We start from the raw sequence: 56,202 nt of genomic DNA, 5'->3' as shown, positions 1-56,202 counted from the left end.
GTGTCGACGACGGCGAAGGCACGCTTGCCCTCCGGCCGGGCCACGCCGTAGTTGCGATCGCGCGTGACACCGGGCTGGTCATGGACCAGGGCGTCGCGGGTGCGCGTGAGCGCATTGAAGAGAGTGGACTTTCCGACGTTGGGACGGCCAACGAGGGCGACGAGCGGAAGCATGGTGAAAGAGCCGGATTGGAGATGAGGAGTGGGGATTCGCCGGGCGTGGCGCCCTGGATGGCGAATCCTCCGGCGCGCATCGGGACCGATGAGCACCGGGCCGGGGCGGCCATGATGACGGCCCGGGCGTGAAAAGGGAAACGGCCCGGGTTCGTCACCCGGACCGTTGCGTGCCCCGCCGTGCGCCGAGGGCGCGGTTACTGCAGGCGGAAGGCGGTCAGCTCGCCGTTGACGTTCTGCACGATGGCGATGCCGTCGGCGACCACCGGGGCGGCCTTCACCGCCTTGCCGCCGACGCGCTGGCGTGCGGCGAACTCGCCGTTGTCCAGCTTCAGCCAGTGCACGTAGCCATCGAAATCGGCGACCACGGCGAAATCGCCCTGCACCGCCGCGCCGGTCACGTTGCGGCGAACCAGCCCGGGCTGCTGCCACAAGGCGCCACCGCTGTTCTTGTCCAGGCCGAAGACAGCGCCGGTGGAGTCGGTGACCACGATGCGGTCGCTGCCCAGGCCGACGCGGCCGGCGCCACCGTGCTCGGCCGACCACATCGGGCGGCCGCTGGGCGCATCGATCGCCACGGTCTGCTTCTTGAAGCTGGTCGCGAAGAGCATGGTGCCTTCCAGCACCGGCGTTCCGTCGACGTCGGCCATGCGATCCAGTTCGGTTCGACCTTCCGGCTGTGCGACGGCCTGTTCCCACATCGGGCGGCCGTCGGTGGCCGACAGCGCCGAGACCGTGCCGTCATCGTTGCCGATGAAGACATAGCCGGGGCCGAGCACCGGGCCATCGTTGCCGCGTACGGACAGCATCGGCACTTCCTGCACCCAGAACCAGCGGCGTTCGCCGTTGGCGGCGTCGAAAGCGGTGACGCGGCCGTCGTTGGAGCGCACGAACACCGAGCCCATGCCGATGGCCGGCGCCGCGATGACCTCGTTGGGCACCTTGGCCTGCCACTTCAGCTCACCGGTGTTTTCGTCGAGGGCGATGACCTCGCCGTCCAGCCCGCCGATCACGACCAGCCCCTCGCCCACGCCGGGACCACCGGACAGGCGCACGTTGCTCTTCTTTTCGGTGCGGTACTCCCAGACCTGCTTGCCGGTCTGCAGGTCGAAGGCGTGCACGCCGCCTTCGATGGCCGCCGCGAAGACGCGCCCATTGGCCACGATCGGCCCCTGGCGAACGCCGATCCGGCCCTCGCCCTTGCCCGCATTCGCCGACCAGATCTTGGACACCGTCACCGAAGGCGTGATGTCGGTCAGTTCGGTCGGCTCGTTGGGCTTGCCGTCGTCCTTCTTCTTGTCGCCGCCGAACCAGCCCTTGATCGTCGAGCAGCCGGCGAGCGAAGCAGCGCACAACAGCACGACGGAGGTACGCAGCAGCATGGAGCGGTGCTTCATCAGGACTTGGCCTCGGGCTTGGCGGGCGTGCCGCCGACTTCGGTGAGCTTGAGTTCGAGCAGGCGGCGGTGCGGCGAAGCCACGTCGAGCTTGGCCATCGCCTCGGTGTACGCCGTGCGCGCCTGTTCCTTCTGGCCGAGCGCCAGATGGGCGTCGCCGCGAACTTCGATGCCGGACGCGGTATCCGCGTCGGCGACCAGCTTCAGTGCTGCGTCGGCCTGCTTGCTCTCGATCAGCAAGCGTGCGATGCGCAGGTTGACGATCTGCATGATCGCCGGGTCGTTGCTGTGGATGCCGCGCAGCGTGGCCAGGGCGGCGTCGTTCTGCTTCGCGTCGACCTGCGAGCGCGCCAGTTCCAGCGAGGCCAGCGCGTGGTAGCTGCTGCCGTCGGCCAATGCCTTGACCTTGGCATCGGCGCCCTTGTCCTTGGCTTCGATCGCATCCAGCGCGGACTGGTACTGCGTGGCCGTGTCCATGCGCTGCTGCTCGCCGCGGTGTTCCCACCACTTCCAGCCGCCGATCGCCGCCAGACCCAGCGCGATACCGCCAATCAGGCCGGCGCCGTTGTTGCGCAGCCACTGCAGGACGCGTTCGCTTTGTTCGTGTTCGTCGAGAAGATCGTCAATCGCCATTCGCTGGCTGCCATGCTCTGTCGCCCGCCACGAAGGCGGGAATCCAATGAGGAACACCGGCCCGCGATGCAGGCCGGTGCGGTGAGGATTTCCCGCGGTGCCGGTCAGTCGCCCGGCGTGAGGGAACCGTCAGAGGATAGCGTAAAGCGCGCCACGTTCGCTCGGCTGAACGGCGTCAGATCGACGGTGCGGCCGGCCTGGCGGACTTGGACCGCCGAAGAATTGCCGAGCACGATGCGCGAGACTTCGCCGACCGTGTAATTGCGCTGCTGACCCGTGCCCAGCTCACCGCTCTCAAGCACGCGGCCGTCAGCGCCACGCACTTCGACCCAGCTGTTGCCGGTGAAAGTGAGCGACAACGCCGGCTGCGTGGCGGCGGGCTGGCTCGGCAACGTCGCCATGGAGGCGACCAGCGGCGTGCGATGTCCCGGCGTCGGCGCGGCCGGCTGGGCATTTGTCGCGTCACCTGCGGGAGCGGTCGCCACGTCCAGCGTCTCGACCTGGGTGTCGTCCTTCTTGAGTTCGCGCGAGGCCATCCAGATCGGCACCGCGATGGCCGCCGTCAGCACGATATAGATCGCGCGCCGGGTGGCCTGCTCGAACACGCGGCGGTAGCGCGGCGTGTGCGTGTGGCTGACCAGTTCGGACGGTGCGATCGGGCGGGCGGCCTGCCCCAGCTCTTCCTCGAGGGTGACCCCGAGCAGGCGGGCATAGCTGCGCAGCTGACCACGGACGAAGACCGGTGCGCCGAGCTGACTCGAATCCCCCGATTCGAGTTGCCGGATCACCTTGACCGGAATCTTCAGACTGGCAGCGACGTCCTCCTGCGACAGCCCCGCCTCTTCGCGGGCCTGCTTCAGACGCACGCCTATGCTGGCGCCCATCTCAGGCGCGAGTTGGTTCGAGTTCATCGCTTTCCGTCATCCCCCATGCCGGAGCCCTGCGTCTGCGGGAACTCCGCCCTCATTCGCTGAACGTATCTTGCGGCGGCTACCGTGTCGCCGAGTTTCTCTTCGATCTGTGACGCAAGCTGCAACGCAGCGCGATCGGCTGGTGCAGCCGACAAGCGGCGCTCGGAGAATGCACGCGCTTCGAATGCGTTTCCTTGACGGAACTCAAGCTCCGCGAGCGCCCCGAGCGCAGTCGCGTTCTGCGGGTCGAGCGCGATGGCGCGGCGCAGGTCGCGACCGGCGCGGGCATCCTGGCCGGCGCGAGCTGCGCAACTGCCTGAATTGGCCAGCGCCACCGACGGTGTGGTGTAGCGGGTGTCGGTGAGGGCCTTGTCGAACCAGGCCAGCGACTCGGCGGCCCGGCCCTGGCGGCACAGCCATACGCCGTAGTTGTTCTGCACGGCGCCGTTGCCCGGGGCCAGCTCGGTCGCGCGCAGGTAGTGGCGACCGGCTTCGGCCTGGTCCCCGCGGCGGGTGGCAGCGGCAGCCAGTACGGTCTCGGCGTCGGCGGAATTCGGATCCAGCTTCAGCGCCTTGAGCGCTTCCTTCTCGGCAGCGGCGTAGTCGCCCGCGATCAGTCGCATCTGCGCCAGCTCCAGCGAGCGCGCGGCGGCCACGGCCCCCTTGGTGCGCTCGGTGCCGCTGACGTTGACCTCCGGCGAGGTCCGCTCGAAGTCCTGCCGCTTGAAGTCCTGCTTGATGTACGGCGTGCGGCTGCACGCACCGGCCGCCAGCACTGCGACCGCCATGACGGTCGTGATCGTGAGGTTCAGCGGTCGGCCGCGGACATCCATGCTTAGCGGGCTCCTGACATCACGCCGCCTCGTTGCCGAGGCCCTGCGCCTTCAGTTGTTTCTGGAATTCCGCCTGGCGCCGGGTGCGGTCCATGACCTGCCCCTTGAGCTGACCGCAGGCGGCATCGATGTCGTCACCGCGGGTGCGGCGCACGGGGGCGATCATCCCGGCCTCGTTGAGCAGCTTCTGGAAGGCACGGATGGCCGCGTCGTCCGGGCGCTCGAAACGGGTGCCGGGGAACGGGTTGAACGGGATCAGGTTGACCTTCGCCGCGTCCTTCATCTGCACGGCGTTGTCGAACTGGCGCAACAGGCGCAGCAACTGGCGCGCGTGCTGCGGCTGATCGTTCACGCCCTTCATGAGCGTGTACTCGAAGGTGACCGACGTGCCGCGCTTGCGCAGCGCATAGCGCACGCAGGCGTCCATCAACTGCTCGATCGGGTACTTCTTGTTGAGCGGCACCAGCTCGCTGCGCAGCTCGTCGTTGGGCGCATGCAGCGAGACGGCGAGCGAGACGTCGCTCTCCAGCGCGAGGCGGTCGATCATCGGTACCATGCCGGCGGTCGAGAGCGTGACGCGCTTGTTCGCCAGGCCGTAGCCCAGGTCGTCGCGCATGATGCTCATCGCGCGCACGACGTTGTCGAAATTCGCCAGCGGCTCGCCCATGCCCATCATCACCACGTTGGTGAGTCGGCGCTGCTGATGCGGGACGTTGCCCAGGTGGCGCGCGGCGACCCACACCTGGCCGATGATCTCGGCGGTGGAGAGGTTGCGGTTGAAGCCCTGGGTGGCGGTGGAACAGAACTGGCAGTTGAGCGCGCAGCCCACCTGCGAGGACACGCACAACGTGCCGCGCCCCTTGTCGGGGATGTACACGGTTTCGATGGCATTCTTGGGATCCATGCCGAGCAGCCACTTGTGCGTGCCGTCGGTGGATGCCTTGTCGAACACCACCTGCGGCACGCGGACTTCAGCGTGCTGCTCGAGCTTGGCGCGCAGCGCCTTGCCCAGATCGGTCATGTCGGCGAAATCGGTGACGTAGCGGTGGTGGATCCACTTCATCACCTGGTGCGCGCGGAACTTCTTCTCGCCGAGCGTCTCTTCGAAGAAACGCTCGAGCGAGGCGCGGTCGAGGTCGAACAGGTTGGTCCGCGCGCCGGCCGAGGCCGGCGCGGGATTCATCGTCGACTCGACCGCGTGCTTGGCGGCCACGCCCGCTTCGACGCGCGCGGCCGAATCCATTGCCGGCGTGTCGCCAGCAAGCTGGAGGTCGATGCGTTCGCGTTGCGTGGTCATGGCCGTTGTCGCGGGATGCGCCTTAGCGACCGAACACGTCGGTGGCCGGGAAGAAGTACGCGATTTCGATCGCGGCGTTCTCCAGGCTGTCCGAACCGTGCACGGCGTTGGCGTCGATGCTGTCGGCGAAGTCGGCGCGGATCGTGCCCGGCGCGGCGTCCTTCGGATTGGTGGCGCCCATCAGGTCGCGGTTCTTCAGCACCGCGCCCTCGCCTTCGAGTGCCTGGATCATCACCGGGCCCGAGATCATGAACTCGACGAGTGCGTTGAAGAACGGACGCTCGCGGTGCACGGCGTAGAAACCTTCGGCTTCCTGCTTCGACAGGTGCTTCATCTTCGAAGCGACGACCTTCAGGCCGGCCTTCTCGAAGCGGGTGTAGATCTCACCGATGACGTTCTTCGCGACGGCGTCGGGCTTGATGATCGAAAGGGTGCGCTCCAGCGCCATGGAATCTCTCCGGGTAGGCGGGCCGCCGAACCAGCCTGGTTCGCGCCCGAGGATAACAGAAAAACCCGCGTCAGGACGCGGGTTTAGCCCACAAGGCTCCGGTAATTCTACCGGATCGCGCGGCGGATTTGCACGGACTTCCGGCGCCTCCGGGACGGGTGTGCGTTGACGGTTCAGGCCATCAAGCACTAGCATCAAACAAGCGTTTGATTCACCCTCCGTCACCACCGCAGCCCCACCGCAGGACCCATGGCCACGACCGCCCATTTCTCCACCAAGGACCGAATTCTTGGCGCTGCCGAAGAGCTGTTCGCCCAGTTCGGCTTCACCGGCACCTCCCTGCGCCAGGTCACCAGCCGCGCGGACGTCAACATTGCCGCGGTCAACTACCACTTCGGCAGCAAGGAGAACCTTGTCAACGAGGTGTTCCGCCGCCGCATGGACGACATGAGCGCGCAGCGCCTGGGCGCGCTGAAAACCGCGCTGGAACAGCATCCGGGCGAACTCGAGCCGATCCTGGCCGCCTTCGTCCAGCCCGCGCTGGCGATGGCCCAGGACCGCCACGGCGGCGGCGCCTTCGTCCGCGTCGTGGCCCGCGCCTATGCCGAAAAGAACGACCGCCTGCGCAAGTTCCTGTCGGACCACTACGGCCACGTGCTCCGCGATTTCGCCAAGGCGATCGCCGGCTGCGTGCCGGGCCTGACCAAGGAAGAGCTGTACTGGCGTTTGGACTTCCTCGCCGGCGCCCTCACCTATGCCATGGCGGATTTCGGGCTGATCAAGCGCCCCACCGGTGTCAGCGAGGCGACCCATCGCGAACGCGCGGCACGCGAGCTGATCCGCTTCGCCGCGGCCGGTTTCAAATCTTGATTTCTTGCTAAACCAAGGACTTGCATACCATGTCTAATAAACTGCTTGCACGGCGCGTCGCCGTGCTCGGCGCCGGCGTGATGGGCGCGCAGATCGCTGCCCACCTGACCAACGCGGGCGTCGACACCGTCCTGTTCGACCTTCCGGCCAAGGAAGGCGACCCCAACGGCGTGGTCGGCAAGGCCATCGCCAATCTGGCCAAGCTCAGCCCCGCTCCGCTGGCCAGCAAGTCGCTCGCCGAGCGCATCACGCCGGCCAACTACGAGACCGGCCTGGAACAGCTGCGTGGCTGCGACCTGATCATCGAGGCCATCGCCGAGCGGATGGACTGGAAGCAGGACCTCTACAAGAAGATCGCGCCGTTCGTGGCCGAGCACACGATCCTGGCCAGCAACACCTCGGGCCTGGGCATCAACAAGCTGGCCGAAGTGCTGCCGGAACAGCTGCGCCACCGCTTCTGCGGCGTGCACTTCTTCAATCCGCCTCGCTACATGCACCTGGCTGAGCTGATCCCGGCCAAGACCACCGACGCCGATGTGCTGACGGCGCTGGAAACCTTCCTGACCACCACGCTCGGCAAGGGCGTGGTGATCGCCAAGGACACCCCGAACTTCATCGGCAACCGCATCGGCGTGTTCTCGATGCTGGCCGCCATGCACCACACCGAGCAGTTCGGCCTGGGCTTCGACACGGTCGACGCGCTGACCGGCCCGGCCATCGGCCGCCCGAAGTCCGCCACCTACCGCACCGCCGACGTGGTCGGCCTGGACACGATGGCGCACGTCATCAAGACCATGGCCGACACCCTGCCGGACGATCCGTGGCACAAGTACTTCAAGGCGCCCAAGTGGCTGGCGGCGCTGATCGAGAAAGGCGCGCTGGGCCAGAAGACCGGCGCCGGCGTGTACACCAAGCGCGGCAAGGACATCCTCGTGCTCGACCTAGCCGCGCAGGACTTCCGCGCCTCGGCCGGCGAGCTCGATGCCGGTGTCGCCGCCCTGCTCAAGGAAAAGGATCCGGCGAAGAAGTTCGCCGCCCTGCGCGCCAGCGAGCATCCGCAGGCGCAGTTCCTGTGGGCGATCTTCCGCGACAGCTTCCACTACAGCGCCTATCACCTTGAATCAATTGCCGAAACTGCGCGCGATGTCGACTTCGCCATGCGCTGGGGTTACGGCTGGTCGCTGGGCCCGTTCGAGACCTGGCAGGCCGCGGGCTGGAAGCAGGTTGCCGACTGGATCGCCGAGGACATCGTGGCCGGCAAGGCCATGAGCAGCGCACCGCTGCCGGACTGGGTGTTCGACGGCCGCGACGGCGTGCACGACAAGGACGGCAGCTACAGCCCCGCGCGCAAGGCGCAGGTGCCGCGCTCGTCGAATCCGGTCTATGCGCGCCAGCGTTTCCCCGACCCGGTGCTCGGCGAGAAGTTCTCGCAGGGCCGCACGGTGTTCGAGAACGACGGCATCCGCATGTGGGCCGACGAAGGCGACGACATCGCCGTCGTCAGCTTCAAGACCAAGATGCACACGGTCAACGACCACGTGCTCAACGGCCTGCAGGAAGCCGTCTCCATCGCCGAGCGCGATTTCGCCGGCCTGGTGATCTGGCAGCCGAAGGAACCGTTCTCCGCCGGCGCGGACCTGGCCGGTGCGCTGGGCCTGTTGCAGGCCGGCGACGTGAAGGGCTTCGAGGCGATGGTCGCCAACTTCCAGGCCACCAGCCAGCGCATCAAGTACTCGCTCGTGCCGGTCGTCGCGGCCGTGCGCGGCCTGGCGCTGGGCGGCGGCTGCGAGTTCCAGATGCACGCGGCCAAGTCCGTGTTCGCGCTGGAAAGCTACATCGGCCTGGTCGAAGCGGGCGTCGGCCTGCTGCCGGCCGGCGGCGGCCTGAAGGAATTCGCCGTGCGCGCCTCCGAAGCGGCCGGCCCGGGCGGCGACGTGTTCGCGCAGCTCAAGACCGCGGTCGAAAGCGTGGCGATGGGCAAGGTGTCCGCGTCCGCGTTCGAGGCGAAGGAACTCAAGCTCGCGCGCGAGGGCGACGCCGTCGTGTTCAACGCCTTCGAACTGCTGCACGTCGCCAAGGCACAGGCGCGCGCACTGGCCGAATCCGGCTACCGCCCGCCCCTGCCCGCACGCCGCATCCAGGTCGCCGGCGACGTCGGCATCGCCACGTTCAAGATGATGCTGGTGAACATGCTGGAGGGCTACTTCATCTCCAAGCACGACTACGAGATCGCCACGCGCATCGCCACCGTGCTGTGCGGCGGCGAAGTCGATCGTGGCGCGCTGGTGGATGAGGAATGGCTGCTCAAGCTCGAACGCGAACACTTCGTCGCGCTGGCGCAGATGCCCAAGACGCAGGAACGCATCGCGCACATGCTCAAGACCGGCAAGCCCTTGAGGAACTGAGATTCGGGACTCGAGATTCGGGATTCGCAATAGCGGCTCCCGAAACTCGCACTTCCCGCTTTCATCGAATCCCCAATCCCGAATCTCGAATCCCGTCACGGGAGAAATCAGACAATGACCAAGCAAATCCAAGACGCCTACATCGTCGCCGCCACCCGCACTCCGGTCGGCAAGGCGCCGCGCGGCGTGTTCCGCAATACCCGTCCCGACGAAATGCTCGCCCACGTGCTCAAGTCCGTGGTCGCGCAGGCACCGGGCATCGACCTGGGCCGCATCGACGACGCGATCATCGGCTGCGCCATGCCCGAAGGCGAGCAAGGCATGAACGTGGCGCGCATCGGCGCGCTGCTGGCCGGCCTGCCCAACACCATCGCCGCGCAGACCATCAACCGTTTCTGCTCGTCCGGCCTGCAGGCCGTGGCGATGGCGGCCGACCAGATCCGTCTGGGCAACGCCGACCTCATGCTCGCCGGCGGCACCGAGTCGATGTCGATGGTGCCGATGATGGGCAACAAGGTCGCGCTCAGTCCGCAGGTCTTCGCAAAGGACGAGAATGTCGCCATCGCCTACGGCATGGGCATCACCGCCGAGAAGGTCGCCGAGGAATGGAAGGTCTCGCGCGAGGAGCAGGACGCGTTCGCGCTCGCTTCGCACCAGAAGGCCATCGCGGCGATCCAGGCCGGTGAGTTCAAGAGCGAAATCACGCCGTATGAAGTGATCTCGCGCATTCCCGACCTGGCCGGCAACCTCGTGCGCGTCAAGAAGTCGATCGTCGAGATCGACGAAGGCCCGCGCCCGGATTCGTCGATCGAAGGACTCGCCAAGCTCAAGCCCGTGTTCCGCAACGGCCAGTTCGGCGGCAGCGTCACCGCGGGCAACAGCTCGCAGATGAGCGATGGCGCGGCCGGCGTGCTGCTTGCGTCGGAACAGGCGATCAAGGACTACGGCCTGACACCGCTCGCGCGCTTCGTCAGCTTCTCCGTCGCCGGCGTACGGCCGGAAGTGATGGGCATCGGCCCGATCGCGGCGATCCCGAAGGCGCTCAAGCAGGCGGGTCTGACGAAGGATCAGCTGGACTGGATCGAGCTCAACGAAGCCTTCGCCGCGCAGGCGCTGGCGGTCATCCGCGACAGCGGCCTGGATCCGTCCAAGGTCAATCCGCTGGGCGGCGCGATCGCACTGGGCCACCCGCTGGGCGCGACCGGTGCGATCCGCACCGCGACCATCGTGCACGGCATGCGTCGCCGCCAGCAGAAGTACGGCATGGTGACGATGTGCATCGGCACCGGCATGGGCGCGGCGGGTATTTTCGAAGCGTTCTGACGCCGCACGCATGCAGTACCCGAACGGGCGGCCGCGAGGCCGCCCGTTTGCGTTGCGGCCTTCTCGCCCTCTTCACGTCGCTGTCGCACCGCTGAGCCGAGCATCACGATGCGCCGTCTCGTTGAAGTCGTGTCGCAGGCAGGCGCCGGGGGCCCCCCTTCCCACGCCGGGAGTCATACGCCCTCGCCCCCGCTCGACCTTCGACAAGGAGAACTCCATGTTTAAGCGCAATCCCGCAGGTTCCATGTTGATCGCCATGTTGCTGACGCTGCTCGCGGCGTGCGCCACGACCACACCCGGCTCCATGCAGGGCGCCGTGGAAGTCCGCTCCGGCGTGATCGAGCAGATCACCGACGTCCAGATCTCCAACACCAAGACCCGGGGCCTGGGAGCAGTGGTCGGCGGCGCACTCGGCCTGGGCGTTGGCAGCCTGATCGGCGGCGGCACCGGGCGCGATGTGGCGATGGTGCTCGGCACGATCGGCGGCGCGGTCACCGGCAACCAGGTCCAGCGGCGCAACCAGCAGCCGATTCCGGGTCACGACATCATCGTGCGACTCACCAACGGCGTGCTCGTGTCGGTGACACAGGAGCCGACCAACCTGCGCGTCGGACAGAAGGTCTTCATCCAGGGCAGCGGCGAAGACGCCCGCGTGACGCCGGCGAAGTAAGTCCACTGACGACGGAACGAAAGAAGGCGGCCGCGGCCGCCTTCTTTGCTTGCGGGTCTGCGTGATCTCAGGCCATGCGGGTTCCGTTGGGGACGGGTCGCTCGATGGTGGTGATCACCACGCCCTCGTCCGTCGGGAATCCGGTCAGCAGGAATTCCGAGATGAACGGTCCCACCTGCTTGGGCGGAAAATTGATGACGCCGACGATCTGGCGGCCGACGAGATCTTCGGCGGAGTAAAGATGCCTGACCTGCGCGCTGGTCTTGCGCACGCCATGCGGGCCGAAGTCCACCCACAGTTTCCACGCGGGCTTGCGTGCTTCGGGGAACTCCTCCACGCGCTGCACTGTGCCGGCGCAGAGCATCACCTTTTCGAAGTCGCCCCAGCTGATCGTCTCGCTCATCCTGCCCTCGCCCGCTCCACGCGGTCTTTCCATTCGTCCTGGAGTTCGGCCCACCAGTAGCTCAGTTGCGCGCCGATGAAGCCGACGGGCTTCATCGCCGATACCAGCCCATAGTGGCTCAGTTCGCGCCAGCGTTCGTCGCCCTGCGCGATTGCGCTGGCCAGCAGTTCGCCCGCGAACGTCGTCGGTGCGACTCCGTGCCCACCGAATGCCTGCGCCAACCACAGCCCATCATCGATCGCGCCCAGTTGCGGCATCTGGTGCCGCGCATAGCTCATCAGCCCGGACCAGGCGTGATCGATGCGCACGCCATCCAGTTGCGGGAACACCTTGAGCATGTCGGCGTAGAGCAGCTTCTCCACTTCCGCTGGGGAACGGTCGCGCACCGAAATGCGCCCGCCCCACAGCAGCCGCGTATCGGGCAACGGGCGGTAGTAATCGAAAGCGAAGCGCGTGTCATAAACGGCCGCGCGCGTGGTCATGATCTCGTCCAGACGCGCGTCCAGAGGCTGCGTCACCATCACATAGGTCGCGATCGGCAGCACGCCGGCATCCACTTCCTCACGCAATCCGGCCAGATAGCCGCCACAGGCGAGCACGACCTGGTCCGCCTCCACCGCACCATCAGGGGTGCGCACGCGCCATCCCCGACCATTGCGTTCCAGCGCGATGGCGGGCGACTGTTCGTGGATCGCGACACCCTGCGCCATCGCCGCACGGGCAATCCCACGTGCGTACTTCAGTGGGTGGAAATGGAAGGCCTGGGGCTCGAAGAGGCCATCGTGGTAGCGCTGCGTCCGCACCCGTGCGCGCAGGTTTTCAGTCGCAACCCATTCCCAATGCACGTCGTAGTTCCGCTGCAGCAGCGCCTGTCGCTCACGCAGCACGCGAGGATCACGGAACCAGTTGGCCCACAGCACGCCCGCGTCGACGCGGTCGCAATCGATGGCGTAACGATCGGTGCGGGCGCGGATCAGTTCGACCGCCTGCGTGGTACCGGTATAGAGGCGGCGCGCGCGATCGGGCCCCAGCTCACGCATCAGGCTGTCCTCGCCGCGCGAGAACCCGCCGAACACGAAACCGCCGTTGCGCCCCGACGCGCCAAAGCCCACCCGGTGCGACTCCAGCAGGACGACATCGCGCACCCCGCGTTCGACCAGGCCCAGCGCGGTGTTGAGGCCGGCGAACCCGCCTCCGACCACGCACACGCTCGCGGAACTCGCGCCACGCAGCTGGCCGAACCCGAGCTCACGCTCGGGGACGGTCGCGGTGTAGTAGTTGGAACTCAGGCCGGTCATCGCCATGGACACCTTCGCGGCCGGCGGATACGCGGCCGCTTGCATCCACACAGTCTAGCGACGCGACGGGCCTTCCTGCGCGGGCTCAGCCCAGCTCTTCGACGCCCAGTTCGGACAGCGCGTTCTGCATCAGCTGACGCGCCGAATCGCTCAGCTTCTCGTGGTCGAGCGCATAGCGGATCGTGGCTTCGATGAGGCCAATGTGCGTGCCGCAGTCGAAGCGCGTGCCCTGGAAGCGGTACGCGTTGACCGCCTCTTCCTGCAGCAGCGCCGCGATGGCGTCGGTCAGCTGGATCTCGCCGCCGGCACCGGGCTGCGTGGACTCCAGCAGCGAGAAAATGCGCGGATTGAGCACGTAGCGGCCTACAACGGCGAGGTTGCTCGGTGCCACTTCGGGCTTGGGCTTCTCGACGATGCCGCGGATGCGACCCTGGCGCGACTGGAACGGGTCGGTAGCCACGATGCCGTAGCTCGCGGTCTGCTCATGCGGAACATCCTGCACGGCGATCATGCTCGCGCCCGTGGCTTCGGCCGCGTCCGCCATCTGCTTGAGTGCACCCGGGCCGCGATTCCAGATGAGATCGTCCGGCAGCAACACGGCGAAGGGCTCATCGCCCACGACCGGCTTCGCGCACAACACGGCATGGCCCAGGCCCAGCGCTTCGGCCTGGGTAACGAACACTGCGCGCACGCCTTCGGGGAGCACGTTGCGCACCAGTTCCAGCTGTTCGGTCTTGCCGCTGCGCTCAAGCTTCTGCTCAAGCTCGTAGGCCTTGTCGAAGTAGTCCGCGACGGCGTGCTTGTAGCGGTTGGTCACGAAGATCAGCGTGTCGCAACCGGCCTCGATGGCCTCATCGACCGCGTACTGGATCAGCGGCCGATCGATGATCGGCAGCATTTCCTTCGGAACCGTCTTGGTGGCCGGGAGAAAGCGGGTCCCCAGACCGGCGACCGGGAAAACAGCCTTGCGAATGCGTGCGGACATCAAACCTTCCTGGCGTTACGTGCGGGAAACGCCACCACGGTGGCCGATTCCTGGTAATCAGGATGTGCACCCACCGGCTGGAACTCCGGCACGGCCATCCGCAGAAGGTGGCCGAGCAGGTCCAGGTCGTAACGGACACTCGCGTCGCGCAGCTGCCCGATCGCGTTGTCGATATGCGCGGCCGAAACATCTCGCGGCTCGGCCTGCAGGATCTTGGGATGTGCCGTTTGACGGTAGCGCTCATCCGCGTGGAAAAGCGTCTCGTGCAATTTTTCACCGGGCCGCAGACCGGTGTAAACCACGGCAATGTCGCGCCCAGGATGCTTGCCAGCCAAGCGGATCATCTGCTCTGCGAGCAGGCGGATCGGCACGGGCTCGCCCATGTCGAGGGTGTAGATGGCTTCATGCGTGCCGATCGCCGAGGCCTGCAGGATCAGCTGGCAGGCTTCGGGGATGGTCATGAAGAATCGCGTGACCTCCGGATCGGTCACGGTGACCGGGCCACCGGCGCGGATCTGTTCGCGGAACAGCGGCACGACGCTGCCGGCCGAATCGAGCACGTTGCCGAACCGCACGGTCACAAAGCGCGTGGCGCGCTGGCCGGCCAGCGACTGGCAGGCCATCTCGGCAAGCCGCTTGGTCGCACCCAGCACGTTGACCGGATCGACCGCCTTGTCGGTGGAGATGAGGACGAAGGTGCCCACGTCCGAGTTACGGCAAGCGCGGGCGACGGTCTCCGTGGCCAACACGTTGTTGCGCACCGCCTCTCGCAACTGCAATTCGAGCAACGGCACCTGCTTGTACGCGGCTGCATGGAATACGGCATCGGGCTCGGCGAGCTTGAGCGCGTGCGCGATCACGGCCGGATCGCCGCAGTCACCGAGGACGGAGATGTACTCCAGGTCCGGGAAGTCGCGCTTGAGCGCGGCCTCGGTCGTGGTCAGCGCAAGTTCGTCGATCTCGATCAGGGCGATGCGACGCGCGCCGTGACGAGCGCACTGACGGCACAGCTCCGAGCCGATCGAACCACCGGCACCGGTGACCAGCACCGAGCGCGCACCGAGCCAGCCGCGAATCGCCTTCCAGTCCGGAAGCACGGGCTTGCGGCCGAGCAGGTCTTCGATCGCGACTTCCTTGAGCTCGCCCGGCAGCGAACGGCCTTCGAGCACATCCTGGAGCTTGGGCACCATGCGGAACGGCAGGCCGGTGCGTTCGCAGGCGACCACGACGCGCTGCAGCGCATTGGCATCGGCGGACGGCATGGCGATCACCAGCAGCTTCGCCGCGGTTTCGCGGGCGATCTCGGCAACGTCCTGCACGCGGCCCAGCACGGGCACACCTTGCACCTTGCTCCCGCGCAGACGCACGGCGTCGTCGAGGAAACCCACCGGCTGATAGGTACCCGAACGGCGCAGGTCGCGCACCAGCGCCTCACCCGCATGCCCGGCGCCGAGAATGAGGATGCGCACCGATGCCTTGGTGGCCGATTCGACGCGGCTGTCCTTCCATGCGCGGTACAGCAGTCGCGGCGCGCCGAGCATGCCCATCAGCACGAGCGGATACAGCACCAGGACGGTGCGCGGGACGGTTCCCAGACGGTTGTAGAGGAACAGGCCCAGGACGATGGCGAACAAGCCCAGGACCGATGCCTTCAGGATGTTCCAAAGGTCGGGAACGCCGGCGAAGCGCCAAAGCCCTCGATACAGGCCGACCTGCCAGAACACCAGGCCCTGGGCCGCGAGGACCAGGGCGATCTCGGCCGACCACAGCGGGATCGTAGGCGCATTGGCCTCGATGCCCCAACGCAGACGATGCAGGGCCTGCCAAACAACCCAGACCATCGCGAGATCGTGCGCAACCACCGCAACGCGCGGCAGGCCGCCTTTCAACCGATCACGCCATGAGCTCATCCTTCGCCCCTTCTTCGTCTTTCGAACTGCCAATATTCAATCAGGAAGCTGCGCCCGAGAATTTCTTCTGCAGGGCAAGCCAAAAAAAAGCGCAGCACATATACCACGCAGCTGTGGTACCGGCGATGAAGAACGCATCACGCGGTGCAACCCCCCAGCCCAGAAGTATGACCAATAGCAAAATGGCTGCATAGGCAAGGGTTACGCGACCGTGACCGGTGCCTCGAGCCCAGGCCTGATAGGCATGCTGTGTATGAGGGGTCCACCAACGCTCGCCTCGCAGGAGGCGACGCAGGAGGGTCAGGCCGGCGTCGACCAGGAACACCGAGACCGGGAGCAGGACCAGTGTCGCCTTGTCGCCAAGGCGCGCGCCCGCCACGGCGCACAAGGCGCCCAGGGCAAAGCCGATCGCACCGCTGCCTACGTCGCCCATGAAGATGCGCGCGCGCGGGAAATTGAAGGGAAGGAAGCCCGCGCAGCCTGCCGCCAGGGCCAGCGCCAACAGGCTCCAGGCCCCGCCGGCCAGCGCGGCCAGTCCCAGGGCCGCGATCAGCGCCTGGCTCGCGGCCAGGCCGTTGATACCGTCCATGAAGTTCCAGACGTTGGTCAGCACCAGCGTTCCGGCGAATGCGGCAATGCCCACCAGCACCGAGTCGTACGCATCGCCGATGACCCGCGCGAAAAGCGCCGATGCCAGGACATGGACGCCCAGGCGCAACCACGGTGACAACGGCCGGTGATCGTCCACCCAGCCAATGCCCGCCACGAGCAGTAGCCCGATGCCGAAGGCGAGCATCAAAGGCGCCTGATCCGGATGGCGCACTCCCAGCGCGGCCGCCGCGACCAGCAGCGAGATCACGATCGCGATGCCACCGCCGCGCGGCGTCGCCACGGTGTGGCTGCGCCGCTCACCGGGCTGGTCCACCAGCGCTTGCCGGATCGCGTAACGGCGCGCGAGCCACGTGCCCGCCACCGCGATGCAGAAATGCAACACCAGCCATTCGAGCATGCGATCAGACCACCGCGTAGTTCAGCAGCGGCTTGATCGTGCCCCACTCCTTGCAGCTCGGGCACTGCCAGTGGTGGCTGCGCGCACCGAAACCGCAACGGTTGCACCGGTAGCTCGGATTGCGCACGAGCAACTGGTCGGTGATGTGCTTCAGATCGTGCAGCGTGGCCGCAGGATCGGCACCTTCGGCCAGGGTCAGGTCGATCAGCGCCGCTTCGCCTCGCACCGAAGGACGATCCTTCAGCTGGCGCGCCAGGTATGCGCGTGCCGCCGGCACACCCTCTTCGCCTTCGACCATGCGCGTAAGCGCAAGCACCGGCGCGATGCCGCGGTAGTGCTCGGTCATTTCGGCCAGGAACGCGCGCGCGCCGGTGGCATCGCCCACGCGGGCATAGCAATCCAGCAGCGACGGCAGGATCTCCGGCAGGTAGTCCGGATCCACACGCGCCACGCGTTCGAATGCGCGGATCGCGCCGGCGTCGTTGCCTGCGTCCACTTCCAAACGCCCCTCGATCATGCCGGCACGAACAGAGTTGGCATCGGCCTCGTAGGCGCGCTTGACCGCTTCGCGCGCGGCGTCGGTGTCGCCTGCAACACGATGGCGATCGGCCAGCTCGCATTCGAACTGGGCGATGAGCTTGCCCATGGGCTCGCCCGTGGCCTCTTCGTAGCGGCGAGCATTCTCGATCGCCTTGTCCCAGTCGCGCTCGGACTGGTAGATGCCGATGAGATGACGCAGTGCCAGCGGCGCGCGCATGTCCAGCGCGACCAGATCGGAGAAGACGGTCTCGGCGCGATCGAGCAGACCCGAGCGCATGTAATCCTCGCCCAGCGCGAGCAACGCCTGCACGCGCTGCTGGTCGCTCAGGCCCGGACGCTGCACCAGCGCCTGGTGCAGACGGATCGCGCGATCGACCTCGCCGCGACGACGGAACAGATGGCCGAGCGCGACCTGGGTTTCGAAAGTGTCCTTGTCGAGTTCGGCGATGTGCAGGAACAGCTCGATCGCTTTGTCGGGCTGTTCGTTGAGCAGGTAGTTCAGGCCGCGGAAGTAGGTCGTCGAGAGCCGGCTGACCTGTGTGTCGCTATGCCGCTCGCCGCCACGACGGCCGATGATCCAGCCACTGACCGCCGCGATGGGCAGCAGAAGAAAGAACCAGAACCACTCACTGATGAAAGCCATGCATCAACTTCCGGAAGTGGGCGCGATGTTCGCACCCGGACGTTCGGCGCGCGCCAGGCGACGGCGCAACGGCAGGACCACGCTGGCGCTGATCGCCAGACCACCGATCAGCACGCCCAACAGCAGTGCGACCAGCAGCGACACGCCGAGGTTGGTCGACAACCGCGAGAATCCCAGATCGACCATCACCGGCGCGCGATTCAACGCGCCCACGATGGCACCTGCCGCCAGACACGCGATCGCGATGAGGAAACGGAGCAGGCGCATGACGGCCTCCAGGGACCGCGTTGGTCTGCGTTAGCTTAACGGACCTTGTTCGCAGGTCCAGAGGAAGGACGGCGCCAGGGCGCCGCGATGCCCTGCCCTACTCGGCTTCGTCCAGCGGCACCACGCCGCTGACGCGCTCGCGCAGTTCCTTGCCGGGCTTGAAGTGCGGGACGTGCTTGCCCGGCAGCGCGACGGACTCGCCCGTCTTCGGGTTACGACCCAGGCGCGGCGGACGGTAATGCAGGGAAAAACTGCCGAAGCCGCGGATTTCGATCCGCTCTCCGGTGGCGAGCGAGCCTCCCATCATTTCCAGGAGCGCCTTCACCGCCAGATCCACGTCCTCGCCCTTCAGATGGGCCTGACGCTGGGAGAGGATCTCGATGAGTTCGGACTTGGTCATGCACGCTCGGGCTGGAATCGCCGCGCGAAGGCGGCCGGTTGCGAGGGGCTCGTATGTCGAAGGCGGCCCGGACGAGCCGGACCGCCTTCGTTTGCAACGCTACAGCGGGTATTACTCGGACTTGTTGCCCAGCTGCTCGCGCAGCAGCGCGCCCAGCTTGGTCGTGCCGCTGGAGGCATCGGCCGAGGCGCGGTTGTAATCCGCCAGGGCTTCCTGCTGCTCGGCTTCGTCCTTGGCCTTGATCGACAGCTGCATCGAACGGCCCTTGCGGTCCGTGCCGATGATCTTGGCTTCGATTTCCTGGCCGAGCTTCAGGTACTGCGAAGCGTCTTCGACGCGCTCCTTGGCGATGTCGCGGGCGGCGATGTAGCCCTCCACGCCATTGTCCAGTTCGACGGTCGCGCCCTTGGCGTCGACTTCCTTCACGGTGCCCTTGACGATGGAGCCCTTGGCGTTGGACGCCACGTACTGGCCCATCGGGTCCTGCTCAAGCTGCTTGACGCCCAGGCTGATGCGCTCGCGCTCCGGGTCCACGGCAAGAACAACGGCTTCCAGCGTGTCGCCCTTCTTGAAGTTGCGGACCACGTCTTCGCCGGTGGTGTTCCAGCTGAGGTCGGACAGGTGCACCAGGCCATCGATACCGCCGTCCAGGCCGATGAAGATGCCGAAGTCGGTGATCGACTTGATCTGGCCCGACACCTTGTCGCCCTTCTTGTGGATGGCGGCGAAGGTTTCCCACGGATTGCTGGTGACCTGCTTCATGCCCAGCGAGATGCGGCGACGCTCCTCGTCGACGTCCAGGACCATGACCTGAACCTCGTCGCCGACCTGCACGATCTTGGACGGGTTGACGTTCTTGTTGGTCCAGTCCATCTCGGACACGTGCACCAGGCCTTCCACGCCCGGCTCGATCTCGACGAACGCGCCGTAATCGGTGACGTTGGAGACCTTGCCGAACACGCGGGTGTTGGCCGGGTAGCGACGGGCGATGTTGTCCCACGGATCCTCGCCCAGCTGCTTCAGGCCGAGGCTGACGCGGTTGCGCTCGCGGTCGTACTTGAGCACGCGGACGTCCAGCTCCTGGCCGACTTCCACGACTTCCGACGGGTGACGCACGCGCTTCCACGCCATGTCGGTGATGTGCAGCAGGCCGTCGATGCCGCCCAGGTCCACGAACGCGCCGTAGTCGGTGAGGTTCTTGACCACACCCTTGAGGATCGCGCCTTCCTGCAGCTTCTCGAGCAGCTGCTCGCGCTCAACGCTGTACTCGCTCTCGACCACCGCACGGCGGGAGACGACGATGTTGTTGCGCTTGCGATCGAGCTTGATGAGCTTGAACTCGAGTTCCTTGCCCTCGAGGTAAGCCGAGTCGCGCACCGGGCGCACGTCGACCAGGGAGCCCGGCAGGAAGCCGCGCACGTCCTTGATGTCGACGGTGAAACCGCCCTTGACCTTGCCGCTGATGCGGCCGGTGATGGTCTCGTTCTTCTCGAGCGCCTGCTCGAGTTCGTCCCACACCATGGCGCGCTTGGCCTTCTCGCGCGAGAGCACGGTCTCGCCGAAGCCGTTCTCGATCGAGTCGAGTGCGACCTTGACTTCGTCGCCCACGCCCACGTCGATCTCACCGGCGTCGTTCCGGAACTGTTCGATCGGCACGATGCCTTCAGACTTCAGGCCGGCGTTGATCACCACCACGTCGCCGCGGACTTCCACGACGACGCCGGTGACGATGGCGCCCGGCTTCAGCTTGGCCAGATTGGTCTGGCTCTGTTCAAACAGTTCGGCAAATGATTCGGTCATTGTTGAAATACTCGGTTGAACACACGGGCCGCACCGGCTGTCAGGGCCATCCACGTTGGAAGGCATCAAGCAGCGCGTGGTCGACCCACCCGTTGTGTGGCGCGATGAAGCCACGCCATGTGTTGTGGTTGAACCATCGCGGGATTGCGATGGCACTTGCTTCTGCAGCGGTCGAAACGCACTCAGCGCGCAGGCAGCAATGCCAGCACGCGTTCGACGACGTCTTCAATGCCAAGACCGGTGGTGTCGATGCGAACGGCGTCATCGGCCGGTCGCAACGGTGCCACCGCGCGACTGGCATCGCGGGCGTCGCGGGCGAGGATCTCCCGCAGCAGACCGTCTAAATTAACGGAAACCCCCTTGTCTTTCAACTGCTTATAGCGCCTTTCCGCTCTTTCTTCGGCGCTGGCGGTCAGAAACACCTTGTAGGGGGCGTCCGGGAAGATCACCGTGCCCATGTCCCGCCCGTCGGCCACCAGGCCCGGGGGCTGCCGGAAGACGCGCTGGCGGTCCTTCAGGGCGGCCCGCACCTCGGGAATGGCCGCAATGGCGGACGCGGCCGCCCCGGCCGTCTCGGTGCGCAGTTCGTCGGTGGCGTCCACCTCGTTCACCACGATCCGCAGCTCGCGGGTGGACGGATCCTCGATGAACTCGATCTGGGTATCGAAGGTGCAGCGCACCAATGCCGCCGGATCGGCCAGATCGACGTCCGCCCAGCCGGCGGCCACGGCGACCGCGCGGTACAGGGCCCCGGAATCCAGGTAGTGCCAACCCTGGCGGGCGGCGACGAGACGGCTGATGGTGCCCTTGCCGGAGCCGGAGGGGCCGTCGATGGTGAGGACGGGAACGCTGTTTTGCAGGTTTGGGCTGTTCATACGAACATTATGCAGCCCCGCCTGCGCGACCCGAAAAGCGGGCGTGCGCCCTGCCTCGACGGCGGGCCACGACAATTCTTTCGTGCAACCACTTGATCGATCGGGAATTTACCGGCTAGAATCGCGGGCTTCGTTCCGTATCCACCTATTTACCTGTAGCCGAGGTCTGTCATGAAGGTCCTGTCCTCTCTGAAGTCGGCGAAGGCCCGTCACCGCGACTGCAAGGTCGTTCGCCGCCGTGGCAAGGTCTTCGTGATTTGCAAGTCGAACCCGCGTTTCAAGGCGCGTCAGCGCTGATCCATCCGTTCGGCGCCCAGGCGCCGGACTGAAACGCGAAGCGGAGGCCGCCCCCGGGCGGCCTTCTGCTTTGTGGCGTCCCCGCGCGAAGAACGGCTCTCGCCGCTTCGATCCAAACCTCCAAAACGTGACGGCCGCGCGCTGCCGGGCCGTCGGGGGTTGTGCGTACAATCCCGCACTACCAAGGGGATTCTAGGGGGCTCGTCATGAAGCATCGCATCGTCGCCGTTCCGCTGTTCGCTGTGCTCGCCCTGTCCGGTGTCGCCTCGGCCGACACCTTGCTGGTCGAGCGCGTCCAGGAAGAAAACCAGGCCGTCCTGCCTGCACGTGGCCAGACCATGGCGCAGGTGGAAGCCAGCTACGGCGCGCCCGCGCAGAAGCTGGAGGCCGAGGGTGGACAGAAGCGCCAGTGGCCGACCATCAATCGCTGGGTCTATCCGTCCTTCACCGTGTACTTCGAGAAGAACAAGGTGATCGACGTGGTGGCCAACAAGGCGAGCGCCGAGGAAATCGGGCCCAAGCCGGCCATCCGATGAGGCTATGAACCAGACCGCACACGCACGCTTTCCCGCCGAGTGGGAACCCCAGTCGGCCGTCCTGATCGCCTGGCCCAATGCCGACACCGACTGGGCCGATCGCCTGGGCGAAGTCGAGGAAACCTACATCGCCTTAGTCGCGGCCATTACCCGCTTCCAGGACGCGATCGTGTGCGTGGCGGACGAGGACGTGGAGGCGTACGCGCGTGCGCGCCTGTCCTCGGCCCGGATCGACATGTCGAAGGTGCGCTTCGTCGAAGCGCCCTACGACGATACGTGGCTGCGCGACTCCGGCCCGATCACCCTGCGCGAGGCCGACAGCTTCCGCCTGCTCGACTTCCGCTTCACCGGCTGGGGCGGGAAGTTCGATGCCAGCCAGGACGACCTGCTGGTCGAGCGCCTGACCGACGCGGGACTTTTCTTCAAGAGTTCGCGCCAATCCATTGATTTTGCTCTGGAAGGCGGCGCGATCGACACCGACGGCGACGGCACGCTGCTGACCACCTGGCAGTGCCTGCACGAGCGCCACCCCGAGGCGTCCCGCGAAGAGCTGACCAGCAAGCTCGCGGACTGGCTCCAGCAGGACCGCGTTCTGTGGCTCGACCACGGCTACCTGGAAGGCGACGACACCGACGCCCACGTCGACACCCTCGCCCGCTTCGCGCCGAACGACGCCATCGTGTTCCAGGCCTGCGACGACGCGTCCGATTCGCACTACGCCGAACTCAAGGCGATGGGCGAAGAGATCGCCGCGCTGCGCACGAAGGACGGCAAGCCGTACCGCCTGTTCCCGCTGCCGTGGGCTCAGCCCATCGTCGACGAAGGCCGCCGCCTGGCCGCCAGCTACGCCAATTTCCTGATCGTCAACGGCGCCGTGCTGATGCCCGCCTATGGCGACGCGGCCGACGCCAAGGCGCAGGCCGTGCTGGCCGAAGCCTTCCCGGGCCGCGAAATCGTGCCGGTGCCCTGCCGATCGCTGATCTGGCAGAACGGCAGCCTGCACTGCATCACGATGCAGTTGCCCGAGGGCGTCGTCGCCTGACCATCTACGGACGGCCCCGCCGTCCGCAGCGTTCCATCCACGTTTTCACGTGCGTCATGCGCGCGGCCTACAATTGCGGGCCGCAGCGCCCTGCGCGCGAACCACGATTCCGGGATGAAGATGAAGAAAACCACCCTCCCCGTAGCGCTGATCCAGGAGCGCAACCATGGCGACGCCGAAGCGAACCTGTCGGTGATCGAGCAGCGCGTGGCCGAGGCCGCCAAGCGTGGCGCCAAGCTCGTGCTGCTGCAGGAGCTGCACAACGGCCCGTACTTCTGCCAACACGAGGACGTGCGCGAATTCGACCTGGCCGAAACCATCCCCGGCCCGAGCACGCAGCGCCTGGGCCCGCTGGCCAAGCAGCATGGCGTGGTGCTGGTCAGCTCGCTGTTCGAGAAGCGTGCGACCGGTCTGTACCACAACACCGCGGTGGTGTTCGAAGCCGACGGCAGCGTCGCCGGCAAGTACCGCAAGATGCACATTCCGGACGATCCGGGCTTCTACGAGAAGTTCTATTTCACGCCGGGCGACATCGGTTTCGAGCCGATCAACACCTCCGTCGGCCGTCTCGGCCTGATGGTGTGCTGGGACCAGTGGTACCCCGAAGGCGCGCGCCTGATGGCGCTGGCCGGGGCGGAGCTGCTGCTCTACCCGACCGCCATCGGCTGGGACCCGGACGACGAACAGGCCGAGAAGGACCGCCAGCGCAATGCCTGGATCCTCAGCCATCGCGGCCACTCCGTCGCCAACGGGTTGCCCGTGCTCAGTTGCAATCGTGTGGGCCACGAAACCTCACCGCTGGGTACGTCCGGCATCCAGTTCTGGGGCAGTAGCCATGTGCTGGGGCCGCAGGGTGAATTCCTCGCCGAGGCGAAGACGGACGAGCCCGAGATCCTGATGGCCGAAGTCGACATGGAACGCAGCGAACACGTGCGTCGCATCTGGCCGTTCCTGCGCGACCGCCGCATCGACGCGTACGGCGACTTGCTCAAGCGCTATCGCGACTGACCGCCTGCGTGCCGCCTCCACGAGGCGGTCACCCCAGGGTCGCTAATTTCGCCGCTCCAATCCTGATGGGAGCGGCGGGCATGATCTGCATCACCGGTGCCGGTGGCACGCTCGGCAGCGAAGTCCTCGCCCAGTTGCAGGCCGCCGGCGCGCCGATCCGCGCCGCCTTCCATTCCGACGACAAGGCCGACGCCGCCCGCGCCCAGGGCATCGACGTCGCGCTCATCGACTTCGAAGACCCCGATTCGCTGCGCGAGGCGTTCGCCGGCTGCGAGTCGCTGTTCCTGCTCGGGCACAACGCCGTCGACCAGACGGAACTGGAACTGGCCGCCGTCGACGCGGCGCGTTCCGCAGGCATTCGCCACATCGTCAAGCAATCGGTGATGGGCGCGCAGGGCGAGGACTACAGCCTGGCGCAGGTGCATCGGCCGATCGAGATGGCGATAGAGGCCAGCGGCATCGGCTGGACGTTCCTGCGCCCGAACAGCTTCATGCAGAACGTCATGACCTTCATGAGCCCGACGATCCGCACCGAATGGGCGTTCTACAGCGCCAGCGACGACGCGCGGATCAGCCACGTCGACGTGCGCGACATCGCGGCTGTCGCGGTGCAGGCGCTACTGCACCCCGGCCAGCACGCGGGCCATGCCTACACGCTCACGGGACCTGACGCCTTCACGTACGACGAACTCGCCGAAACGCTATCGCATGCACTCGGCCGCACGATCACGCACGTCGCCCTGCCGCCCAACGAGCTGCGCTACGGCATGGCCGACTGGGGCCTGCCCGACGAGATCGCCGATCGACTGATCGACCTGGAACGCTACTTCCGCAGCGGCGAAGCGGCCCGAGTCACCGGCGACATCGAACGCATCACCGGCCGCGCGCCGCGTCGCTTCGCCGATTACGCGCGCGAGGTCGCACCGCTGCTGGGCTGACCAGGCAACCGACGCCCACGCCGGTTAGGCTTGTCGGTATGCCCACGCCCGCCTCCGAGTCCGCCGCGCCGCAAGCCGACCTGCGCATCCGCGCTGCAGTCGCCGCCGACCTGCCGGCCATCACCGCGCTGTACGCGCAGGAAGTCCGCGACCACGTCGCCACCTACGAATACCACGAGCCGGACGCGGCAGAGATGGCGCGTCGCTGGCAGGCCGTGGTCGCGCAGGGCTATCCGTATCTGGTGGCGGAGCGCAACGGCGTGTTCGCCGGCTATGCCTACGCCAGCAGCTATCGCACGCGCGAGGGCTATCGCTGGACCGTCGAGGACACCGTCTACGTGCACCCCGACCACGTTGGACGCGGCGTCGGACGCGCGCTGCTGCAGCGGCTGGTCGACGACTGCACGGCGCTCGGCCTGCGGCAGATGGTCGCGGTCGTGGGCGACGTGACCAACCTGGCTTCGATTGCCCTGCACGAGAAGCTTGGCTTCCGTACCGTCGGCGTCTTCCAGGGACTCGGCCGCAAACACGGGCGCTGGCTGGACACGGTGCAGATGCAACGAGCGTTGGGGAAAGGCAACGAAAGCGCCGTCGAGGACGCCTAGATGCGCGAGCGCGTCTTGCGCGTGGCCGTCGTTCTGGCGGCGGCCTTGGCGGCGTCGGGCTGTATCGACGACATGGTCCAGGACGCGTTCTATCCGTCGATGTCCGATGCCGTCGCCGACGGCGCGATCCGCCGCGGCTGGATTCCCGACTGGGTGCCGGCGGGCGCTACCCGCCTGCGCGAAGTGCACGAGGTCGACGCGAGCATGAGCGCGCTGGCATTCGACCTGCCCGCCGGAGCGGAATGGCCGCTTCCGCCTCATTGCAGGCCGATCCGTGCCTCGCAGGCCGCTCCGCAACGGCTGGAGCGCCCCTGGTGGCCCGAGCCCCAGGAGATGGCCCGGGACCATGATGTCTTCCAGTGCCAGGCCCCGCCGGGCTCAACCTATGACGAATTCGTCGCCCGCCGCCGGGACGGCGCAGGAGGGCTCCACTGGCGAGGCTGGTCTCCCGGGCCCGACGAACGGTCAAAATAAAACGAACGGCCGTGCTATTTTCCCGCCATGACTGTTCTGACCGCCACCAGCAAAGGCGCCGCCACCCGTGAGGCCATCATCGACCGGGCCTACGGCATCGCCTGCGCGGCCGGGCTGGAAGGCCTGTCGATCGGACCATTGGCGCAGGCGGTGGGCATGTCGAAGAGCGGCGTGTTCGCCCACTTCGGCTCCCGCGAAGACCTGCAACTGGCCGTGCTCGATGCCGCTGGCGAGCGTTTCGTCGACTTCGTCCTGCGCCCCGCGCTGAAGCAACCGCGCGGGCTGGCACGCCTGCGCGCGGTCCTCGAGGCCTGGTACGACTGGGTCCGGCAGTCCGAAGGCAGCTGCCTGCTGCTCAGCGCCGCCAGCGAGTACGACGACCGTCCCGGCCCGCTGCGCGATCGCCTCGTCCAGCATGAACGTCGCTGGCGGGTGGAAGTCGCCCGCGCCGTGGGCCTGGCGATCGAGACCGGCGAGCTTTCCGCCGACACCGACGCCGACCAGATGGCCTTCGAGTTGTATGCCCTGGCCCTCGCCGTCCATCACGATGCCGGCCTGTTCGGTTTCGATACTGCCGCCGACCACGGCCGCCGCGCGCTCGAGCGGCTGTTCCGCTCCTACGCCCCCACCGCCTGACTCCCCCACGGAGGCCCCACCGTGTACCCGCTCATCGCCAAAATTAGCACGACCGTTCGTAAAGTAACCGGATTGTATGGACTGAGGCTGTGGTTCGCGGTCGGCAGTTTGGTGGCGCCGCGGGCGACCCTCGTCCGGGCCGCCCGCCTGTTCTGCACGCCGCTGCCCTCCTCCCGCAGCCGCGCTCTGGCAGCGCCCACCTTCGGCGCGCGCGAGGACAGCATCGAGGTCGACGGCCACACCGTGACCGCCTACGTCTGGGGCGATCCGCGCCGCCAGCCCTACGTGCTTTTCGCGCATGGCTGGTCCAGCCACGGCACGCGCGTCGCCGCATGGCTGCCGCGCCTGCGGCAGGCCGGTTACGCCGTGGTGGCCTTCGATCAGCCCGCACACGGCCGCAGCCCCGGCGATCAGGCGACACTGCCCTGCTTCACCCGTCATCTGCTCGCGGTCGGCGCGCACTTTGGACCGGCGGCAGTCGTGATCGGACATTCGCTCGGCGGCGCGGCGACGGCGAACGCCCTCGCGCGCGGGCTGCAGGCCGAACGCGCCGTCTTGATCGCGCCAGCGGCCGACCCGGTGGCCGCGGCGGAGCGTTTCGCGGACCTGCTGTGGATCGGGCGTTCACTCGTGCAACGCATGTTCGACTACTTCGAAAGCCGCATCGGCCTGACATTCGACGAACAGCAGGCGCATCACACCGCGCCGCTGATCGGCCGGCCCGCGCTGATCGTGCACGACCTGGAGGACCGCGACGTGCCCTGGTCCGAAGGCGAGCGTTATGCCCGTTACTGGCCCGACTCGCGCCTGCTGACCACCCGTGGCCTGGGTCACCGGCGCGTGCTGGAAGACGATGCGGTGATCGCCGCCGTGATGCGCTTCCTGCGCGGTGAAACGGTCGGCGACCGCCTGGTTTCCACGCCGAACCTGCCCTTCGGCGTGGCCTGAGACGCGGGTTCATTGCCCGGTCCCGAATGAGGCCCTAAGCTTCCTGCAACCGATTTCCACCGACGGCGCCCCCGGGGCGCCGTCTTGCTGCAGGACCGCTGATGCACATCCCCGCTCTGCCCTCCACCCGTTCCGTCGGGCGGCCCGATGTCTGAGTCGCTGCAGGCGTTGCTCGAAAGCCAGCCCCACGCCATCGTCGAACGCGACGGCGTCCGCTACACCCTGCTGGGCACCGCACACGTCTCGCTGGCGAGCGTGGAGGCCGTGCGCGATGCCGTGGTCAGCGGCGCCTTCGACGCGGTGGCGGTCGAACTGGACCCGCAGCGCCTGCAGGCGCTGACCGACCCGGATGCGATGGCGCGGATGGACCTGGTCGAGGTCATCCGCAAGGGCAAGACCGCGTTGTTCGCCGCCAACCTCGCGCTGGCCGCCTACCAGCGACGCCTGGCCGAGCAGTTGGGCATCGAGCCCGGCGCCGAGCTCAAGCGCGCCGTGCTGGAAGCGCGCGAACGCGACCTGCCCGTGCACCTGATCGATCGCGACGTCGGCCTGACCTTCAAGCGCGCGAGTGCGGGGCTCGGTTTCTGGGGTCGCATCAAGCTCGCCTCGGGCCTGATCACCGCGCTCTTCGTCGATGAGGAAGTAGGCGAAGCCGACATCGAGAAGCTCAAGCAGGGCGACATGCTCGAATCGAGTTTCAGCGAATTCGCCAGCGACAGCCCGGAACTCTACGAAGCCGTCATCGCCGAGCGCGACCGCTACATGGCCGCGCGACTGCGCGAAACGCACGGCGACGCGCGCGAAGTATTGGCGGTGGTCGGCGCCGGCCACCTGCAGGGACTGGCCCGTCACCTGCGCGAAGAAACGCGCGATCCCGAAGCGATCCGCACCGAACTGGAATCCGTTCGCAAGAAGAGCCGCACGCCGTGGCTGGGCATCATCGTCGTGGCGCTGATCGCCGCCGGCATCGGCGTGGGCATCTGGCGCGGCGGTTTCGCCATGGGCGCCGATCTGCTGCTGCAATGGGTCGCCTGCACCGCCGGCTTCGCTGCCATCGGCTGCGCGCTGGCGACGGCGCATCCGCTGAGCATCCTGACGGCCGCGGTGTTCGCGCCGCTCAAGCCGTTCCGCCTGGGCGTGCCCACCGGCACCTTCAGCGCACTCACCGAGGCGCGCATCCGCAAGCCGACCTATGCCGACTTCATGTCCCTGCGCGACGACGTGCAGAGCGTGCGCGGCTGGTATCGCAACCGCGTGGCGCGCGTGCTGGTGACGTTCCTGCTGACCAACCTGGGCTCGGCGATCGGCGCATGGGTGGGCGTGTTCCGCATTGGCGGGCGCTTGCTGGGCTGATACGACGCCGCAAGGCTTGCAAGAAAAAGGGCCGGAGCTTCCACTCCGGCCCTTTTCATTTCCGTGCCACTGCGCGAATCAATCCACCGAGAGTGCGGTGATCGTCGCGCCGCCGGTCGGACCTTCCACCTGCTTCCCCCGCGCGCGACGGACCATGCGCGCGGTATTGGTGCGCAGATCGTCGAGCATCGCGTAGATCGTCGGCAGGAACAGCAGGCTGACCACCGTCGAGAACGCCAGGCCGCCGGCGATCGCGCGCGCCATCGGGTAGTACGCCGGACCGTCGCCGCCGATCTGCGTCTGCGTCAGCGAGATCGGCACCATCGCCAGGATCGCCGTGCCCATCGTCATCAGGATCGGGCGCAGGCGTTCCTTGCTGCCTTCCACCAGCGCGTCGGTGCGCGACAGGCCGCGACGCCGCAGGTTGTTGATGTGCTCGATCATCACGATGCCGTTGTTCACCACCACGCCCATCAGCACCAGGATGCCGATGAAGGCCATGATGTTGAACTCCGTGCCGGTGAGCCAGAACAGCCAGAACACGCCGAACACCGAGAACAACACGCCGCTCATGATGGCTGAGGGGAACAGCAGCGACTCGAACACCGCCGCCATCACCACGTAGATCATGATCAGCGCGATCAGCAGGTTGAACATCATCTGCTTGTTCGCTTCGGCCTCGTCCTCGAAGGCGCCGGACTCGAAGGTGAAGTTGTAGCCGGCCGGGAACGCCACCGACTTGAGCACTTCCTCCATCGCCTTGCGCGCTTCGGGCACGGTGACCTTCTCGCCGAGGTTGGCCTGGATGGCGACCGTCGTCTGCCGGTTGGCGCGCTGGATCTGCGTGGCCGACGGCTTGATCGCCACGTCCACCATCGCCAGCAACGGAACGGTGCGGCCGTCCGGCGCGCGTACGGTGAAGCTGGCGACGTCTTCCATGCCGAACTTCTCGGCGCCGGCGAAACGGACCCACACCGGAACCTCGGTGTCGCCGCGACGGAACTCACGCAGCGGTGCGCCGCGCAACGCCAGGCCGACGAAGCTCGCCACTTCCTGCGCGCTGAAGCCGAAGGACGCCGCGCGCTCACGATCCACGCGCACCGACAGCTCGCTGTTCTGGTCGCCGATGTCCACGCGCACATCGCGCAGTTCCTTGCGCTTGGCGAGGATGGGCACGATGTCGTTGGCCAGCTCGACCAGCGTCTCGGTCGAATCACCCACCAGCTGCACCTGCACGTTCTGGCCGGGACCGCCGCCACCGCCGCCGCCACCGCCCTGGTTGCCGATGCCGATGTTGGCGCGGGCCGACTTCGGCAGGTCCTTGCGAAGCTGCTCGATGATGCCCTTGGACTCGCTGATCTTGGCGACGTCGAAGGTGATGCGCGTACCACCCCAACCCTGCTCGCTGTAATACGAGTAGATCTGGGTGATGTTGTACTTCTTGCGGTTGCCGTCGAGGAACTTCTCGATCTTGAGGATCTCGTCCGACATCTGCTCCTTGGTGTACGCGCCCTTCCACTGGTAGAAGATGTTCGTCTCGGTGCCGTCGTCGCCACCGAACATGTTCTTCTTGGTCAGCATGAACGGCACGATGCTCACGGCGATGATCAGCAGGATGCCGAGCACGGCCTTGCCGCGGTGTTCCAGCGTCCAGCGCAGGAACGTCGCATAGCGCTTCTGCATGCGCGGGATCAGGCCGTGTTCCGACCTCACCGCCGGCGGCGTCTTCAGTCGCGCGGAGATCATCGGGATCAGGCTCACCGCCACCAGCCACGAGGCCAGCAGCGACACCGAGATCGTGATCGCGATCTGCGACAGGTAGATGCTCAGGAAGTTGCGCTCGCCGAACAGGTTCGGCAGGAACACGATGCAGTGGCACAGCGTGCCCGCCGACAGCGCGATGGCGACGTGCTTGGTGCCCAGGATCGACGCCCCCACCGGGTTGTCCGGCATGCGCTCGCGTTCCTGGTAGATGCTTTCCACCACCACGACCGCGTTGTCCACCAGCATGCCCACCGCCAGCAGCAGGCCCATCATCGACAGGATGTTGAGCGTGACGCCGGTGAAGTACATGAAGCCCAGCGTCATCACGAAGCAGATCGGGATGGCCAGGGTCACCATCAGCGTCGACGGCCAGTGGCGCAGGAAGAAGAACAGCACCGCGATCGACAGCAGCAAGCCGATGCCGCCGGCCTCGGCCAGTTCCAGCAGCGACTTGGTGACGTTATCGCCCTGGTTGTCGATGATGATGATGCGGATGTCGCTCAGCTCGGGCTGCTTGCGGATCGCCTCCACTTCCGCCAATGCCTTGCTGGACACATCGACCAGATTCGCGTTGCGTTCCTTGAAGATGTCCAGGCCGATCGCCGGACGGCCGTCGAGACGGCGCCCGTAATTCATGCGCTGCGGCTTCAGGCGCACCTGTGCGATGTCGCCCAGGCGAACGCCGGCGTTGTTGATGACCAGGTCGCGCAGCTGTTGCAGGTCGGCGATCTCACCCACCGGCTGCACGCGCAGACGGCGACCGCCATCGTCGATCTGGCCGGCGGAGATGGAGAAGTTCACCGCCTTCAGCCGCTCGTTGAGCTCGTTGAGGCTGAGGTTGTGCGCGGTCAGGCGATCGGGATCGATCGCGATCTCCACCTCGTTCGGCGCCGCGCCCGTCACGTCCACGCGCGCCACGCCCGGGATGCGCTCGATGCGGCGCTTGAACTCGCGCTCGATCATGTCGTACGAGCCGGTCAGGTCGCTCTTGCTGGCCAGACGGACACGCAGGACCGGCTCGTCGGTCGTGGAAAACTTGAAGACGTTGTAGCGCTGCAGGTCCTCCGGCAGGTCGTCGCGGATCGCGTCGATGCGCTCGCGCGCCTCCGACGCCGCGATCGCCACATCGCGGTTCCAGTCGGAGAACTGCATGAAGATCTCGGCGCCGTCGGCACGGGCGTTCGCGTCCATGCGCTTGATGCCGGTCATCGTCGACAGGGCTTCCTCCACCGGACGCAGCAGCGTGCGCTCCACCTCCTCGGGGGTGGAGCCGGTGTAGGGAACCTGGACGAAGATGAAGGGCGGCGAGACTTCCGGGAAGGCTTCAAGCGGCAGGCGGATCGCCGCGATCAGGCCAATCACGAACAGCGACACGAAGAACATGATCGCCGTGACCGGCCGCTTGATGCTGAGCTCCGCAATGGTCATGTCGGCATGCTCCTCAGACCGGCTCGACCTGGCCGCCGGCGCCTTCCGCCGACTCGCCCGAAGGGACGTGCGTGCGCTTGGCACGCTTGACGTAATACTCGTCCGGACGGCGATCCAGCAGGTCGTACACCACCGGGATCACCACCAGCGTCAGCAGCGTGGAGACCAGCAGGCCGCCGATCACGGTGATCGCCATCGGCGAACGCACTTCGGCACCCTCGCCCATGGCCAGCGCCAGCGGCAGGAAGCCGAACAGCGTGCAGGTCGTGGTCATGATGATCGGACGCAGTCGGGAACGCGCGCCTTCCACCAGCGCCTCGCGCTTGGGAACGCCCGCCTCGCGCAACTGGTTCACCTTGTCGACCAGGATGATCGCGTTCTTCACCACCAGGCCGACCAGCAGGATCAGGCCGATGAACACCACCACCGACACCGGCGAGTTGGTGATCAGCAGCGCGAGCACCGCACCGACCAGCGCCAGCGGAATGGTGAACAGGATGACGAACGGATGCAGCAGCGATTCGAACTGCGACGCCATCACCAGGTACACCAGGAAGACCGCCAGGCCGAACGCGAACAGCAGCGCGTTCACCGATTCGGCCAGTTCCTCGCCCTGCCCGCCGATGTGCATGGTGACGCCGGCACCGATGGGCTGCTTGGACACCATGTCCTGGACTTCGCGCACGGCGGTGCCCAGGTCGATGTCGCGCAGGTTCGCCGAGACGATCGCCACACGCACCTGGTCGGCGCGATGGATTTCGCTCGGGCCTGTGGTCGCGACCACGTCCGCCACCGAGTCCAGCGTGACCGGACGGTTGCTGCCCGGGTTCACGATGAGGCGGCGGATGCTGTCGACGGAGGCACGGTCGGTTTCGCGTGCGCGCACCAGCACGTCGATCTTGCGATCGCGGAAGCTGTAGCGCGTGGCGACGTCGCCGCGCACCTTCTTCACCACCACGTCGGCGATCTGGCGCGTGGTCAGGCCGAGCGCACCGGCGCGGTCCTGGTCGAAGCGGATCTGGATCTCCGGGAAGCCCTCTTCCACCGTCGACTTCACGTCGGCGTAGTGCGGGTTGGCGCGCAGCAGTGCGGCCATGCGCTGGCCGGCCTGCTGGATGCCTTCCAGGTCCTGACCGCGCAGCTCGATTTCCAGCGGCGTGGAGAAGCTGAAGAGCTCCGGACGGGCGAAGTCGACCTGCGCGCCCGGATGCGACTGCATCGTCGTACGCAGGCGTTCGGTTTCGGCCGCTTCCACCGCCTTGCTGCCGCCGTTCTCCATCACGACGGTGAGCTTGCCGATGTTCTCGCCGCTTTCGGTCGGATTGGCGTCCAGTCGCGTGCCACTGCCGCTCACGCCGTACAGCGCGCGGATGCCGTCGTCCTTGGCGTGCTTCTGCTGCAGTTCGCGCACCAGTGCATCGGTGTCGCGCAGCGGCGTGCCGGGCGGGAGCTTCACGGTCATCTCGAAGCGGTCCTGCGCCAGCTGCGGGATCAAGTCCGCGCCGAGCAACGGCACCGCCAACAGCGTCAACGCGAACGCCACCGCGGCAGAACCCAGCACCAGCGTCGGACGCTTCAACGCGCTCGGCAGCAGCTTCAGATAGCCGCGTTCGGCGCGGCCGTACGGCGCCATCGCCAGATCGCTCGCGGCGCGCATGACCGGGCCGACCACGGCGACCAGGCCACGCCACGCGCGCACGATCAACCACGCGATACCGAAGAAGAACGTGCGCAGGGTCCAGCCGATGCCGCGCTGCGTGTAGGCCAGCGGCATGCCGATCTTCGACTTGGGCTCCCAGCGCGGATGCGGCGCTTCCTCCGGGAAGGCCATCGGCGGACGTCCCTTGAGCGCGCTCAGCATCGGGATCAACGTCATCGACACGATCAGCGAGATGCCGATCGCGAGCGCCACGGTCAGCGCCTGGTCGCGGAACAGCTGCCCAGCGATGCCCTGCACGAACACCAGCGGCAGGAACACCGCGATGGTGGTCAGCGTGGACGCGACCACGGCCATGCTCACTTCACGCGTGCCGGCGATGGCGGCTTCCAGCACGCCCAGGCCGCGTTCGCGCGCCTTGGCGATGCTTTCCAGTACGACGATGGAGTCGTCCACCACCAGGCCGGTCGCCAGCGCCAGGCCGCCGAGCGACATGACGTTGAGGCTCAGGCCCATCTGGCCCATGAAGAAGAACGTCGTGATGATCGACACCGGCAGCGACAGGCTGATGACGAACGTGCTCCAGCCATCGCGCAGGAACAGGAAGATGATCAGGATCGCCAGCGCGCCGCCGATCACCGCGTCGAACTTGACGTCGCTGATGGCGTGACGGATGAAGGTCGACTGGTCGTCGATGGTCGTCAGCTCGACGTCCGGCGGCACCTGTTCCTTGATTTCGTCCAGGCGCTTCTGGATGGCGTCGGCAGTGGCGACGGTGTTCGCATCGCCTTCCTTGTAGATCGCCAGTTCGACCGCTTCCTTGCCCGCCAGGCGGATGATCGCCTCGCGTTCCTTGAAGCCCTGGCGCACGTCGGCGACGTCCTTCAGGCGCACGGGCATGCCACCGGCGACAGTCGCGCCGCCGGCGGAGTTGGCGCTCTGCACCGATGCCGCCGCGGCCATCGCTTCGGCCGAACCGGTCTGCGCCGCGATCGCGGCCATCTGCGCCGCCGCGCTCGCGGCCGCGCCGTCGCCGCCGCTCTGCGTGGTGACGAGCATCTCGCGGATCTCGGGCACGTTGGCGAACTGGTTCACCGTGCGCACGAGGTAACGCTGCGAGCCTTCTTCCAGGCGGCCGCCGGAGATGTTGATGTTCTCCTGCTGCAGACGCTGGATGACGGTGTCGATCGGCAGGTTCAGCTGCGCGATCTTCTGCTGGTCGATGTCGACCTGGATTTCATCTTCCAGACCGCCGCCGACCTTCACCGCAGCCACGCCTTCGACCGGCTCGAGCTTCTTCTTCAGGTCGTCGTCGGCATAGCGGCGCAGCGCGGTGAGCTGGCGCATGGCTTCGGTGTCGCTCGTCGCCTCGGTCTTGGGCGACAGCGCGATGCGCAGAATCGGCTCGGTCGACGGATTGAAGCGCAGCAGCACCGGGGCCTTGGCCTCCAGCGGCAGCTGCAGCACCTCCATCTTGTCGCGGACTTCCAGGCTGGCCTGGTCCATGTCGGTGCCCCAGGCGAACTCGAGCACGACATCGCTCTGCCCGGTGCGCGAAACCGACTTGAGCTTGCGCAGCCCCTTGACCACGCCGACGGCCTCTTCGACCGGCTCGCTGATCAAGGTCTCGATTTCCGACGGCGCGGCACCGGTGTATTCGGTGCGCACCGTCAGCGTGGGGTAGCTCAGGTCAGGCAGCAGGTTGACCTTGAGGTCGCCCAACGCGATGAATCCGAAGAGCACGAAGGTGAGGGTCACCATCATCACCGTCACTCGACGGCGCGTGGAGAACTCCACCAGGTTGAAACCAGGTGTGTGCGCAGGTTGCGTCACGTTCGCTCTCCGCGATTACTGCTTGTTGTCGGACTTGGCGACCGAGGCGACTTCGGGCTTCTTCGCCTGCGGCTGGCCCAGCACCTGCACCACCGAGCCGTCGCGCAGCGCGGTCTTGCCCGCGATCACGACCTGCTCGCCTTCCTTCACGCCTTCGCGGACTTCGGCCCACGAACCGTCCATGTAACCCAGCTTGACCGGCACGCGCTTGGTCTTGTCGCCGGTGACCACGAACACCGCCGGGTCGCCGTCGTCTTCCAGCAGCGCCACGCGCGGTACGACGAGGGCGTCGGCGCGCTGGTCGTAGTCGATCTTGATGCGGCCGAACATGCCCGGCTGCAGGATGCCGTCGCCCTTGAACGCGCACACGACGCGGAAGGTACCGCTGCCCGAATCGACCACCGGCGAAACGCGATCCACCGTGCCCTGGAAGGTCTTGCCCGGCAGGGCGTCGACGACCAGCGCGACCGGGAGGCCGGCCTTCAGCGTCACCAGCTCGCGCTCGGGCACGTTGAGCGTGGCCTCCAGGCGCGAGGTGTCGACGATGCGGAAGATCGGCGTGTTGATCTGGACGAAGTTGCCGGTCTTGATCGAACGCGAGGCGATCACGCCGGAGATCGGCGCTTCGACGCTGGCGTAGGACAGCTCCAGGTTCGCCATGCGGTTGGCGGCGCGGGCTTCTTCAAGATCGAAACGGAGCTGGTCGTTGTCGTTGGCGCTGAGCAGCTTCTGGTCGGCCATCTGCTTGGCGCGGGCGTAGTTGGCCTCGAGCTTGCGCATCTGCGCGGCGGTCTGCGCGGCGGCCAGCTCGGAGCGGGCCGAATCCAGACGCACCAGGCTCTGGCCGGCGCGGACCTGCTGACCTTCCTCGACCATCACGTTGAGGGCAACGCCCGAGGTCTTGGCGACCACCTGCGACTCGGCCACCGGCTCCAGCGGCGCGGTGCCGGTGTAGCTGGCGGCGACGGCGCGACGGGAGGCCTTGGCGACCTCGACCGGCACGGCTTCGGGACCCTTCTTGTCCTCCCCGGCCTTGGCCTGGGCCTCGCCTTCGCCCCCGCCCTTGCAGGCGCTGAGCAGCAACAGGCACGGCAACAGGACGACAGCGGCGCGGGCGAGACCACGGCTGCGATTTCGGGTGAAGTGACGCATGAATTGGACCCCAAGGTGGCTGATGACCGGCCTTTGTGCCGGTGTTGTATATAGGTATATCACCGCCCCAGAAACCCTCCATCCGCCGAAGGTCATGGTGACTGGAGCCACGTCGTGCGTTAGCCGATCGAACATCGCAATGCGGCACGCACCCATCTTCGATGCAGTAAGGGGCGACTTCGTTGCAATGGGATCGCAGGCTATACTTGCCGACTTATGTGCGGCAGGCTTAACAGGGCGCCGCGCGCAGCCAGCTTCAGAAACCTTTCGCTAGCCATTCGAGATTGCGGACTACGACATGATGCGACCGCTGATGATCGCCGCCTGCTTCGTCCTGACCACCGCCGCGTTCAGCGCGTCGGCACAGGATGCCCAGGCTCCCGCCGCTGCTGCCGCTCCGGCCGCGACGACGACCCCGGCCCCGCTCAAGGGCGACGCTGCCAGGGGCAAGCAGTTGACCTATACCTGCCAGGGCTGCCACGGCGTCACCGGCTACAAGAACGCGTATCCGAACTACCACGTCCCGAAAATCGGCGGGCAGTCGGAGCTGTACCTGACCAACGCGCTGACCGAATACAAGAAGGGAACGCGCAAGCATCCGACGATGCAGGCCCAGTCGCAGAGCTTCTCCGACCAGGACATCGCCGACATCGCCGCTTTCCTTTCGACCGTGAAGTGAGCACGACCATGACGAACAAGATCCTCGCCATCGCCCTGCTCGCTTCCATTGCGCTCGTCGGCTGCTCCGGCGGCGACACGCCGGCCGAGCATTCGGCGGCCGACCGCGCCGAAGGCCACACCTCCTCGTCCGCCGGCCTGCCGGCCGGTCATATCGCCTCCGGCGAGAAGCTGGCCCAGACCAAGGGCAAGGCCACCGGCCAGTCCTGCGTGGACTGCCACGGCGCCGAAGGCAACGCCCCGATCGACGAGACCTACCCCAAGCTCGCCGGCCAGTACTACGACTACATCGCGCACTCGCTGCAGGCCTACCGCGACGGCGACCGCGAACACGCGCTGATGTCGAGCCAGGCGAAGGAACTGACCGACCAGCAGATCGCCGACCTCGCCGCCTACTTCGGCTCGCGCGAGAGCAAGCTGCGCGATCTGCACGACGTGCACAGCCACAACTGATCGAACGCTCCACCGTTCGAATGAAGAAGCCCGCGAAAGCGGGCTTTTTCTTTATCGCCGGACCGCTCCGCCCCCGCACAAAGAAAACGGGCCGCTCGCGCGGCCCGTTCCTTGTTCGATTGCGGTTCGGATCAGGACTGGATCGGCACCAGCGTGATCTCGACGCGGCGGTTCTGCGCGCGGCCGGCTTCGGTGTCGTTGCTGGCGATCGGACGGGTCTTGCCGGCGCCGACGACGATGAAGCGCTCGCGATTCAGGCCGCGGCTCTGCAGGTAGCTGGCGACCGAGTTGGCGCGCTGCTCCGACAGCTTCTGGTTGTAGGCATCGCTGCCGATGCTGTCGGTGTGGCCGGCGACCTCGATGACGGTCTGGTTGTATTCCTGCAGCGTGCGCGCGACGTTGTCGAGCACCGGATAGAACTCCGGCTTCAGGTTCGACTTGTCGAAGTCGAAGGTGATGCCGCTGGGCATGTTGAGCGTGATGTTGTTGCCCTGGCGGACCACGTCGACGCCGGTGCCGGCGGTCTGCTGGCGCAGCGCGGCTTCCTGGCGATCCTGGTAGTTGCCGATGGCCGCACCGGCCAGGCCGCCGACGCCTGCACCGACCAGCGCGCGTTGACGACGCTCGGTGGCGTCATCGCCGCTGAGCAGGCCGGCGGCGACACCGGCGAGCGCGCCGATGATCGCGCCCTTGCTGGTCTTGCTCATGCCCTGCTGCTGACCCTGCGGCTGCGGCTGCTGTTGCTGCGGATACGGCTGACCGTAATAGCCGCCACCGCCGGTGGCACAGCCCGCGAGCAGCGCAGTGGTGACGACGGCGACGCAGGCGGCCTTGAGGAAATTCTTCATATGTCGATCCTTGGAAGACGAATGGTGGAACTGAACGCGGCACAAGCTAACCACGTTCACGTCTTTTAGGAGTGATCGACCGCACAGCTTATTCAGTTTGCGGCAGGCATCAATGCTTCGGCGGCGTCGGCATCCAGGCGCGTGTCCCAGTTCCCCATCAGCGACAGATACAGCAGCTTCTCGAATTCCGCACCGAAGCGGCGAATCACTGCGTCGGGATCGGGGATCAATCGACCATCTGCGATCAGACCAAAATGCACGCGACCGTTGTAGCTCAGGATCGAAATGCCCACGCCGATCGAACCGGTCTGCGGCACCCAGAACATCATCTCGCGCAGCATGCAGCCGGCCAGATAAAGCGGCTGCTGCGGGCCAGGCACGTTGGTCGCTACCGCCGTGGCCTTGCGGCTGAAAAGCTCCAGCGCGAGCCCCTGCACCGACGCCGGCGCCATGCCCAACGCGGCGAGCAGCCCGTAGGCAACGATGGCCTGGCGCGATTGTTTGAGGTCTTCCATGCACTGCGCGACCCGTTCCAGTCGACGGATCGGATTGCCCTCGCCCACCGGCAGGTCGAGGAACACCAGCCCGAAGTGATTGCCCAGCTTGCGTGCATGTTCGAGCGGCCGCAGGTTCACCGGCACCGTGGCGCGCAGCGTGAGGCCATCGACGTGGTCACCTCGCTCGATCATGTAACTGCGCAGCGCGCCGGCGGCGGTGGCCATCAGCACATCGTTGACGGTGCAGTCACACGCGCGGCCGACGGCTTTCACTTCCTCCAGGTCCAGCGGCTCGGCCCAGGCCACGCGCTTGCTCACGCCCAGGCGACCGCGCAGCAACGACGGTGGATCGTCCGAAAGCGCCAGCGCATTGAGCAGCTCGCGTGCGATCTCGCCGCCTTCCTTCGCCAGCACCGCGGCGAGGGTCGGATCGCGGTACATCTCCAATCCCTTCTCGACGACCTTGCTTCCCAGTTGCACGTAGCGGTCCACGGCACCGACGCGACGCGCCACCCCGGCATGCTGCTGCTTGAGCCAGGTGCGCGGCAGCTCGGTGCCGTCGTCGGCATCGGGGCCGGTGTCGGTCAGCGAGAGCAGCACCTGCACCAGCGCGATGCCGTCGGCATAGCTGTGATGGATGCGCGCTACCAGCGCCGAGCCACCACCCTCATAGCGTTCGACCAGATGAAACTGCCAGAGCGGGCGATCGTGGTTGAGCGCCGAAGACGCCAACTGGCTGACGAACCGTTCCAGCGTGCGCTTGTCGCCCCGGCCCGGCAACGCGGCATGCTGGACGTGCCAGTCCAGGTTGAAGTTCAGATCGGTTTCCCACTGTGCGCCGGACGGGGTGACCACGGCCTTTTGGCGGAAGCGCCGGTACGACAGGAAGCGCTCCTTCACCACGCGCTTGAGGCGCTCCAGCGACATCGGCTCGGCGAACATCAGCACGCCGGTGATCATCATCGGATTGGTCGGCCGCTCCATGCGCAGCCAGGCGGTATCCACCCGCGACATCGGTTCCCGGCGACCGCGCCGGCGTGCCCTTGCTCGCGTCTGCGCCATGGCCATCCGTTCTCCTGTGCGTCCTCGTTCGAGTGAATCACGCCCCTGCAAGCAGCGTCAACGCGATCATCCGGCGCGCAGCTTGCGATAGGCCGCCAACGCCGCGTCGCGACCGGCGCCCATGTCCACCAGTGGTTGCGGCGGATAGTCCGGGGCGACGCGCCGAAGGGCCGCCGGGTCCTGCCACGGTGCGAAGCGCAGTGGCACCGGCAGCCCGGCCAGTTCGGGCAGCCAGCGCGCGATGTAACGGCCATCGGGATCGAACTTCGACGCCTGCAGCACCGGATTGAACACACGAAAGTACGGCGCGGCATCCGCTCCCGTGCCGGCGACCCATTGCCAGCCGAGCGTGTTGTTGGCCAGATCCGCGTCGACCAGCGTGTCCCAGAACCAACGCGCGCCGTGCCGCCAGTGGTAGCGAAGGTGCTTGGTCAGGAAGCTCGCCACGATCATGCGCACGCGGTTGTGCATCCAGCCGGTGGCCCACAGTTCGCGCATGCCGGCATCGATGATCGGAACGCCGGTGGCCCCGCGTTGCCAGTCGGCCATGCGGGCCTCCGATGCGTTGGCCCACGGGAAGTCGTTGAACCGCGCGTCGAAGTTGTGATCCGGCGTTTCCGGGAAGTGGTGCAGCAGGTGGTAGGCGAATTCGCGCCAGCCCAGTTCGCGCAGGTAGGCGTCGACATCGCCGCCATTGGCGGCGCTGCGCTCGCGCTCCAGCACGGACGCCACCCGCCAGGGCGCGATCTCGCCGAAGTGAAGGTGCGGCGACAGGCGCGACGTGCCGACGCGGTCCGGGCGATCACGCTGCTCGCCGTAACCGCGCAGCGCGCCGTCGACGAAGGTTTCCAGCGCGGCGCGCGCGCCCTCCTCGCCCGGCGTCCATTCGTTCCAGAAGGCGCGATCCCAGTCGCGTTCCGGGGCCAGGTGGAGCGCATCCAATGGCACGCCGGACGGCCCCTCTTCGCTCGAGGGCAGTCGGCCCGCCGCATCGGAGCACAAGCCCAGCTGCCACTGCGCCAGTAGCGCCTTCCAGAACGGCGTGAACACCTTGAACGGCTGCCCCTGCTTGTTGCGCACCATCCACGGCTCGAACAACAACGCGGCATTGAAGCTCTCCGCGCGCAGGCCCTGCTGGCGCAGCGTGGTCTTGATGTTCGCATCGCGGCGCTCGTAGGCCGGTTCGTAGCGACGGTTCCAGAACACCGCCTCGGCACCCGTGGTCGCGATCAGCGACTGCAGCGTCGCCAGGCTCGGACCGAAGAAGTAGCGCAGGTGCGAGCCGCGCTTGCGCAGCGCGCCGTCCAGCGCGGCCAGCGAGCGATGCCGCCATGCGTCGGAGGCCGCACCGGGCTTCCAGTCGCCGCCTTCGTCCGGCGCATGGATGTAGACCGGGATCGGCACGTAGCCGTTGTCGAGTGCGGCCTGCAAGGCGGGGTTGTCGTCCAGCCGCAGGTCATTGCGGAACCAGACCAGCGCCAGCGCTGTCGACTCGCTTGCGGACATCACGGCACCCGGGATCGGAAGGCGACCTCGCCGCGATCAGTATGCCCAAGGCCGGCGTGAATGCAGCGGCGATCGCGCTGCATCCCCGGCTTGCCACGGGGTCAGCCCGGCCCGCCCCGGTACTCGCGCGGAATGCGGTCGTTGAGGCCGACGAGGATTTCGTAGGGGATGGTCCCGGCCAGCGCAGCGACGTCCTCGGCACGGATGGCCTCGTCGCCCTGCCGGCCGATGAGGACGACTTCGTCCTCGTTCCAGGCGCTGTCTTGACCGATGTCGACCATGAACTGGTCCATGCACACGCGCCCGACGATGGGATAACGCTGCCCGCGGATCAGCACCTCACCGCGCGAGGACAACGAACGCGGGAAACCGTCGCCATAGCCGATCGGCACGGTGACCACGCGGGTGTCGTGGTCGCAGCGCCAGGTCGCCCCGTAGCTGACGGTGTTGCCCGCCTTCACCACCTTGAAATACACGACCTGCGAGCCGAGCGTCATCGCCGGCTTCACATCAATGGTGCGTTGCGACGCCGGGTCGGGCAGCACGCCGTAAAGCACGATGCCGGGACGCACCATGTCCAGCCAGGTCTGCGGGAAATGCAGCACACCGCCGGAGTTGGCCAGGTGCCGCAGCGGCATCGGCGCGCCGGCGCGTTCGATGTGCGAGCAGGCGTCGTGGAAGCGCTCGACCTGCTGCAACGTCATCGGCGAAGCCGGGTCGTCCGAGCATGCCAGGTGCGAATAGATGCCCTTGAGCTCGCACCACTTCGAACCCACCGCCGCCTCGATGAACGGCCGCGACGAATAGCTGTGCACGCCGATGCGCTCCATCCCGGTGTCGATCTTGAGATGGATCACCGCACGGCGCTCCATCGCCTCGGCCGCGGCTTCGACCTGACGCAGCTTGTCGAGCGAGGAAACGGTGATCTCCAGATCGTGCGCGATGAACTGCGCCACCTGCGGGCCGAAGATGCCGCCCAGCACCAGCACCGGCGCGGTCACGCCCGCACGTCGCAGGGCGATGCCCTCCTCCACGAACGCCACGCCCAACTGCTCCACCCCCTGCGCCTGCAGATGCAGCGCCACCGGCACGAGCCCGTGGCCGTAGGCGTTGGCCTTGACGATGCCCATGACGGGCACGCCGACGTGCGCACGGATGGTGCGCAGGTTGTGGGAAAGGTGGTCCAGGTCGACCGTGATGCGAGTCGGACGCTCGCTGACGGCCGGGGGCATGCCGGGCGTTTGCTGCACTTCGGTCCCGATGCGGAGGGGATGCGGGGCTTCATTCTAAGCAGAAGCAGCGCCCACGAATGCGCTACGGGCGCAATGCAAGGCGCCGTTCCCGCTCGGCCGGCATCACGCGGACGTCCGGGGATTCCGGCCTAAACGCGCGAGACGGGACTGGCAGGATGCCGGGCGCTATGGATCGCAGCGCCGCTCGACCACCGTTTCGGTCTTCTTCTGCTGGTTGTCCTGGATCTTGCGACCGGCGAACGCGCCGCCGACGGCACCGGCCGCCGTGGCGATCTTCTTGCCGCTGCCCCCGCCCACCTGGTTGCCGAGCAGGCCGCCTGCGAGGCCACCGACCACCGTGCCGGTGATCTTGTGCTCGTCCTTGACCTCCTTGGGCTTCTCGACTTCGACGTCGTAGCAGCGCGGTCGCTTGGTGCTCGTGCTGCTCTTGGCGGCGGTGGAACTCTTGGTCTGCCAGGCGGCAGCGTTAGACGTCAGCGCCAGGCCGAGCGCGCCCAGAATCAGGGCGGGAACGAATGTGCGGGAACGACGCATGATGACGACTCCGATGGGACCATGCCCCAACGCTGCACCGTCGTTCGTTAGGGCGACGTCAATCCGCGCCTTCGTCGCTGTCCATGCGGATGTAGTCGAATCCCTCGTCGCGCAGGTACTGCGCGAAGAACCGACCTTGCGACGATGCCATCATCATCCCGGCATGCAGTTCGGGGGGCACATCGAAGTAACGGTAGACGGCGCCGCCTTCGAACTCGACCTCCAGCAGCCGCCGGTCCGGGTCGTAACCGACGCTGACGATCGCCTGAGATTCCACATGCTCGCGCTCCATGCGGCGCAGCGTAGGTGCTGCGCCGTGAGCCGTGCGTCGTCGCGCTTACTCGAAACTTCCGACCGAATCGTGCGAGAGGTTGTCGAAGCGCGTGTACTCGCCGAAGAACTTGAGCTTGCACGAACCCGTCGGGCCCGAACGCTGCTTGCCGATGATGACCTCGGCCAGTCCCTTGTCCGGCGAGTTCTCCTTGTTGTAGTAGTCGTCGCGGTAAATGAACATGATCATGTCCGCATCCTGCTCGATGGCGCCCGATTCGCGAAGGTCGGCCATGACGGGGCGTTTGTCGGTACGCGTTTCCAGCGAGCGGTTGAGCTGCGAGAGCGCGATCACCGGCACCTGCAGTTCCTTGGCCAGGCCCTTGAGCGAGCGCGAGATCTCGGAGATTTCCGTCGCACGGTTTTCGCTGTTGCCAGGCACGGACATCAGCTGCAGGTAGTCGATGACGATCAGGCCCAGGCCGCCGTGCTCGCGCTTGAGGCGACGCGCCTTGGCGGCCAGCTTCACCGGCGACAGGCCGGGCTCGTCGTCGATGAAGATCTTCACCTCGCGCAACTGGCGGATCGCGCCGGTGACGCGGCTCCAGTCCTCGTCTTCCAGCTGGCCCGTACGCAGGCGCTGCGCGTTGACGCGGCCGACCGAGGAGATCAGTCGCATCGCCAGCTGCGAGGCCGACATTTCCATCGAGAACACCGCCACCGGCAGCTTGCTGCGGAAGGCGGCGGTCTCGGCCATGTTCAGCGCGAGCGTGGTCTTGCCCATCGCCGGACGCGCCGCGAGGATGATCAGGTCGGTCTTCTGCAGGCCGGCCGTCATCATGTCGAGCTCGGTATAGCCGGTCGACAGGCCCGTCACGCCGCCGCCGTTGGTGTAACGCGTCTGCAGGGTGTCGAAGGCCTCCGACAGCGCCTTGGTCACCGGAGTGAAATCGGTCTTGCCGGTCGAGCTGGCCTGGGCAATCGCCAGCACCTGGCGCTCGGCCTCTTCCAGGATCTCGCTGGAGTCGCGGCCGTCGGGCTGGAAGCCGTCGTTGACGATGCCCGTGCCCACGTCGATCAGCTGCCGCAGGATCGCCTTGTCGCGGACGATCTCGGCGTAGGCGACGATGTTGGCGGCCGAAGGCGTGGTGCTGGCCAGCTCGATCAGGTAGGCGCCACCGGCGACCTGTTCGCTCAGGCCCTGCGATTCGAACCATTCGCCCAGCGTGACCGCGTCGAATGGCCGGTTCTTGTCGGCCAGTTCGCGGATCGCGCGGTAGATGAGCTGGTGGTCGCGACGGTAGAAGTCGTTGTCGTGAAGCTGGTCGGCGATCCGGTCCCAGGAATCCGGCGCCAGCATGAGGCCGCCGAGCACCGCCTGCTCCGCTTCGATCGACTGGGGCGGCACGCGCAACTGGTCGACGCGCTGCTCGCTGCGCGTCTCGAACCGCTTCTCACCGCGAAAACCAGTTCGTGCGCTCATGCCCTCAATCACCCCTTCCCTGCGCCGTGATGGCGGACATGTCGTTGTCGCGGGTCGGGCATCGTAGACGCGGAACGCGTCGGAGCGTTGCAGATAAGTCTGTGGATATCGCGTGGATACTCATGCGCCGCATGAGCGCACAGGCGTGTCGCACACGATGAGACGACGGACGGTAGGCAAGCTGCGCCCCACGCAAGGGCGCAGGGACTCAGTTCGCGCTGGCCTGCGCCCCGATGCGGGCGCACAGGCCGGGCGAGATGACGGAGAGCAGCTCGTCCAAGGCCTCGTCGCGCCAGCGGCCGACACGTCGCGTCTGGCCGGTGCCGGCGATGTGCTGGTCGATCAGGCGGGCGATGATCGGAAAGAGCGCGTCGCCATCCGCCTCGCGGGCTTCGCGCAGGCTGGCGGCGATCAGGTCGGGGAAGGACGGCGCGACCTGGCGGGCGGGTGTGCAGGTCTGCAGGCCGGAGGGAGTCAGATCCAGTGACGGGTCGAACGAGAAAACGTCAAGGCTCTGGTCCATGGCGGCAGCGTCAGGGTGGGTAGCGCGACTCTGTCACGCACGCGCCCACTACCCTATCGGAAGAATCCGAAAACGCTTCCAGACCTTTCCGAACGCCTCAAAAAGAAAGGGCGCCCTGGGGCGCCCTTTCCATGAAGCCTTGATGCAGTAACCGGATCAGGCGACTTCGCCGACCACGATGACCTTGACGGTGGCTTCGATGTCGGCGTGCAGGTGCACAACGACTTCGTGCTCGCCGGTGCGACGCAGCGGGCCTTCGCCCAGCACGACTTCCGACTTCTCGACCTTGTGGCCCAGCTTGGTCAGCGCCTCGGCGATATCGCGCGGGCTGATCGAGCCGTACAGCTTGCCTTCGGTGGAGGCGTTGGCCGAGATGGTCACCTCGACGCCGTCCAGCGCGGCCTTGCGGCCTTCGGCACCCTCGAGGGAGGCCTTGGCCTTGGCTTCGTACTCGGCGCGGCGCGCCTCGAACTCGGCCAGGTTGGCCGGGGTCGCCGGGGCGGCCTTGCCGTACGGGATCAGGTAGTTGCGGCCGAAGCCCGGCTTGACGCTGACCTTGTCGCCGAGCTTGCCGAGGTTCTGCACGTTCTGCAGGAGGATCAGTTGCATGGTGTTGCTCCGTATTCGTTAGCGAGCCTCGAGGCCCGCAGCGGGTTGCGCTGTCCGAAGACCGCGGCGTCTTTCCCTCGCCCCTGCCCTCTCCCGGCAGCGGGAGAGGGGGACAAGGTGTTTCCTCCCAGCGGGAGGAAACGACGTCGCCTTAGGCGTTGTGGTTGTCGGTGTACGGGATCAGAGCCAGGAAGCGGGCGCGCTTGACGGCGGCCGACAGCTGGCGCTGGTACTTCGACTTGGTACCGGTCACGCGGCTCGGCACGATCTTGCCGGTCTCGGTGAGGTACTGGCGCAGGGTGTTGAGATCCTTGTAGTCGATCTCCTTCACACCCTCGGCGGTGAACTTGCAGAACTTGCGGCGACGGAAGAACTTGGACATTTGGGTGATCCTCAGGCGGCTTCGGCGTTGTCGTCGGCGTTGTCATCGGCGGTGCCGACGCTCTCGCCTTCCTCGTCACGGCGACGGCGTTCGCCGCGCTCGGGCTTGTCGCCCTTCTCGTCCTTGTACTTCATGATCAGCGACTGCTCGGTGTCCGGGCCGTCGCGCTTGATCACGAGGTGGCGCAGGACGGCGTCGTTGAAACGGAAACCGTCGACCAGCTCGTTGAGCACGTTCTGGGTGCACTCGATGTTGAGCAGGACGTAGTGGGCCTTGACCAGGTTCTCGATCGGGTAGGCCAGCTGACGGCGGCCCCAGTCCTCGAGACGGTGGATCTTGCCTTCGCCGCCTTCGATCAAGCCCTTGTAGCGCTCGATCATGGCCGGCACCTGCTCGCTCTGGTCCGGATGGACCAGGAACACGACTTCGTAATGACGCATGGTGTGATTCCTTGTGGATGATGGCCGGGCGGGAACGTCATTCACCGCGCGTCCGGATCAGCCCCCCGGGCCCGGAAGTGGGCGCAGTGGAGCAAGGTCTCCCGGCGGCCGGAGCCGCGGGAGCCCGAAATTATGGCCGATTCAATGGCTTGGGCGCAAATGTGCGTGCGCCCAGCCCCGCGGCCCGCCTCAGGCCGCCTTCTGGGCCTCGATCCAGGCGCCGATGTGCGCTTCCAGGGCCTCCAGCGGCACGGACCCGGTCTCCAGCACCGCATCGTTGAAGGCCCGCAGGTCGAACTTCGGCCCCAGCTGCTTCGTCGCCTTCTCACGCAGTTCGGAGATCTTGAGCTGGCCGATCTTGTAGGCCAGCGCCTGGCCCGGCCAGCCGATGTAGCGGTCGATCTCGTTGACCACGTCCTGGCGGGTCTTGGGCGCGTTGTCCATGAAGAAGGCGATGGCCTGGTCCCGGCTCCAGCCCTTGCTGTGCATGCCGGTGTCCACCACCAGGCGCACCGCGCGCCACATGTCGTAGGCGAGCTGGCCCATGCGGTCGTAGGGATCGTCGTACAGGCCCATGTCGTAGCCCAGGCGCTCGGCATACAGACCCCAGCCCTCACCGTAGGCGACGAAGTAACCCACGCGACGGAACATCGGCACATCCGGCAGTTCCATGCCACGCGCGAACTGGAAGTGGTGCCCGGGCACGGCTTCGTGCAGCGACAGCGCCATCATTTCCCACTTCGGCCGCACCTCCGGCTTGTAGAGGTTCACGTAGTAGAAGCCGGCGCGGGTGCCGTCCACGGCGCCTGGCTGGTAGTAGGCCGTCGTGGTGTCGGGGGCGATGTTGTCCGGGATCGGCCGCACGCCGTACGGCAGGCGCGGGATGGTCTTGAAGACCTTCACCAGTTCCGGGTCGATCCGCTTGGAGATCGCCTCGTACCCGGTGAACAGCTCCTGCGGTGTCTTGTAGAAGAACTTGGGATCGGTGCGCAGGTGGTCGAAGAACTGCGCCAGCGTGCCCTTGAAGCCGACCTCCGCCTTCACCTTCTCCATCTCGCCACGAATGCGCGCGACTTCCTTCAGGCCGATGTTGTGGATCTGGTCGGCCGTCAGGTTCGTCGTCGTGAAATAGCGGGCCACGAAGTCGTAGTACGCCTTGCCGTCGGGCAGATCGACCGCAGCGATCGACTCGCGCGTCTTGGGCAGGTAGTCGTTCTTGAAGAAGGCGTCGAACTGACGGTAGGCCGGCACGACGCTCTCGGCGATGACCTGCTTCGCCTCGCTCTGCAACGCCACGCGGTCGGCCTCGCCGATCGCGTCCGGGAATTTCGCAAACGGCTTGTAGAACGGACTCTTCGTCGGATCGTCGACCAACTGGGACTGGATCTGCGCCGGCACGCGCTCCATCAGCACGCGCGGCGGCGTGTTGCCGGCGGCGATGCCTTCGCGCATCAGCGCCTGGTTCTGTTCGAGCAGCGCCGGCAGGGCGCGCATGCGTGCCAGCCAGTCGCGATAGTCCTTGACGCTGGCGAACGGCAGCACCTCGGCGATGCCCTCGGCGTTCTGCACGCCACCGCGCTGGCTGATCGGGCGCAGGTATTCGCGGTACTTCTGCCGCTCGACGGCCTTCTCCAGATCCCAGGCGAAGACGTCGTAGTTCAGTCGATCCGCTTCGCTCAATGCATTGCGGTCGATCGCCTTCAAGCGCTGCAGCGCCTGGCGGTCGCCGTCCATGCGCTGCTGGATCGCGGCCATCGACATGTCGGTCCAGCGATCGTTGTAGCGCTTGTCGCCGCGCCAGCTCGCCTCCTCCGGGTTCTCGCGCATGCCGCGTTCCCATTCCTCGGCAAACAACGCGTGCAGCGCCTGCGCGGCCGAACTGGCGGGTTGGGCCTGCGTGGACGGCGTGCGGGTGGGCGCCTGCGCCCATGCGAGCGGCGCGGACAGACCGGCGGCGACGGCCGCGGCGAGCAGTGCGTGACGGAGCATCGTGTCGTTCCCCTGGAAAGCGGAAGCCGAGTCTAGCCGTCGGCGCGCGGATACGGGACCTGTCGGACGTCGGGAACCGGGCCTTCACGAGTGCCGGGATAGCGTGGCGCCTTCGTGCGGACGGAGCCCGAAGCGGCGTGAAGATCGCCACGTTCAACATCAACGGCGTGAACACCCGGCTGGACGCGCTGCTCGCGTGGCTGCGCAAGGAACAGCCGGATGTGGCCTGCCTGCAGGAACTGAAAGCCCCGCAGGACGCCTTCCCCGCCCAGGCCATCGCCGACGCCGGCTACGGCGCGATCTGGCACGGCCAGAAATCGTGGAACGGCGTGGCGATCCTCGCCCGCGACGCGGAACCGGTGGAGATCGGCCGCGGCCTGCCGGGCGATCCCGAGGACAGCCAGAGCCGCTACATCGAGGCGGCCGTGGAGGGCATCGTCGTGGTCTGCCTGTACCTGCCCAACGGCAATCCGCAGCCCGGGCCGAAGTTCGACTACAAGCTGGCGTGGATGGACCGCCTGTTGGTGCGCGCGCAGCAGTGGTACGACAGCGGCCAGCCGGTGGTCATCGCCGGCGACTACAACGTCGTGCCCACCGACGAGGACATCTACGACCCCAAGTCCTGGCGCAAGGACGCGCTGCTCCAGCCGGAAAGTCGCGAGCGTTACGAACGGCTGCTCGCGATGGGGTGGCTGGATTGCCTGCGGCACGTCTTCGGCGAGGAGCGCGTGTACACGTTCTGGGACTACTTCCGCCAGCACTGGGAACGCAACGCCGGGCTGCGCATCGATCACCTGCTGCTCAACGCGGAACTGGCCCCGCGCTTGCGTGCGGCCGGCGTGGATCGATGGGTCCGGGGACAGCCCAAGCCCAGCGACCATGCGCCGACTTGGATTGAGTTGGGGCCGGGGAAGGCGGTGAAGAAGCGAGTGAAGAAGGCAGTGAAGACGGTGAAGAAGCCCGGAAAGCCCTCCACCAAGACAACCTGAGCCACAGGTTGATTGCAGCTCTTCCCGTTGCCGTCATCCCGGCGAAGGCCGGGACCCAGGCTGTCACGCTGTCGCGGACACATCCCGTCATTCCAGCGAAAGCTGGAATCCATCTTGCTCTATGGAACCGACGCCGCCGCCTCAGACAGAAGCCAAATGGATTCCAGCTTCCGCTGGAATGACGCGGTGAAGTGCGATCACGGGCGAATGCGCGATTGGCCTGGATCCCGGCCTTCGCCGGGATGACGGAGTAGGAAAACACATCGGAACAAAGCGATCACAACCCGTTGCCACCCCGCTAACCGCGACTTCCCCAGCATCGTGGTCCCCACACGACTCCCGGAGCCCGCCATGGCCAGACACCGCGACGACGACCGCGACCGCGAACAACGCCACCGCGACGAGCTCTACCGCGGCCTGCCCTCGGTCACCAACCGCGTCTGGGGCCCCACGCGCGAAGACGACGGGTTCGGCTATCCGGGCCAGGGCGGCTTCGGCGATTTCCGGCAGCCGCCCCGCGACACCGTCGCCAGACCCGAACACGCGCCCCGCATCGGCGGGCATCGCGGGCGCGGCCCGCGCAACTTCACGCGCTCTGACGAGCGCATCGCCGACGACCTGATCGAACGCCTCACCCGCGACGACGACATCGACGCGCGCGAGATTCTCATCGCCGTCGAGTCCGGCGTCGTCACCCTGACCGGCGAAGTGCCCGAGCGTCGCATGAAGCATCTGGCCGAAGACCTCGCCGTCGCCGTGCAGGGCGTGCGCGACGTGCACAACCGCCTGCACGTCGATCGCGGCGCGCATTCGTTCGGCCCGCCCGGCCAGGCCGTGCGCAGCGGTTTCGATCAGCAAGGCAGCGGTTTTTCCAGTTCCTCGTACGACCAGCGCGACGACATCGAAGACCGCGATCGCGACGAGAATCGCCGACGGCCCATGCGGCAGCCGCGGGAGCATTAGGCGCACTTCCTGCTGTCATGCCCTTCCCGCTGTCATCCCCCTTCTTGCCGTCATCCCCGCGAAGGCGGGGATCCAACTCTTCGCTTCATCACCCTTCGCCAGGCATGCAACGCCTGAAAGATGGATCCTCACCTTAGGCGGAGATGACAACCGGGACGTCATCGCCCCCGATGACACCGGCTGCGCACGCACTCAGGGCACAATCGCCACATGAGCGATCCCCACGCGGCCCGTCCCGCCTCCCACCCCAGCCTGCGCGAACGCTTCGACGCGCTGCGCAATCTGCCGCCGTTTCTGCGGCAGATCTGGGCCACCAGCCCGGGACTCACGCTGGCGACGATCTCCCTGCGCGTCGTGCGCGCGTTCCTTCCGGTCGCCACGCTCTACGTCGGCAAACTCATCATCGACGAAGCGGTGCGGCTGGTCGCGGCCGGCAAGGGCTTCGACTCCATCGCGCAGGCCTGGCACGGCGGGCAGCTGGACACGCTGTTCGCGCTGCTGGCATTGGAGTTCGCCCTGGCCATCGGTTCGGACCTGTTGGGCCGCATCGTCAGCTACGGCGATGCGCTGCTGTCGGAGCTGTTCACCAACGCCACCAGCGTGCGTCTGATGGAACACGCGGCGATGCTCGACCTGGAGGACTTCGAGGACCCCGACCTGCAGGACAAGCTCGATCGCGCACGTCGCCAGACGATGGGCCGCATGAACCTGATGAGCCAGTTGTTCGGCCAGGTGCAGGATGCGATCACCGTCGTCAGTTTCGCCGCCGGCCTGCTCGTCTTCGCGCCGTGGCTGATCGTGCTGCTGGCGATCGCGCTGGTGCCGGCGTTCGTCGGCGAAGCGCATTTCAACGCGCTGGGCTACTCGCTCAACTTCGCCTGGACGCCGGAGCGCCGTCAGCTCGAGTACGTGCGCCAGATGGGCGCCAGCGTGGAAACGGCGAAGGAGGTGAAGATCTTCAACCTCCACCGCTTCCTCATCGCCCGCTATCGCGAACTGGCCGAGAAGTTCTTCCGCGCCAACCGCGCCCTCGCCCGCCGCCGCGCCTTCTGGGGCACGCTGCTGGCAGCGCTGGGCACGCTGGCGTACTACATCGCCTATGCCTACATCGCCTGGCGCACGGTGAAGGGCGACTTCAGCATCGGCGACCTCACCTTCCTCGCCGGCAGTTTCCTGCGCCTGCGCCAGTTGCTCGAAGGCTTGCTGGTGGGCTTCTCGCAGGTCGCCGGACAGGCGTTGTACCTGGACGACCTGTTCTCGTTCTTCGAGATCGAGCCGGAGATCGTCTCCCCGCCCGATGCGTTGCCGGTGCCGCGCCCGATCGCGCGCGGGTTCGTTTTCGAAAACGTCGGCTTCCGTTATCCCGACGCCGAGAAGTGGGCGCTGCGCGGGCTCGATTTCCAACTGCGCGCCGGTGAAGTGCTGGCGTTGGTCGGCGAGAACGGCGCCGGCAAGACCACCCTGGTGAAACTGCTCGCACGTCTGTACGACCCGGACGAAGGCCGCATCCTGCTCGACGGCCGCGACCTGCGCGAGTACGACCTGGACGACCTGCGCGGCAACGTCGGCGTGATTTTCCAGGACTTCGTGCGCTACCACCTCACCGCCGGCGAGAACATCGGCGTGGGCCGCATCGAAGCGATGGACGACGCCGCGCGCATCCGCGAGGCCGCGCGCCGCGCGGCGGCCGACGAGATGATCGAAAGCTTGCCGCTGCGTTACGACCAGTTGGTCGGCCGGCGCTTCAAGACCGGCGTGGACCTGTCCGGCGGGCAATGGCAGAAGATCGCCATTGCGCGCGCCTACATGCGCGATGCGCAGGTGATGATCCTCGACGAGCCGACGGCGGCGCTGGATGCGCGCGCCGAGTTCGAGGTGTTCCAGCGCTTCAAGGACCTCTCGCGCGGCAAGACCGCGGTGCTGATCTCCCACCGCTTCAGCAGCGTGCGCATGGCCGACCGCATCCTCGTGCTCGCCGAAGGCCGGCTGGAGGCCAGCGGCACCCATGCGGAGCTGCTGGCGCAGGGCGGCCGCTATGCGGAATTGTTCGAACTTCAGGCGGCCGGTTATCGTTGAGCCCCCGGCCGCGACTTTGTCGCTGCGCCCCTCGCCCCATCCTTCGACTGCACATCCGGACAGGAGCCCTGCCCCCATGCGCCATGCCCTGCACTGCACCACGCTCGCCCTCGCCCTTTCGATGACGCTCGTCGCCTGCCAGGCGCGCCAGGGCGAAGGCGACGCCGCCCCGGCCAAGGCCGCCACCGCCGCTCCCAAGGCGCTGCCGACGCAAACCGTCGCCAGCCAGAACGGCCAGGTGACGGTCACCACCCTCGCCGGCGGGCTGGAGCACCCGTGGAGCGTCGCCCTGCTGCCCGACGGCGGCTTCCTCGTCACCGAGCGCCCGGGCCGCCTGCGCCACGTCTCCGCCGACGGCGCGGTGTCCGCGCCCATCACCGGCGTGCCGACCGTCTGGGCCGAAGGCCAGGGCGGCCTGCTCGACGTGGTGCTCGCGCCCGACTTCGCCACCAGCAAGCGCCTCTTCCTGAGCTATTCCGAACCCGGCCCGGACGGCAGCGCCGGCACGGCGGTCGCCACCGCCACGCTCGGCGACGGCGCGCTCACCGACGTAAAGGTGTTCTATCGCCAGGAGCCCAAGCTGGTCGGGCCGAACCACTTCGGCTCGCGCATCGTCTTCGACGGCAAGGGCCATGTCTTCATCAGCCAGGGCGAGCGCAACGACCGCCCGACCTCGCAGAAGCTGGACATGCTGCAGGGCAAGCTCGTGCGCCTGAACCTGGACGGCAGCGTTCCGGCCGACAACCCCTTCGTGGGCCGCAAGGACGCGCGTCCGGAAATCTGGAGCTACGGCCACCGCAACATGCAGTCGCTGGCGCTGGATCCGCGCACCGGCAAGGTGTGGGAAGCCGAACACGGCCCGAAGGGCGGCGACGAGATCAACATCCCCGAGCCGGGCAAGAACTACGGCTGGCCGATCATCACCCACGGCATCAACTACTCCGGCCTGAAGATTCCCGAAGCCATCGGCACCTCGGCGCCGGGCATGGAGCAGCCGTATCACGTGTGGGAAGTGTCGCCGGGCCTGTCGGGCATGGCCTTCCTCACCGGGCAGCCGGGTTCGAAGTGGAACGACAGCCTGTTCCTGGGCGCATTGGCGGACGGCAGCCTGATCCGCCTGTCGCTCAACGGCGACACGATCACCGGCGAGGAGCGTCTGCTTAAGGACGTCGGCGCGCGCATCCGCGACGTACGCGTAAGCGCCGACGGCAAGGTCTACGTGCTCACCGACGAGACCGACGGCAAGCTGCTGCGACTGGATCCGCCGAAGTGATGGTTCCCTGCTGAATTCCAGCCCCTCTCCTGCGTCGGAGAGGGGTTCGATCAGCCGTGTCGCCTTTCCCGTACCCAAGTGCTGTCATTCCCGGATCCCCGCCTTCGCGGGGATGACGGCTTCAGATGCCGCACGATGTTTCGGCGGCCGATCCACACGCAGGGCCACGCCATGATCCGGACGATCCTCCTCACGCTCGCGCTGCTCGCCTCACCGACGGCCTTCGCGTTCGAACGCGATGCCGACCTGCTCGCCATGGACGCCACCTGGAACGAGATGCGCATGAAGCCCGATGTCGAAGGGCTCGAACGCATCCTCGCCGATGACTGGATGCTCACGCACTCCGACGGCCGCGTGCAGCACAAGGCCGACTATCTCGACGAACTGCGCACCGCCACACGCCGCAACCAGGGCATCGGCAACGAGGACCTGCGTGTCCGCCGCTACGGCGATACGGTCGTGGTCACCGGCACGAGCGTGCAGTCGGGCATCAGCAACGGCCAGCCGTGGAGCGGCCGCTTTCGCTTCACGCGCGTGTGGGTGCAGCGCGATGGCGCGTGGAAGATGATCGCCTCGCACTCCTCGCGCATCGCCGAGGCGAAGTAGCCATCAGTAGGTAGCCCGGGTAAGCGAAGCGCACCCGGGGCACACCTCGCCGCACCGCCCGAACCTGTCGCCTCCGCTCAAAACAGGTCGCCCTGCGCCGTTACCTCATCGGCGCCGTAATCGAGCCGACCGTCGCGGATGCGCGCCGTCTTCGTGTATGGATGCACCTCGCTGCGATCGGGCGCGATGAGGTGGATCACCTCCCAGTCGCGAGATTTCAGGTTGTCGCTGATGAGCGCGCGGTGGCACTGCGTCCAGTGCGCCTCGGCGCACATCACCGCCGTGCGTCGTTGCGCAGCCAGACGCTCCAGGCGATCGCGCGCGTGCTGGAACTCGTCCGTTTCCATGTAGTCCGCGTAGCCGCGGAAGGACGCATTGCGCCATGCAGTGTTGTGCGAATTCGTGCGCGCCGTACGCCGGCCGCCGAGTTCCACCATCGGCACGTACTCGATGCCCGCCTCCAGTAACGCGGCCGCGAGGTACGCGGCGTCGAACTGCGGGTGCCAACGCGAGGCCGGATAGCGCCGCACGTCGGCCACGGCCTGGATTCCGGCCGGCAGCAGCAGATCGACGAAATCGCGCCATTCACGCGTGGAATGGCCCACGGTCCATACGGTTCGCATGGGCCGGAGCATAGTCCGCGCCCGGTCGCCCAGATGAGAATCAATATTGGGTGAAGCCCCCTGGGCTACAATGGCGCCCGATTCCGCCGCTGCCCCACTCCCCCGATGTCCTCCGCGTTTGGCACCGAGACGGTGCTGGATGTCCGTCACTGGACGGACGACTACTTCAGCTTCACCACCACCCGCGATGACGGCTTCCGTTTCGAGAACGGCCAGTTCGTCATGATCGGCCTGCAGGTCGAACAGCCCGACGGTTCGCACAAGCCTTTGCTGCGTGCGTACTCCATCGCCAGCGCGAACTGGGAAGAGCAGCTGGAGTTCTTCAGCATCAAGGTGCCGAACGGCCCGCTGACCTCGCGCCTGAAGTCGATCCAGCCCGGCGATC

The 56,202-nt window shown here is 66.9% G+C and carries 55 protein-coding genes (2 of these 55 running past the window's edge); 22 read left to right on the top strand and 33 right to left on the bottom strand.

Going from position 1 to position 56,202, the window contains the following annotated elements; genetic code table 11:
* The 7 genes from der to ndk all read right to left on the bottom strand — a co-directional run.
* Positions 1-173, bottom strand: partial view of a ribosome biogenesis GTPase Der gene (gene der / locus AAFF32_RS12450; RefSeq protein WP_342315343.1) — the 5' end (the start) only. The gene continues 1,228 nt to the left of window position 1, outside the view; the window shows 173 of its 1,401 coding nt (coding positions 1-173); its start codon is at positions 171-173; its stop codon lies off the left edge, out of view.
* A gap of 197 nt (positions 174-370) precedes the next feature.
* Positions 371-1,570: an outer membrane protein assembly factor BamB gene (gene bamB, locus AAFF32_RS12445; RefSeq protein ID WP_216957960.1), complete on the bottom strand. Its 1,200-nt coding sequence runs from the start codon at positions 1,568-1,570 to the stop codon at positions 371-373.
* On the bottom strand, positions 1,570-2,202 hold the full coding sequence (locus AAFF32_RS12440; RefSeq protein WP_216957962.1) for a tetratricopeptide repeat protein: 633 nt from the start codon (positions 2,200-2,202) through the stop codon (positions 1,570-1,572). The genes bamB and AAFF32_RS12440 overlap by 1 nt, the downstream gene beginning before the upstream one ends.
* A gap of 104 nt (positions 2,203-2,306) precedes the next feature.
* Positions 2,307-3,113, bottom strand: a complete 807-nt coding sequence (locus AAFF32_RS12435) for a RodZ domain-containing protein (RefSeq protein ID WP_216957963.1) — start codon at positions 3,111-3,113, stop codon at positions 2,307-2,309.
* Positions 3,110-3,946, bottom strand: a complete 837-nt coding sequence (gene pilW, locus AAFF32_RS12430) for a type IV pilus biogenesis/stability protein PilW (RefSeq protein ID WP_342315342.1) — start codon at positions 3,944-3,946, stop codon at positions 3,110-3,112. The genes AAFF32_RS12435 and pilW overlap by 4 nt, the downstream gene beginning before the upstream one ends.
* Before the next feature lie 19 nt (positions 3,947-3,965).
* Positions 3,966-5,129 (bottom strand): 23S rRNA (adenine(2503)-C(2))-methyltransferase RlmN, encoded by a 1,164-nt coding sequence (gene rlmN, locus AAFF32_RS12425; protein ID WP_216961669.1) that lies wholly within the window; start codon positions 5,127-5,129, stop codon positions 3,966-3,968.
* 136 nt (positions 5,130-5,265) lie between these two features.
* A complete protein-coding gene (gene ndk, locus AAFF32_RS12420) occupies positions 5,266-5,691 on the bottom strand; it encodes a nucleoside-diphosphate kinase (RefSeq protein ID WP_216957966.1) in 426 nt (141 codons plus the stop codon).
* A gap of 249 nt (positions 5,692-5,940) precedes the next feature.
* Here ndk and AAFF32_RS12415 point away from each other — a divergent pair, with 249 nt between their 5' ends.
* The 4 genes from AAFF32_RS12415 (at position 5,941) to AAFF32_RS12400 (ending at position 10,959) form a co-directional block, all read left to right on the top strand.
* Positions 5,941-6,561: a TetR family transcriptional regulator gene (locus AAFF32_RS12415; protein WP_342315341.1), complete on the top strand. Its 621-nt coding sequence runs from the start codon at positions 5,941-5,943 to the stop codon at positions 6,559-6,561.
* 29 nt (positions 6,562-6,590) lie between these two features.
* Complete coding sequence (locus tag AAFF32_RS12410) at positions 6,591-8,966, top strand: 3-hydroxyacyl-CoA dehydrogenase/enoyl-CoA hydratase family protein (protein WP_342315340.1); 2,376 nt, start codon at positions 6,591-6,593, stop codon at positions 8,964-8,966.
* Between the two features lie 114 nt (positions 8,967-9,080).
* Entirely contained in the window at positions 9,081-10,289 is a 1,209-nt protein-coding gene (locus AAFF32_RS12405) for an acetyl-CoA C-acyltransferase (protein WP_342315339.1), read from the top strand.
* 217 nt (positions 10,290-10,506) lie between these two features.
* Positions 10,507-10,959, top strand: a complete 453-nt coding sequence (locus tag AAFF32_RS12400; protein ID WP_342315338.1) for a glycine zipper 2TM domain-containing protein — start codon at positions 10,507-10,509, stop codon at positions 10,957-10,959.
* Between the two features lie 67 nt (positions 10,960-11,026).
* On the opposite strand, the gene AAFF32_RS12395 is transcribed toward AAFF32_RS12400, so the two are convergent.
* From AAFF32_RS12395 to cmk, 10 genes are all read right to left on the bottom strand, one after another.
* Positions 11,027-11,362, bottom strand: a complete 336-nt coding sequence (locus AAFF32_RS12395; RefSeq protein ID WP_216957974.1) for a tRNA-binding protein — start codon at positions 11,360-11,362, stop codon at positions 11,027-11,029.
* Positions 11,359-12,705: an FAD-binding oxidoreductase gene (locus AAFF32_RS12390; protein ID WP_342315337.1), complete on the bottom strand. Its 1,347-nt coding sequence runs from the start codon at positions 12,703-12,705 to the stop codon at positions 11,359-11,361. Before AAFF32_RS12390 ends, AAFF32_RS12395 begins: the two co-directional genes overlap by 4 nt.
* A 40-nt stretch (positions 12,706-12,745) precedes the next feature.
* A complete protein-coding gene (gene galU, locus AAFF32_RS12385; RefSeq protein WP_216957976.1) occupies positions 12,746-13,645 on the bottom strand; it encodes a UTP--glucose-1-phosphate uridylyltransferase GalU in 900 nt (299 codons plus the stop codon).
* Complete coding sequence (locus tag AAFF32_RS12380; RefSeq protein WP_342315336.1) at positions 13,645-15,555, bottom strand: nucleoside-diphosphate sugar epimerase/dehydratase; 1,911 nt, start codon at positions 15,553-15,555, stop codon at positions 13,645-13,647. The genes galU and AAFF32_RS12380 overlap by 1 nt, the downstream gene beginning before the upstream one ends.
* Positions 15,556-15,595: 40 nt before the next feature.
* Positions 15,596-16,564 carry a lipopolysaccharide biosynthesis protein gene (locus AAFF32_RS12375; RefSeq protein WP_342315335.1) on the bottom strand — a complete coding sequence of 323 codons (969 nt, stop codon included), beginning with the start codon at positions 16,562-16,564 and terminating at the stop codon, positions 15,596-15,598.
* A 4-nt stretch (positions 16,565-16,568) separates the two neighbouring features.
* Positions 16,569-17,747, bottom strand: coding sequence for a lipopolysaccharide assembly protein LapB (gene lapB / locus AAFF32_RS12370; protein ID WP_216957982.1), 1,179 nt, complete (start codon positions 17,745-17,747; stop codon positions 16,569-16,571).
* Between the two features lie 3 nt (positions 17,748-17,750).
* On the bottom strand, positions 17,751-18,014 hold the full coding sequence (locus AAFF32_RS12365) for a lipopolysaccharide assembly protein LapA domain-containing protein (protein ID WP_216957984.1): 264 nt from the start codon (positions 18,012-18,014) through the stop codon (positions 17,751-17,753).
* Between the two features lie 97 nt (positions 18,015-18,111).
* Positions 18,112-18,432, bottom strand: coding sequence for an integration host factor subunit beta (locus AAFF32_RS12360; protein WP_216961677.1), 321 nt, complete (start codon positions 18,430-18,432; stop codon positions 18,112-18,114).
* A 93-nt stretch (positions 18,433-18,525) separates the two neighbouring features.
* Positions 18,526-20,214, bottom strand: a complete 1,689-nt coding sequence (rpsA, locus tag AAFF32_RS12355) for a 30S ribosomal protein S1 (protein WP_342315334.1) — start codon at positions 20,212-20,214, stop codon at positions 18,526-18,528.
* 182 nt (positions 20,215-20,396) lie between these two features.
* Positions 20,397-21,074 (bottom strand): (d)CMP kinase, encoded by a 678-nt coding sequence (gene cmk / locus AAFF32_RS12350; RefSeq protein WP_342317274.1) that lies wholly within the window; start codon positions 21,072-21,074, stop codon positions 20,397-20,399.
* Between the two features lie 186 nt (positions 21,075-21,260).
* On the opposite strand from cmk, the gene ykgO reads away from it, so the two are divergent.
* From ykgO to AAFF32_RS12300, 10 genes are all read left to right on the top strand, one after another.
* On the top strand, positions 21,261-21,386 hold the full coding sequence (gene ykgO, locus AAFF32_RS12345) for a type B 50S ribosomal protein L36 (RefSeq protein WP_010342887.1): 126 nt from the start codon (positions 21,261-21,263) through the stop codon (positions 21,384-21,386).
* 206 nt (positions 21,387-21,592) lie between these two features.
* Entirely contained in the window at positions 21,593-21,922 is a 330-nt protein-coding gene (locus tag AAFF32_RS12340; RefSeq protein WP_216957990.1) for a hypothetical protein, read from the top strand.
* A gap of 4 nt (positions 21,923-21,926) precedes the next feature.
* Positions 21,927-22,964, top strand: coding sequence for an agmatine deiminase family protein (locus AAFF32_RS12335; protein ID WP_216957992.1), 1,038 nt, complete (start codon positions 21,927-21,929; stop codon positions 22,962-22,964).
* Between the two features lie 120 nt (positions 22,965-23,084).
* A complete protein-coding gene (locus AAFF32_RS12330) occupies positions 23,085-23,972 on the top strand; it encodes a carbon-nitrogen hydrolase (RefSeq protein ID WP_216961680.1) in 888 nt (295 codons plus the stop codon).
* A gap of 80 nt (positions 23,973-24,052) precedes the next feature.
* On the top strand, positions 24,053-24,910 hold the full coding sequence (locus tag AAFF32_RS12325) for an SDR family oxidoreductase (RefSeq protein ID WP_342315333.1): 858 nt from the start codon (positions 24,053-24,055) through the stop codon (positions 24,908-24,910).
* 38 nt (positions 24,911-24,948) lie between these two features.
* Positions 24,949-25,515, top strand: coding sequence for an N-acetyltransferase family protein (locus AAFF32_RS12320; protein ID WP_342315332.1), 567 nt, complete (start codon positions 24,949-24,951; stop codon positions 25,513-25,515).
* Positions 25,516-25,989 (top strand): hypothetical protein, encoded by a 474-nt coding sequence (locus AAFF32_RS12315; protein WP_342315331.1) that lies wholly within the window; start codon positions 25,516-25,518, stop codon positions 25,987-25,989. It abuts the gene before it with no gap.
* Positions 25,990-26,016: 27 nt separating this feature from the next.
* Positions 26,017-26,625: a TetR/AcrR family transcriptional regulator gene (locus AAFF32_RS12310; protein ID WP_216958000.1), complete on the top strand. Its 609-nt coding sequence runs from the start codon at positions 26,017-26,019 to the stop codon at positions 26,623-26,625.
* A 21-nt stretch (positions 26,626-26,646) separates the two neighbouring features.
* Positions 26,647-27,573, top strand: coding sequence for an alpha/beta fold hydrolase (locus tag AAFF32_RS12305; RefSeq protein ID WP_342315330.1), 927 nt, complete (start codon positions 26,647-26,649; stop codon positions 27,571-27,573).
* Between the two features lie 147 nt (positions 27,574-27,720).
* Positions 27,721-28,926: a TraB/GumN family protein gene (locus tag AAFF32_RS12300; RefSeq protein WP_216958002.1), complete on the top strand. Its 1,206-nt coding sequence runs from the start codon at positions 27,721-27,723 to the stop codon at positions 28,924-28,926.
* Between the two features lie 78 nt (positions 28,927-29,004).
* Here the strand turns inward: AAFF32_RS12300 and AAFF32_RS12295 are convergent, their stop codons facing one another.
* The 3 genes from AAFF32_RS12295 to AAFF32_RS12285 are packed head-to-tail and all read right to left on the bottom strand — an operon-like array spanning position 29,005 to position 36,760.
* Positions 29,005-32,118, bottom strand: a complete 3,114-nt coding sequence (locus AAFF32_RS12295; RefSeq protein WP_342315329.1) for an efflux RND transporter permease subunit — start codon at positions 32,116-32,118, stop codon at positions 29,005-29,007.
* Between the two features lie 13 nt (positions 32,119-32,131).
* Positions 32,132-35,608 (bottom strand): efflux RND transporter permease subunit, encoded by a 3,477-nt coding sequence (locus AAFF32_RS12290; protein WP_342315328.1) that lies wholly within the window; start codon positions 35,606-35,608, stop codon positions 32,132-32,134.
* A 15-nt stretch (positions 35,609-35,623) separates the two neighbouring features.
* Entirely contained in the window at positions 35,624-36,760 is a 1,137-nt protein-coding gene (locus tag AAFF32_RS12285; protein ID WP_216958006.1) for an efflux RND transporter periplasmic adaptor subunit, read from the bottom strand.
* A gap of 301 nt (positions 36,761-37,061) precedes the next feature.
* Between AAFF32_RS12285 and AAFF32_RS12280 the strand changes: the two genes are divergently transcribed.
* Positions 37,062-37,439, top strand: coding sequence for a cytochrome c (locus AAFF32_RS12280; protein ID WP_216961687.1), 378 nt, complete (start codon positions 37,062-37,064; stop codon positions 37,437-37,439).
* Positions 37,440-37,447: 8 nt separating this feature from the next.
* Positions 37,448-37,891 (top strand): cytochrome c, encoded by a 444-nt coding sequence (locus AAFF32_RS12275; RefSeq protein WP_216958008.1) that lies wholly within the window; start codon positions 37,448-37,450, stop codon positions 37,889-37,891.
* A gap of 131 nt (positions 37,892-38,022) precedes the next feature.
* Here AAFF32_RS12275 and AAFF32_RS12270 read toward each other — a convergent pair whose 3' ends face one another.
* The 12 genes from AAFF32_RS12270 to AAFF32_RS12215 form a co-directional block, all read right to left on the bottom strand.
* Positions 38,023-38,739: an OmpA family protein gene (locus tag AAFF32_RS12270; RefSeq protein WP_216958010.1), complete on the bottom strand. Its 717-nt coding sequence runs from the start codon at positions 38,737-38,739 to the stop codon at positions 38,023-38,025.
* 92 nt (positions 38,740-38,831) lie between these two features.
* Positions 38,832-40,250 carry a wax ester/triacylglycerol synthase family O-acyltransferase gene (locus AAFF32_RS12265; protein WP_342315327.1) on the bottom strand — a complete coding sequence of 473 codons (1,419 nt, stop codon included), beginning with the start codon at positions 40,248-40,250 and terminating at the stop codon, positions 38,832-38,834.
* Between the two features lie 114 nt (positions 40,251-40,364).
* Positions 40,365-41,804, bottom strand: a complete 1,440-nt coding sequence (locus AAFF32_RS12260; protein WP_216958014.1) for a deoxyribodipyrimidine photo-lyase — start codon at positions 41,802-41,804, stop codon at positions 40,365-40,367.
* Between the two features lie 101 nt (positions 41,805-41,905).
* Complete coding sequence (alr, locus tag AAFF32_RS12255; protein ID WP_216958017.1) at positions 41,906-43,036, bottom strand: alanine racemase; 1,131 nt, start codon at positions 43,034-43,036, stop codon at positions 41,906-41,908.
* Between the two features lie 186 nt (positions 43,037-43,222).
* Positions 43,223-43,591 carry a glycine zipper 2TM domain-containing protein gene (locus tag AAFF32_RS12250; RefSeq protein WP_342315326.1) on the bottom strand — a complete coding sequence of 123 codons (369 nt, stop codon included), beginning with the start codon at positions 43,589-43,591 and terminating at the stop codon, positions 43,223-43,225.
* Between the two features lie 58 nt (positions 43,592-43,649).
* Entirely contained in the window at positions 43,650-43,883 is a 234-nt protein-coding gene (locus AAFF32_RS12245; RefSeq protein ID WP_342315325.1) for a KTSC domain-containing protein, read from the bottom strand.
* A gap of 45 nt (positions 43,884-43,928) precedes the next feature.
* On the bottom strand, positions 43,929-45,344 hold the full coding sequence (locus AAFF32_RS12240; protein ID WP_216958024.1) for a replicative DNA helicase: 1,416 nt from the start codon (positions 45,342-45,344) through the stop codon (positions 43,929-43,931).
* 208 nt (positions 45,345-45,552) lie between these two features.
* On the bottom strand, positions 45,553-45,867 hold the full coding sequence (locus AAFF32_RS12235) for a hypothetical protein (protein ID WP_342315324.1): 315 nt from the start codon (positions 45,865-45,867) through the stop codon (positions 45,553-45,555).
* A 156-nt stretch (positions 45,868-46,023) separates the two neighbouring features.
* Positions 46,024-46,476, bottom strand: coding sequence for a 50S ribosomal protein L9 (gene rplI / locus AAFF32_RS12230; RefSeq protein ID WP_216958028.1), 453 nt, complete (start codon positions 46,474-46,476; stop codon positions 46,024-46,026).
* Positions 46,477-46,627: 151 nt separating this feature from the next.
* The gene (gene rpsR, locus AAFF32_RS12225; protein ID WP_216958031.1) at positions 46,628-46,858 is read right to left on the bottom strand and encodes a 30S ribosomal protein S18; all 231 of its coding nucleotides are present in this window, start codon (positions 46,856-46,858) and stop codon (positions 46,628-46,630) included.
* Between the two features lie 11 nt (positions 46,859-46,869).
* Positions 46,870-47,298, bottom strand: a complete 429-nt coding sequence (gene rpsF, locus AAFF32_RS12220) for a 30S ribosomal protein S6 (protein WP_216958033.1) — start codon at positions 47,296-47,298, stop codon at positions 46,870-46,872.
* Positions 47,299-47,487: 189 nt separating this feature from the next.
* Complete coding sequence (locus tag AAFF32_RS12215) at positions 47,488-49,287, bottom strand: DUF885 domain-containing protein (protein ID WP_342315323.1); 1,800 nt, start codon at positions 49,285-49,287, stop codon at positions 47,488-47,490.
* Between the two features lie 137 nt (positions 49,288-49,424).
* Here AAFF32_RS12215 and xth point away from each other — a divergent pair, with 137 nt between their 5' ends.
* The 5 genes from xth to AAFF32_RS12190 all read left to right on the top strand — a co-directional run bounded on the left by xth (position 49,425) and on the right by AAFF32_RS12190 (position 55,194).
* Entirely contained in the window at positions 49,425-50,276 is an 852-nt protein-coding gene (gene xth, locus AAFF32_RS12210; protein WP_342315322.1) for an exodeoxyribonuclease III, read from the top strand.
* A gap of 351 nt (positions 50,277-50,627) precedes the next feature.
* On the top strand, positions 50,628-51,239 hold the full coding sequence (locus AAFF32_RS12205) for a BON domain-containing protein (protein WP_216958037.1): 612 nt from the start codon (positions 50,628-50,630) through the stop codon (positions 51,237-51,239).
* 210 nt (positions 51,240-51,449) lie between these two features.
* Entirely contained in the window at positions 51,450-53,315 is a 1,866-nt protein-coding gene (locus AAFF32_RS12200; RefSeq protein WP_342315321.1) for an ABC transporter ATP-binding protein, read from the top strand.
* Between the two features lie 76 nt (positions 53,316-53,391).
* Positions 53,392-54,588, top strand: a complete 1,197-nt coding sequence (locus tag AAFF32_RS12195) for a PQQ-dependent sugar dehydrogenase (RefSeq protein ID WP_342315320.1) — start codon at positions 53,392-53,394, stop codon at positions 54,586-54,588.
* A gap of 171 nt (positions 54,589-54,759) precedes the next feature.
* The gene (locus AAFF32_RS12190) at positions 54,760-55,194 is read left to right on the top strand and encodes a nuclear transport factor 2 family protein (protein WP_342315319.1); all 435 of its coding nucleotides are present in this window, start codon (positions 54,760-54,762) and stop codon (positions 55,192-55,194) included.
* 77 nt (positions 55,195-55,271) lie between these two features.
* On the opposite strand, the gene AAFF32_RS12185 is transcribed toward AAFF32_RS12190, so the two are convergent.
* Entirely contained in the window at positions 55,272-55,817 is a 546-nt protein-coding gene (locus AAFF32_RS12185) for a DUF488 domain-containing protein (protein ID WP_342315318.1), read from the bottom strand.
* A gap of 105 nt (positions 55,818-55,922) precedes the next feature.
* On the opposite strand from AAFF32_RS12185, the gene AAFF32_RS12180 reads away from it, so the two are divergent.
* A protein-coding gene (locus AAFF32_RS12180; RefSeq protein WP_342315317.1) for a ferredoxin--NADP reductase crosses the window boundary here: on the top strand, positions 55,923-56,202 show its 5' end (the start). It continues 530 nt past the right edge of the window; 280 of the gene's 810 nt are visible here — the first part of the coding sequence; its start codon is at positions 55,923-55,925; its stop codon lies off the right edge, out of view.

The organism is Lysobacter sp. FW306-1B-D06B (assembly GCF_038446665.1).
Classification (GTDB): domain Bacteria; phylum Pseudomonadota; class Gammaproteobacteria; order Xanthomonadales; family Xanthomonadaceae; genus Lysobacter_J.
This window is presented reverse-complemented; position numbering and strand designations above follow the sequence as displayed.

What these genes read in the sequence shown, in the direction of transcription:
- bamB (WP_216957960.1), bottom strand. Translation starts at nt 1,570, where the DNA reads ATGAAGCACCGCTCCATGCTGCTGCGTACCTCCGTCGTGCTGTTGTGC.
- AAFF32_RS12440 (WP_216957962.1), bottom strand. Translation starts at nt 2,202, where the DNA reads ATGGCGATTGACGATCTTCTCGACGAACACGAACAAAGCGAACGCGTC.
- AAFF32_RS12435 (WP_216957963.1), bottom strand. Translation starts at nt 3,113, where the DNA reads ATGAACTCGAACCAACTCGCGCCTGAGATGGGCGCCAGCATAGGCGTG.
- pilW (WP_342315342.1), bottom strand. Translation starts at nt 3,946, where the DNA reads ATGGATGTCCGCGGCCGACCGCTGAACCTCACGATCACGACCGTCATG.
- rlmN (WP_216961669.1), bottom strand. Translation starts at nt 5,129, where the DNA reads ATGAATCCCGCGCCGGCCTCGGCCGGCGCGCGGACCAACCTGTTCGAC.
- ndk (WP_216957966.1), bottom strand. Translation starts at nt 5,691, where the DNA reads ATGGCGCTGGAGCGCACCCTTTCGATCATCAAGCCCGACGCCGTCGCG.
- AAFF32_RS12415 (WP_342315341.1), top strand. Translation starts at nt 5,941, where the DNA reads ATGGCCACGACCGCCCATTTCTCCACCAAGGACCGAATTCTTGGCGCT.
- AAFF32_RS12410 (WP_342315340.1), top strand. Translation starts at nt 6,591, where the DNA reads ATGTCTAATAAACTGCTTGCACGGCGCGTCGCCGTGCTCGGCGCCGGC.
- AAFF32_RS12405 (WP_342315339.1), top strand. Translation starts at nt 9,081, where the DNA reads ATGACCAAGCAAATCCAAGACGCCTACATCGTCGCCGCCACCCGCACT.
- AAFF32_RS12400 (WP_342315338.1), top strand. Translation starts at nt 10,507, where the DNA reads ATGTTTAAGCGCAATCCCGCAGGTTCCATGTTGATCGCCATGTTGCTG.
- AAFF32_RS12395 (WP_216957974.1), bottom strand. Translation starts at nt 11,362, where the DNA reads ATGAGCGAGACGATCAGCTGGGGCGACTTCGAAAAGGTGATGCTCTGC.
- AAFF32_RS12390 (WP_342315337.1), bottom strand. Translation starts at nt 12,705, where the DNA reads ATGCAAGCGGCCGCGTATCCGCCGGCCGCGAAGGTGTCCATGGCGATG.
- galU (WP_216957976.1), bottom strand. Translation starts at nt 13,645, where the DNA reads ATGTCCGCACGCATTCGCAAGGCTGTTTTCCCGGTCGCCGGTCTGGGG.
- AAFF32_RS12380 (WP_342315336.1), bottom strand. Translation starts at nt 15,555, where the DNA reads ATGAGCTCATGGCGTGATCGGTTGAAAGGCGGCCTGCCGCGCGTTGCG.
- AAFF32_RS12375 (WP_342315335.1), bottom strand. Translation starts at nt 16,564, where the DNA reads ATGCTCGAATGGCTGGTGTTGCATTTCTGCATCGCGGTGGCGGGCACG.
- lapB (WP_216957982.1), bottom strand. Translation starts at nt 17,747, where the DNA reads ATGGCTTTCATCAGTGAGTGGTTCTGGTTCTTTCTTCTGCTGCCCATC.
- AAFF32_RS12365 (WP_216957984.1), bottom strand. Translation starts at nt 18,014, where the DNA reads ATGCGCCTGCTCCGTTTCCTCATCGCGATCGCGTGTCTGGCGGCAGGT.
- rpsA (WP_342315334.1), bottom strand. Translation starts at nt 20,214, where the DNA reads ATGACCGAATCATTTGCCGAACTGTTTGAACAGAGCCAGACCAATCTG.
- ykgO (WP_010342887.1), top strand. Translation starts at nt 21,261, where the DNA reads ATGAAGGTCCTGTCCTCTCTGAAGTCGGCGAAGGCCCGTCACCGCGAC.
- AAFF32_RS12340 (WP_216957990.1), top strand. Translation starts at nt 21,593, where the DNA reads ATGAAGCATCGCATCGTCGCCGTTCCGCTGTTCGCTGTGCTCGCCCTG.
- AAFF32_RS12335 (WP_216957992.1), top strand. Translation starts at nt 21,927, where the DNA reads ATGAACCAGACCGCACACGCACGCTTTCCCGCCGAGTGGGAACCCCAG.
- AAFF32_RS12330 (WP_216961680.1), top strand. Translation starts at nt 23,085, where the DNA reads ATGAAGAAAACCACCCTCCCCGTAGCGCTGATCCAGGAGCGCAACCAT.
- AAFF32_RS12325 (WP_342315333.1), top strand. Translation starts at nt 24,053, where the DNA reads ATGATCTGCATCACCGGTGCCGGTGGCACGCTCGGCAGCGAAGTCCTC.
- AAFF32_RS12320 (WP_342315332.1), top strand. Translation starts at nt 24,949, where the DNA reads ATGCCCACGCCCGCCTCCGAGTCCGCCGCGCCGCAAGCCGACCTGCGC.
- AAFF32_RS12315 (WP_342315331.1), top strand. Translation starts at nt 25,516, where the DNA reads ATGCGCGAGCGCGTCTTGCGCGTGGCCGTCGTTCTGGCGGCGGCCTTG.
- AAFF32_RS12310 (WP_216958000.1), top strand. Translation starts at nt 26,017, where the DNA reads ATGACTGTTCTGACCGCCACCAGCAAAGGCGCCGCCACCCGTGAGGCC.
- AAFF32_RS12300 (WP_216958002.1), top strand. Translation starts at nt 27,721, where the DNA reads ATGTCTGAGTCGCTGCAGGCGTTGCTCGAAAGCCAGCCCCACGCCATC.
- AAFF32_RS12295 (WP_342315329.1), bottom strand. Translation starts at nt 32,118, where the DNA reads ATGACCATTGCGGAGCTCAGCATCAAGCGGCCGGTCACGGCGATCATG.
- AAFF32_RS12285 (WP_216958006.1), bottom strand. Translation starts at nt 36,760, where the DNA reads ATGCGTCACTTCACCCGAAATCGCAGCCGTGGTCTCGCCCGCGCCGCT.
- AAFF32_RS12280 (WP_216961687.1), top strand. Translation starts at nt 37,062, where the DNA reads ATGCGACCGCTGATGATCGCCGCCTGCTTCGTCCTGACCACCGCCGCG.
- AAFF32_RS12275 (WP_216958008.1), top strand. Translation starts at nt 37,448, where the DNA reads ATGACGAACAAGATCCTCGCCATCGCCCTGCTCGCTTCCATTGCGCTC.
- AAFF32_RS12270 (WP_216958010.1), bottom strand. Translation starts at nt 38,739, where the DNA reads ATGAAGAATTTCCTCAAGGCCGCCTGCGTCGCCGTCGTCACCACTGCG.
- AAFF32_RS12265 (WP_342315327.1), bottom strand. Translation starts at nt 40,250, where the DNA reads ATGTCGCGGGTGGATACCGCCTGGCTGCGCATGGAGCGGCCGACCAAT.
- AAFF32_RS12260 (WP_216958014.1), bottom strand. Translation starts at nt 41,804, where the DNA reads ATGTCCGCAAGCGAGTCGACAGCGCTGGCGCTGGTCTGGTTCCGCAAT.
- alr (WP_216958017.1), bottom strand. Translation starts at nt 43,036, where the DNA reads ATGCCCCCGGCCGTCAGCGAGCGTCCGACTCGCATCACGGTCGACCTG.
- AAFF32_RS12250 (WP_342315326.1), bottom strand. Translation starts at nt 43,591, where the DNA reads ATGCGTCGTTCCCGCACATTCGTTCCCGCCCTGATTCTGGGCGCGCTC.
- AAFF32_RS12245 (WP_342315325.1), bottom strand. Translation starts at nt 43,883, where the DNA reads ATGGAGCGCGAGCATGTGGAATCTCAGGCGATCGTCAGCGTCGGTTAC.
- AAFF32_RS12240 (WP_216958024.1), bottom strand. Translation starts at nt 45,344, where the DNA reads ATGAGCGCACGAACTGGTTTTCGCGGTGAGAAGCGGTTCGAGACGCGC.
- AAFF32_RS12235 (WP_342315324.1), bottom strand. Translation starts at nt 45,867, where the DNA reads ATGGACCAGAGCCTTGACGTTTTCTCGTTCGACCCGTCACTGGATCTG.
- rplI (WP_216958028.1), bottom strand. Translation starts at nt 46,476, where the DNA reads ATGCAACTGATCCTCCTGCAGAACGTGCAGAACCTCGGCAAGCTCGGC.
- rpsR (WP_216958031.1), bottom strand. Translation starts at nt 46,858, where the DNA reads ATGTCCAAGTTCTTCCGTCGCCGCAAGTTCTGCAAGTTCACCGCCGAG.
- rpsF (WP_216958033.1), bottom strand. Translation starts at nt 47,298, where the DNA reads ATGCGTCATTACGAAGTCGTGTTCCTGGTCCATCCGGACCAGAGCGAG.
- AAFF32_RS12215 (WP_342315323.1), bottom strand. Translation starts at nt 49,287, where the DNA reads ATGCTCCGTCACGCACTGCTCGCCGCGGCCGTCGCCGCCGGTCTGTCC.
- AAFF32_RS12205 (WP_216958037.1), top strand. Translation starts at nt 50,628, where the DNA reads ATGGCCAGACACCGCGACGACGACCGCGACCGCGAACAACGCCACCGC.
- AAFF32_RS12200 (WP_342315321.1), top strand. Translation starts at nt 51,450, where the DNA reads ATGAGCGATCCCCACGCGGCCCGTCCCGCCTCCCACCCCAGCCTGCGC.
- AAFF32_RS12195 (WP_342315320.1), top strand. Translation starts at nt 53,392, where the DNA reads ATGCGCCATGCCCTGCACTGCACCACGCTCGCCCTCGCCCTTTCGATG.
- AAFF32_RS12190 (WP_342315319.1), top strand. Translation starts at nt 54,760, where the DNA reads ATGATCCGGACGATCCTCCTCACGCTCGCGCTGCTCGCCTCACCGACG.
- AAFF32_RS12185 (WP_342315318.1), bottom strand. Translation starts at nt 55,817, where the DNA reads ATGCGAACCGTATGGACCGTGGGCCATTCCACGCGTGAATGGCGCGAT.